Genomic DNA, 57,487 nt, shown 5'->3' on the forward strand with positions numbered 1-57,487 from the left:
TCGGGCGCGATCATGCCAAGACGCGCGGGTTGGATTACAACATGAGCGCGGGGTCCGCCGCGTTCAAACGCAACCGCGGGGCCAGTGCGGCAATCGAATACACCGCCGTCTATGTTGCGCATCGCCCATGGCACATGCGGGCTGCGACGGTGATACTGGAATTAGCGACCCGCGTTTTCGCGATCCCAATCGTCAAAAGGTTCGAAACATGAACACGTCAAAAGATGCATGGCACGCGGTTGCCCTGTCGCGCGAAGTGCGCACAAAGCCCGTTCGTATTTTGCACGAAGGCGAACCAGTGGTGTTGTTTCGGGGCAAATCCGGGATTGCCGCGTTGGTGGATCGGTGCCCTCATCGCCGTGTCGAATTGTCCAAAGGGCGTGTTGTGCAGGGTGATATCGAATGCCCCTATCATGGCTGGCGTTTTGGCGGTGACGGCCAGTGCAGCGCCATTCCCGGCCATCTGGGGGACGTGCCCCGCTACCGCGTAAAAAGATACCAAGCTTTGGAACAGGACGGCGCGATTTTCATTTCAAACGGCACGCCCGACGCGCCACCTTATGTGCATTGCATGATCGGGCAAAAAATCGCCCTGCGTCACGTGCACAGTTCAAGCGCGTCCACGTTGATTGATGCGGCTGAGAACATTCTGGATGTGGCCCACACACATTTCACCCACAAAGGTCTGTTGCGCGGGTTTTCGGCCAAACGCTACAACGTTGATGTGACCATCACTGGTGGGAAGGATTGGGTTGAGGCTTGTTACACGGGCGAAGACCGTCAGGACGGCCTGATTTCGCGCCTTCTGGACGGGGAACGCACAAAGACCATCGGGCGGTTCCGCTCCCCCGGCATTGTTGAGCTTGAATATTGGGGACCCAAGGAAATGACCATCGCGACGGCCTTTCACCTCAATACCGCAGACGTTGAAACGGTGAACGGGGTTGGCTGGATCATGGCGCCTGATCACGGCGTGATCACATGGGCAAAATCACTGTTGTTCAAGCCGATGATGCATTTTGCATTGGCGCAGGACCAACGGGTGCTGAAATCCGCGCAGAATAACGCGCGCTTTGCCCCGGACAGCAAAATCATCAATGGGCCATTGGATTTTTTGCGTACCGATATGGAACTGATCTTGGCAGGCGAACGCCCGACGGCTGCGGACGCGCCGCGCCATCACACGATTGAACTTTAATCTGCGTCCGGCCCGTTCCATTCGATGTCACGAGTTGAGGCTTGTTGCAGGGAAATCCGTTGTTTAATCGCGATTTTGATAATCTCGCGCAGGGCTCGAAACTGGGCTTTGACGGGGGCGTGGTCATCGGGCCAATCAAGGATTTCGCCCGCATGGCGCAGGCTGTTTTTGAACGCGCTCAACTGCCCTGTCTTGATCGCCTGCGGTAATCCGTAGACCCACAGCGCAAGGCGCGACGCAAGCTGGCTGGTAACGTCCGGCGTCAGCGTTGTACCCGCCCAAAGCCCATGGGGAAACGCCGTCGTGTCCGTGAAAAAATGCAGACCGCTGGTCGCGCGTGGATTACATTCGAGAGGAAGAACAGATCCGTCAGTTTGGCGGATCATATCGAACGAAATCTGTCCGTTCCAACCGGATGCCTCGATAAAATGAGACACCCAGTCCTGCACAGCTCTGTCGCGTAAAGGTGCAAAACATACACCTGCCCCCTTGCCAGCCCTAAACACCGATTGATAGGCCGAATAGGTCACGAGCTTTCCGTTACGCGCTACAGCATAGACGCTGATTTCATTACCTTCGATGAATTGCTGCGCGACCCAAGGATTGTGGGCGGTCGGGTTTAATTTGCCCAAGTTTTTGGCATTTGGTTTAATCAAGACCGCACTGGCGAAGCGCGACCATACGGGTTTGTAGACGGTCGCAGTTGGATCGGTTTTGAACAAATCTTCGGCGCACGTGATCAATGTGGTTACAGGAACATTCAAACCGTAGCTTCGGGCCAGTTCTATGAATCGGAATTTATCGTGCACCGCCGCCAATTTGGAAATGTCTGGCGCCAATAGCGGTGCTGTCAGCGCGCCACGTTCCGCCAGAATAGCGAGGAAAAACACCTCTTCGCTGGTTGGGATGATCAGATCAATTTTATGCGCCGCGACGGCCTTGGCCAATGCAGCGCCATACCCTGCAAGATCATAGCGCGGCGGGGGCAGTTTGATGTAACCGCTGTGGCGATTACTCGCTTTGCTAAGGGGCGCGTCATAAGTATCCGCGAGGAAAATCTGACACGTATCGCTTGCCAAAAGGCGGCACAGATGCAGCGCGACGGGCGCGCGTGCGCCAGTGATAAGGATGCGGTTCGGCGGTGTCATATGTGATCTTACAAATGCAAATGCCGGAACCCAAGGGCCCCGGCATCCGCAATTTCAAACGTTCTAAACGCTTATTGGATCAGCTCAGCTGCCCAAGCGCCGTCAACGATTGTGGACTTGGAGAAGTTACCAGCCACGTCACCGTTTTCGTCGAAGTCCTGATTGCCTGCTGCACCTTCGTAGTTGATGTCGCCACCAGCTGCGAGGATTGCCTTAGCTTCGGCCCACTGACCCGGCAGGATCACTTCGCCCGGGCCGGATGCGATTGCGCGCAAGGATGCGGCGATTGCTTCGCGATCATCGGAACCTGCGTGCTCGATTGCCAATGCCATCATGAACGTCGCGTCGTAGCCGTTTGCAACAAACGGGTCAGAGGCCGGAACGCCGGCTTCGTCTGCCAAAGCAGCCCATGCTGCGAAGGACGGCGTAGATGCGTCAGAAGCAGATGTTGTGAACGTGGATGTCATCAGGTTTTCTGCGCCGATCTGCTCGATCAGCTCATCAGACAGCATGCCGTCGGCACCGATGAAGTTCGTGAACGCGGATGTTTCCAAAGCGTTGCGCATCAATGTGATGCCGCCGGAACCATAATAAGAAAACAGCGCGAGGTTGTCAGACGTGCCGCCCATTGTTGCGACCTCAGAACGGTAGGACGCTTTGTTTGGCTCGTGTGCTTCGTTTGCAGTGACCGTGCCGCCCATGCCTTCGAATGCTTCTACGAACACGGCTGCGATGGCTGCGTTATAGTCGTCGTTTGCATAGGACACGGCGATGTCTGAATAGCCGTTCGCCATTGCCAGCTCAGCCAGTGCAACACCTTGGTAGGCGTCAGACGCAGCAGCGCGGAACACGAGGTCTGTGCCGTCTTCCATCGTGGAAATCGCAGGTGAGGATGCGGACACGGACAGTGTCAGAACGCCAGCTGGGATCGCGACAGATTCAGCCTGCGCAATTGTCGCACCAGAACAAACTGGGCCAACAATCGCGGACACGCCGTTGACGTTGATCAGCTTGGTTACAGCGTCGACAGCTGCTGTTGGATCACATGCGGAATCTGCGCGGATCACGTTGAATGCTTCGCCATCAGCGAACATGCCGCCTTGTGCGTTGACGTGTGTAGCAGCCAGATCGACAGCCGCAGCGATAGGTGCGTTGAGGTCCGGAATTGGGCCTGTCATCGCCATTGGGTTGCCGATGTTCACATCGGCCATTGCGGACGTCGCGAGAAGTGTCGCGGCTGTCGCCATAAGAACGTTTTTCATTTGGTTTCTCCCGTTGTTCCCGCAACTTTTGTGTCAGCCTTTGGTGATGCGGGTCTCACCTCAGGTAAAATCCCTCCGGGATATCGTTGGAGGATCACTTGCATAAGAATGCCGATCAGCATCATGCGCAAGAACCCTGCCCGTGTCTGCAAAATACTTGCATCCATGGTTGTGAAGATGGCGCCGATCAAATTGATCGCCCCGCCAATAATAAGTTCGGACGCCGACCAGATTGTCCAGATCAGGAACGCACCAAGGATCGCGCCTTTGTTGTTGCCCGATCCGCCTGCGATCAGCATGACCCAGACAAGGAACGTCACTTTGGCGCTATCAAACGTCTGTGTTGGTTCAATCAGGCGCAGGTGCTGGGCAAACAGCGCCCCTGCCAGACCCATGATCGCGGCACCGATAACGAATGCCTCGATGCGGCGGCGGGTGACGTTTTTACCCGATGCGCGGGCGGCGGATTCGTTTTCACGAATGGCCGTCATCATGCGCCCCCAAGGGGACATGCGTGCGCGTTCCAGCATCCGGTAGATCACATAGACCACCAACAGGATCGTGCCTGCAAACAGCGGCTGCCAGTACCAGTTGGGCAAGCTGTCAAAGAAAGCGTCCCAGTTTTCGGGGGTGCCAAACCAGCTCATCGGCCAGGATGAATAGAACCGTTCTTCGCTGAAATGTTCCCAAGTGCGCGGGATTTTGTTGATGCCGCGCGGGCCGTTGGTGATGTCAGATTCGTTCTTGAGGATCAGCTTGATGATCTCGGCGATACCGATGGTCGCGATGGCCAGATAGTCGGACCTGAGCCTGATACAAATCAAACCGATCAGACCCGCAATAAACGCGGATGCCACCATGGCCACTGCCATACCAAGCGGCAACGGCAGGCCAAAGCCGCCCAAGTGGAACGTGGATTCAGCGGTTGTCAGCAGCGCATAGGAATAGGCGCCAACAGCGGCAAAGCCAACGATACCGACGTTGAACAGGCCCGCGAACCCCCACTGCACGTTCAGGCCAAGCGCGAAGATCGCGTAGATGCCGCCAACCGTCAAAAGGGATAGGATATAAAGGCCGTAGCCGAGATACGCTTCCATTAGAATGACCTCCCCTTGAACAAGCCCTGCGGGCGCACGATCAGCATGATGACCATGATCGCAAAGGCGACGCCGGTTTTATAGCCGGGGCTCAGTAGCGGTGCGTCGCCGATCCATGGATAGGCGGACAGTTCTTCGGCCAGACCAATCACAAGACCACCGAACACCGCGCCATAAGGTTTGCCGATCCCGCCAAGAATGGCCGCCGCAAACATCGGCAACAGCATCCGAAAGCCCATGGTGGTTTCCAGCATCTGGATATCCATCGCAAGAAACACGCCCGCGGCCATGGCGCAGATACCGCCAACGATCCATGTCGCACGGATGACCCTATCAACGTCGATACCGGTCACATGGGCCAAATCAGGGCTGTCAGACACGGCGCGCATGGCCTTACCAATGCGCGTACGGTTCAGCAGGTAGGACAAAGCAATCACGATGATGACCGTGCCCGCAAAGATAAAAATGTGCTTGTTGGGCATGATGATCATCGCGCCCAAATCACCAGTGATCTGCTGGAGCGTCGCGTTGGGGCGCGCAATGCCGGGCACGAACGTCAACTGGTTTGGGCCCCAGATCACCTGAACCGCAGAACGGATGATCAGCATCATACCAAAGGACGCCATCACAACCTTGATGGTATCTTCTTTGCGGAATGGTTTGTAGAACCAGCGGTCGGTGCCAAGGAACAGCAGGATCACGATGAAGGTTGCAGGCACCATGGCGACCAGCGGATGCAGCGCCAACCCGGCCGCCCCCGCAATCGCCATCATCGTCCACGTTAGATAGGCGCCGGACATCATGATTTCGCCGTGCGCGAAGTTGGCAAACCGCAATATGCCGAACGTCAGGGTGATGCCAATGGCCCCGAGCGCATAGATACAGCCCAGTACGAGGCCGGGAATGAAATAGAAATTGACGAATTCAAAACCGAATGCATCCCACATATCAGTGCCCCCCGCCCAAAAACATCCGCGCGATTTCAGGATCAGCCGCAAGACCAGCCCCCGTCCCCGTGTGGCGGTTCGCACCGTCTACCAGAACATAGCCACGATCAGACACGCCAAGCGCCTGTTTGGCATTTTGTTCAACGATTAGAATGGGTACACCGGTGTTCTTAATCTTTTGTATGGTCGCAAAAATCTCACCGCGATACTTTGGTGATAGCCCCGCTGTGGGTTCGTCCAGCAGCAAAATCTTGGCATCCACCATCAACGCTTTGGCCATCGCGACCATCTGGCGCTGACCACCCGACAAAGACCCTGCCGCCTGCGCGCGCTTTTCGGCGAGGTCTGGAAACAACTCGAACATTTCCTCAAGGCGCTGTTCAACGCCGTCCGGCCGTGTCCACGCGCCCATTTCAAGGTTTTCACGCACCGACAGGTTTACGAACACGTTGTTCGTTTGCGGCACATAGGAAATGCCCTTTTCGATAACTTTTTGTGCTGGCGTGTCGGTGATGTCTTCACCGTTCAACACCACATTGCCTTCGCGGATATTGAGAAGACCCAGCACCGATTTCATCGCCGTCGATTTTCCTGCACCGTTTGGCCCGATGATCGCGACAATTTCGTTCTGGTTCACGTACATCGACAGGTCATGCAGGATTTCGGTTTGCCCGTACCCAGCCTTGAGGTTGTTCAGTTCCAACACAGGGCTCATGCGACTTCTCCGCCAAAATACGCGTCAATCACACGTTCGTCGTTGCGCACTTCATCCATGGTGCCTTCCATCAGAACGGCCCCCTCGGCTAGCACGACAACCTTGCCGCACAGCCGCGCGATCATATCCATGTCGTGTTCGATGATGCAGAAAGTGTAGCCGCGCTCTTCGTTTAATTGTTCAATCATTTCAGCGACTTTGCGCATCAATGTGGGGTTTACCCCCGCGCCCGGTTCATCCAGCAAAACGACTTTACTGTCGTTCATCATTGTGCGCCCGATCTCAAGCAGCTTTTTCTGACCGCCAGACAGATTGCCCGCCAGTTCATGGCCAACGTGGGTCAACCCGAGGAATTCAAGCGTTTCGCGTGCCAGTTCAATCACCTCGGCCTCGCGCTGACGCACGGAACGGCCTGCAAACCAGCTTGACCAGATGCTTTCACCGGTCTGCGTCGGGGCCGCCACGGCGAGGTTTTCAAGCGCCGTCATGCGGGCATATTCGTGGGACAATTGGAACGTGCGCATCAGACCTTTGTGATACAAAACGTCCGTGCGCTGCCCTGTGATGTCTTCGCCCAGCAAAGTAATTTTACCCGAGCTTGGCGGCAATTCACCGGCAATCATGTTGAATGTGGTGGTTTTTCCTGCGCCGTTCGGCCCGATCAGACCGACGATTGCGCCTTTTTCAACATGAAAATCGACGCCGCGCACAGCATGTAATCCGCCAAAATTCTTCGCCAACCCAGCAACGCTGAGAACGATATCGTTCATCCCTATCCACTCCCCAGTGAACTTATTGCGCCCTGATGCAAGGTTCGAGCGCGCTTTGGCCTTGCTAGCTTGGCCCATGGGGCTTGTCTACGATGAATTGCGGTCGATTGTCCTGCCTTTCGCAGCGTTAAAACGCAAACGGCGCCCCAAGACGGGACGCCGCGCTATCAATGGTCTGTGGATTTAGTGCAGGTCGAACCGATCGAGTTCCATCACTTTGACCCAAGCGGCCACAAAGTCGTTCAGGAATTTTTCGGACGCATCCGCACTTGCGTAGACTTCGGACACTGCGCGCAGGATCGAATTTGACCCAAAGACCAGATCGACAGTTGTCGCTGTCCATTTCACGTCACCACCCGTACGGGCGCGGCCTTCCATGACGTCGCCGTTTTGGGTCCAGACTGTGCCCATATCCAGAAGATTGGCGAAGAACGCGTTATCCAGCGCACCCGGTGTATCTGTGAATACACCGTGCGATGTGCCGCCCGTATTGGCCCCGATTACCCGCAAACCGCCGACCAGTACTGTCATTTCCGGCGCTGTCAGCGTCAACAGTTGTGCGCGATCAACAAGGTGTTCGGCGCCAGATCGCAGCGCGCCCGTCTTGATGAAGTTGCGGAAACCGTCTGCCTTCGGTTCAAGCCATGCGTAGCTTTCCACATCCGTGGAGGCCTGATCCGCATCTGTGCGGCCTGCGTTGAACGGCACTGTGATGTCGTGGCCAGCCGCTTTGGCCGCCATTTCAACACCAACAGACCCGGCCAGTACAATTGTATCAGCAAGCGACACAGGCTTGGCGAAACCAGCACGGACGTCCTCCAGCTTGGCGAGAACTTTGGCCAGCTGTGCGGGATCGTTAACCTCCCAGTCTTTGGCCGGGTTCAAACGAACGCGTGCGCCATTGGCCCCACCCCGCTTGTCAGATCCACGGAACGATGCCGCAGATGCCCATGCCGTCGCGACCATTTCCGAAGATGTCAGGCCGGACGCTGCGATTGCGTCTTTCAAGGCATCCACGTCTGTGCCGCTGATCAAGTCGTGATCAACCGCGGGAACCGGATCCTGCCAGCTTTCTGCCTGTGCAGGAACCAACTTGCCCAAACCGAGCTCATATGGGCCCATGTCGCGGTGGCACAGCTTGTACCAGGCTTTTGCGAAGGCCTCGGCGAACTTTTCTGGGTTAGCATGGAAATCGCGGCTGACTTTTTCGTAGGCCGGATCCATGCGCATTGCCATGTCGGCCGTTGTCATCATCAAGGGCACTGTGCCGTTGCCGTCAACTTGCGGTGCCTGATCCGCGCCGTCTGTCTTGGGGGTCCACTGGTTTGCACCTGCGGGGGATTTTGTAAGTTCCCACTCGTATCCGAACAACACGTCGAAATAGGACATGTCCCACGTTGTTGGCGTCGGGGTCCAAGGGCCTTCGATGCCGGATGTGATCGTGTCGACGCCCTTGCCTGCGCCAAAGCTGTTCGTCCAACCCAAGCCCATTTCGACCAAGGAAGCACCTTCTGGTTCGGGTCCTACATGCGCTTCGGGATCAGCGGCACCGTGGGCCTTGCCGAATGTGTGACCACCTGCAACCAGCGCCACCGTTTCTTCGTCGTTCATTGCCATTTTGGCGAATGTTTCACGCACGTCGTGCGCCGACAACAGCGGGTCAGGATTGCCCATCGGACCTTCGGGATTGACGTAAATCAGGCCCATCTGAACGGCCCCCAAATCACCGATCAATTCGCGCGGGTCATTGTAACGTTGGCTGTCATCACCAAGCCATTCTGTTTCCGGTCCCCAATAGATATCTTCCTCGGGCTCCCAGATGTCGGCGCGGCCGCCTGCGAAACCGTGGGTCTTGAAACCCATGGTTTCCAACGCAACATTCCCCGTGAGGATCATCAAATCGGCCCAAGACAGCGCCTTGCCGTACTTGGCTTTGATTGGCCACAGCAGGCGGCGCGCCTTGTCGAGGTTGCCGTTGTCAGGCCACGAATTCAGCGGCGCAAACCGCTGGCTGCCGGACCCTGCACCGCCACGACCATCACCGACGCGGTATGTTCCCGCGCTGTGCCACGCCATGCGGATAAAGAACGGGCCGTAATGTCCGTAATCCGCTGGCCACCAGTCCTGGCTGTCTGTCATCAGCGCCGTCAGGTCCGCGACCACTGCATCAAGATCAAGGGATTTGAACGCCTCGGCGTAATCAAAATCAGGGTCCATCGGATCGGATTTGGCGCTGGATTGGCTCAGCGGTTTGAGGTTCAGGGATTCTGGCCACCAATGCTGGTTCGCGGTTGTCCCTGTTGCTTGGCTTGTGCCGTGCATTACAGGGCATTTGCCCGTTGATTGGGTCATGTCTTTTGCTTCAGCGCCGTCCATTGGGTCGTCCTCCAGATGTGTTGATTTGGAATCATTCTAGCAAATCGATCCAATTAGCTTAAGTTGTATTTTCTGATTGCTTTGATAAGAACAGCTTATGTCAAACTTGACCCTGAAACAGTTCCGCTATTTTGAAGCGCTCGCGCATCATGGCCATTTTGGTCGTGCCGCAGACGCGAGCGGAATTTCGCAACCCGCGTTGTCCATGCAAATCAAAGAGATGGAACAGGACTTAGGTGTTAAGCTGTTTGAACGCGCGGCCCGTCAGGTCCGTCTGACCCGGTTTGGCGAAGATTTCGCGCCCCGTGTTCGCGATATTCTACGGTCTGTGGACGAAGTCGAAGACCTTGCCCGATTGGCAAAAAACAGCCTAAGCGGGCGGTTGCGGATCGGCGTTATTCCGACAATTGCGCCTTATCTTTTGCCGTCCTTCATCGGGCAATTGACGCTGGCGCACCCGACGCTTGATATCCACATTCGCGAAACCCTGACGCCGCGCTTGATCGAAGAGTTGTCGGATGGTCGCATTGATGCGGCTATTGTCGCCCTGCCCGTATCCGAACCCTCGTTCGAAGAAGTGGCCATTTTTGACGAAGATTTCGTGCTGATCCGGCCGGATACAGACGCAATGCAGGCTGTACCTGACGCGGCGGATTTGGCCAAAATGAAGCTATTGCTTCTCGAAGAAGGCCATTGTTTTCGTGATCAGGCGCTGGCGTTCTGTTCGATGCGTTCGGCGCTCCCCCGGGAGGGATTGGACGGATCAACGCTGTCGACATTGGTGCAACTTGTTGGCGCGGGGATCGGCGTGACGTTGATCCCTGACATGGCCGTTTCCGTTGAAACACGGTCTGCGGCTGTTTCGGTGGCGCGGTTTACCGGCGTTCAACCCAAGCGGACAATCGGCATGATCTGGCGCAAAACATCCCCGCTTGCCGACCAGTTTCATCAGATTGCGGATATCGTCGCAACCGCGTCTAAAGTCGGTCGCGCATAGAATACCACAGCATCGCGAGAACCAGCAGCGGCGTGCGAAGGCGCGGCCCACCCGGAAAGCGCGGCGTTGGCACGGTGCTGAAGATGTCGAACTTTTCTGCTTGTCCCGCGACGGCCTGCGCGGCCAGTTTCCCACCCAGCGTCGCCATCGCGACACCGTGGCCAGAATATCCCGAAATGCTTAGCACGTGGTCAGATACGCGCGCGAAATGAGGCATCCGGTTCATTGTGATCCCCAAGGTCCCGCCCCACGCATACTCAATTTTGACGTCTTTGAGCTGGGGGAAAATATCAAGCATCGGTTTTCGAACCGTTGCTGCGATGTCGCGGGGAAATTTGTAGCCGTAGCTTTCGCCACCGCCGAACAACATGCGGTTGTCGTCTGACAATCGGAAGTAATTGATCACGAACTTGCTGTCCGCGACGGCATGATTGTCGCGGATCAGGTCGCGCGGTTTTTCAAGCGGTTCTGTTGCGGCTATAAAATTGTTGATGGGCATGACGCGCTGCGCCACCCCGTCACTCAGCGCGCCAAGATATCCATTGCAGCACAAGATCACGTACCTTGCAGAAATATCGGAATTTGTCGTGGTGACCTGCCCGTCCGATGTGACCTGAGTCGCCCTGCTTTGTTCAAATATCCGCACGCCAGCATCACGACACGCACGCGCCAATCCCAACGCAAACCGCAGCGGATGAATATGCCCGCCGCCCATATCCAGCGTGCCGCCGTAATAGGCGCGCGACCCAACAAGGGATCGCATTTCGTCTTTTCCGACAGTGCGGATAAGGTCGTAATCATATTCGGTTTGTAATTTTTCGGCGTATTTGTGGCTGTGCGGGACGCCTTTTGCGCGGTGATCAGCCTCGAGTATGCCGTCCGACCAGCCGCAATCAAGATCGTGCGCCGCAATCAGATCGCGCACCAACGCCACGGATTCTAATGATAAATCCCACAAGGTGCGCGCGTGATCCTTGCCCACCATGTCTTCTAGATCATCCTGACCGATCCGTTGGCCAGTGCCGACTTGCCCGCCATTGCGCCCCGATGCGCCAAACCCGACGCGCTGCGCATCAATCAGGACAACGTCATACCCGGTTTGTGCAAGATGCAAAGCGGCTGACAAACCTGAATAACCGCCCCCCACAATGCAAACATCACAGTCAATCGCACCTTTGGCAGGCGGAAATTCTGCCAAAGGTTCGGCCGTGGCTGCGTAGTAAGATGCTGGGTACTGCCCTGCCTGATCATTGGCGTTTAGAAGGTCCATCAACCGGCCTTATACAGCCCTTCGGCCTTGATCAGATCATACGTCTCATCAAGCGATGTCGTCGCCCGTTCGATCAATGTGTCAATGTCGGTCTTGGTAATGACCAGCGGTGGCGCGATGATCATGCGGTCCCCGACATGGCGCATCACAAGACCATTGGCAAAACACCGGGTGCGGCAGTGCAGCCCGACGGTGCCTGCATCTGCTGCGAATTTCGCGCGGCTTTCTTTGTGCGGAGTCAGCGCAATAGACCCCATCATGCCGACGATCTTGGCTTCGCCCACCAGCGGATGATCAGCCATCGCATGCCATTTATCGGCCAGATAGGGCGCGATTGTGTCGTGAACATTCTCGACGATTTTTTCTTCTTGCAGGACGCGTAGGTTTTCCAGCGCAACCGCACAGGCCACGGGATGGCCCGAATAGGTATAGCCATGGTTGAAATCGCCCGCGCCGTTTACCGTATGCGCAATTTCATCACAGACTAGCGACCCGCCAATTGGCGCGTAACCGGATGACAGGCCTTTGGCGATCGTCATGATGTGCGGGCGAATGCCGTAGTACTCGGACCCGAACCAATGGCCAGTGCGCCCAAACCCGCAAATCACTTCGTCAGCAATCAACAGAATGCCGTGTTCGTCGCAAATGCGTTGAATTTCGGGCCAGTAGGTTTCCGGGGGAACGATCACACCACCTGCCCCTTGCACGGGTTCGGCGATGAAGGCTGCGACGCGGTCCGCGCCAAGTTCATGAATTGCCGTTTCCAGCTGCTTGGCGCGTTCCAGACCAAAGGCCTCGGGCGTCATGTCGCCCCCCTCAGACCACCAATCGGGCTGGTCGATGTGGTGAATGCCAGGGATCACGGGCACGCCCTGATTTTGCATGCCCGACATCCCGCCAAGCGACCCTCCGCCAAGGGTTGAGCCGTGATACGCGTTCTTGCGACTGATGATGATGTTCTTTTCAGGCTGGCCTTTGATGGCCCAGTAATGGCGCACAAGGCGGATATTGGTATCGTTCGCCTCAGACCCCGAGCCTGCGTAAAACACATGGTTCAGATCACGCGGCGCGAGTTCGGCCAGCTTTGCAGACAGCGCAATCGCAGGCACGTGGGTCGTTTGAAAGAACGTGTTGTAATAGGGCAGTTCGCGCATCTGGCGCGCGGCGGCGTCCGCCAGCTCATCACGTCCGTAGCCGATATTCACGCACCACAGCCCCGACATTGCATCAAGGATTTTATGCCCTTCACTGTCCGTCAGGGTCACGCCATCTGCTGCCGTGATCACCCGCGCGCCCGTTTGTGCCAGTTCAGACCCCGCCGTAAACGGATGCATGTGATGGGCCGCGTCCAGTGCTTGTAGATCGGCGGTCGGCATATGGTTCGAGATCACGTTCATGTGGTGTCCTATGGTGTACGGGGCGGCACGATGCGCCTGCTTTGGGGCACAGTATGCCGCCAAACCGCCGTGTCAATTGGCGCAGATCGCCTGAACGCGCCTTTGACCCATGCCATATTGCCAAATCTTTATGCTCTATTCATAGTCGATGCCACGGACGGAAAATTCCGCCACTCACACGACAGGGAAAAACATGACAAAAACCAATTTGCTTTCCGCCGTCGCAGCCCTCGCCCTCGTGGCAGGCTCCGCGATGGGCGAAGAAGTTCGGGTCTACAACTGGTCCGATTACATTGACGAAGAATTGCTGACCAAGTTCGAGGAAGAAACCGGGATCGATCTGATTTACGACGTTTTTGATTCCAACGAAGTGCTTGAAACGAAAATGCTGTCAGGTGGGTCGGGCTATGATGTCGTCGTACCATCCGGTACGTTCTTGCAGCGCCAGATCACAGCGGGTGCCTTCCAACAGCTGGATCAATCCATGCTGTCCAACAATGGCAATTTGTGGGGCGTGATCGAAGAACGCACAGCGCAATACGACCCCGACAACGCCTATTCCATTAACTACATGTGGGGCACCACGGGCCTTGGCGTGAACACGGGCCGGGTGGCTGAAATTCTTGGTGATGATGCGCCGATCGACTCGCTTGAGCTGGTGTTCAACCCCGATAACATGGAGAAACTGGCCGAATGCGGCGTGCATTTCCTTGATGCGCCGTCCGAAATGATCCCGGCCGCGTTGCAATACATTGGCGAAGATCCAGACAGCCAAGACCCGGACGTGATCGCGCTAACCGCCCCCGTTTTTGATGCAATCCGCCCCCACGTCCAGAAATTCCACAGCTCCGAATACATCAACGCCTTGGCGAATGGTGACATCTGCGTTGCGTTCGGCTGGTCCGGTGACATCCTGCAAGCCCGCGATCGCGCATGGGAAGCCGACAACGGCGTTGAAATCGCATACAACGCCCCGACCGAAGGCGCGCTGATGTGGTTTGACCAAATGGCGATTCCCGTGGACGCCCCGAACGTGGAAGGCGCGCATAAGTTCCTGAACTTCATCATGGACGCCCAGAACATGGCTGATGCATCCAACTATGTGTATTACGCCAACGGTAATGAGGCGTCTCAGGAATTTCTGGTCGAAGACGTCATCGATGACACCGCGATCTACCCTGACGCGGACACATTGGCGAACCTTTACACGACAACGCCCTACGATGCGCGTGTTCAGCGGGTTGTGACGCGTCTTTGGACTCGCGTTAAGTCCGGCCAATAAGCTATTGATCCCCCGCGTTTTTATGGCGCGGGGGTTTTCCCTTTTTAAGGACATGACATGGCGCAGCCCAAGCCCGACACGATCTTTGCCCCGTGGGATGATCCGACAGCAAAACCCCTGATCCAGTTCAAGAATGTCACAAAACGGTTCGGCGATTTTACCGCCATCGACAACCTGACGCTTGATATCTACGCGCAAGAATTCTTTGCGCTGCTGGGGCCGTCTGGGTGCGGTAAGACAACATTGATGCGCATGCTCGGCGGGTTTGAAACCCCAACGGAAGGCCATATTTTCCTAGATGGCGTCGATATTGGCCCCGTCCCCCCGAATGAACGACCTGTGAACATGATGTTCCAATCCTACGCGCTGTTTCCGCATTTGACGGTATGGGACAACATTGCATTCGGGCTGAAACGGTCCGACATGCCAAAAGACGAAATCGGCGACCGTGTTGAAAAGATGCTTAAGCTCACACAGTTGGGCAAGTTCGCGAAACGCAAACCCCACCAGATTTCGGGCGGGCAACGACAACGGGTTGCGCTGGCGCGCAGCTTGGCCAAGGCGCCCAAATTGCTGCTGCTTGATGAACCGCTTGGCGCGCTGGACAAAAAGCTGCGCCATGAAACCCAGTTCGAACTTATGGATATTCAGGAAACCACCGGCACGACGTTTGTGATCGTCACCCACGACCAAGAGGAAGCGATGACAGTCGCGTCGCGTGTGGCTGTGATGGTCGATGGCACATTGTCCCAAGTTGCGACACCCGACCAGATATACGAGGCCCCGAATTCCACCTACGTCGCGGATTTCATCGGCGATGTGAATCTGATCGAAGGCGTGATCGAAGTGCCCGAAAAAGGCGCCGCAAAGGATGCCGTTTCAATCCGGTGGTCATCCACGGAAACGCCAATCAACGCGACGTCCGACCTTGGCCTTGCGGCGGCTGCAACGGTGCATTTTGCGATCCGGCCCGAGAAGGTTTCAATCTCAACCGAAAAGCCGGAGGCGGACAATGTCATGTCCGGCAAGATCCTCGATATTGCGTACCTCGGTAACATTTCTACCTACCACGTTGAGGTCGCGCCGGGGTTGATCATCAAAGCCCAGGCAACCAACGTGCGCCGCATGTCGCGCCGCAATCTGACGTGGGAGGACCACGTCTACCTCAGCTGGACGGACACCGCAGGTGTGGTGCTGACATCATGAACTGGCGCGCCCGCCTTTTGATCTTTGTACCCTACGCATGGTTGCTGGTTTTCTTCCTCGTGCCGTTTGGCATCGTGTTGAAAATCTCTCTCTCTGACATTGCCCTCGCCATCCCGCCCTACGTCCCGACGATGAAGGACGGGTTCTGGACGATGATCACGGGATTGGACCTTGAAAACTACGCCTTCATCGGCGCGGGCGCGGTATTCGCAACCTTCGCACTGATTGTCCTTGCGGTAGGAATGTTCCAAATTTTATATCCAAGGGTCCGTCGCGCGCTTATTCCGGATGCCAGATATGGCATATTTGATAGCGCGGCGGTGGCCCTCACCGCTTTGGCCGTCGCTGTGGTGAACATCGCGGTGCTGGTCGCGGTCCTCAGTTTCTTGTTTCCGATCCTGTCTGACTTTGTCAACATCCCTGATTTCCTCTACTTTGCGGCCTACCTCAGCTCTCTCAAAATCGCCCTGATTTCGACCTTCTTGACCCTGCTGATCGGCTATCCGATTGCCTATGGCATGGCGCGGTCTGCAGAACATTGGCGGCCCACATTATTGATGCTGGTGATCCTGCCATTCTGGACGTCATTTCTGATCCGCGTCTATGCGTGGATGGGTATCCTGAGCACCGAAGGCTACCTCAACCAGCTTCTTCTCAACATCGGGATCATCAGTGATCCGTTGGTTATTCTGAACACCAATGTCGCGGTCTACATTGGCATCGTTTACACCTACTTGCCGTTTATGGTTCTGCCGATTTACGCGGCGCTGGATAAGATGGACGACAGCCTTGTAGAAGCCGCCGAGGACCTTGGCTGTACCACGCTGTCCGCCTTCTGGCTGGTCACCGCACCACTGTCCAAACCGGGCGTCATTGCAGGGTGTTTTCTGGTATTCATCCCGACGCTGGGTGAATTTGTGATCCCGTCGCTTCTGGGTGGTTCGAACACACTGATGATCGGCAAAGTGCTGTGGGAAGAGTTCTTTAACAACCGGGATTGGCCTGTGGCCTCTGCTGTTGCTGTTATCTTGCTGTTGATCCTGATCATCCCGATCGTGTTGTTCCAGCGAAACCAGCAAGGGGACGAGTCATGAGGAAATTTTCATGGTTTAACGCGACCTCCCTCACCTTCGGGTTCGCGTTTTTGTATCTGCCGATGCTGATCCTGATCATCTACAGCTTCAACGAGTCCCGCCTTGTCACCGTCTGGGCAGGGTTTTCAACGAAATGGTACGGGGAACTGTTCCAGAACGAAGCCTTCCTTGACGCTGCTTGGGTCACCATCAAAGTCGCGTTCTGGTCGTCCACCTTGGCGACGATCCTTGGTACGATGGCGGCCTATATCATGGTGCGCACCGGCCAGTTTCGCGGGCGCGGATTGTTCAGCGGTATGATCTACGCACCACTTGTGATGCCCGAAGTCATCACCGGCCTGTCGTTGCTGTTGTTCTTTATCGCCATCGGTCTGGATCGCGGGGTTATCACTATCGTTCTGGCGCATACGACGTTCGCGATGTGTTACGTCAGTGTGGTCGTGACGTCCCGGTTGGTAAGCTTTGATCAATCCTTGGAAGAAGCCGCGCTTGATCTGGGGTGCACCCCGTTTGACGCATTTCGCAGTGTGACGTTGCCCATCATCATGCCCGCTGTCATTTCTGGCTGGCTGCTGGCGTTTACATTGTCGTTGGATGATTTGGTCATCGCGTCATTCACGTCTGGCCCGTCATCGACGACCCTACCGATCAAGATATTCAGCGCCGTGCGCCTTGGCGTGACCCCTGAAATCAACGCGCTGTCCACCATCATGATCGGGTTGGTGACCATCGGGGTCATTTCAGCATCGCTCGTGTCGCGCAGCATGTCGATCAAGGCGCGTGCGGATGAACGCCGCGCCGAACAAGGTTAACCCAGCGCGTAGCCTGCACCGCGCACCGTGCGCACAGGGTCATCGCCGTGCGCCTTGAGAATTTTGCGCAGCCGTCCGATATGAACGTCGACGGTGCGTGTATCGACATAGATATCGCGGCCCCACACGCGGTCCAGTAATTGTTCGCGCGACCACACGCGGCCGGGTTTTTCCATGAACGTGGACAGCAGGCGAAATTCTGTCGGGCCAAGCTTAAGTTCTTGACCAGCGCGGGTGACGCGGTGGGTTTCAGAATCCAATATGATGTCATCGTAGCTTAGGGATAGGCCCACAGTGCTTGGCCGCACACGGCGCAATTGCGTGCGCACGCGGGCCATCAGTTCGGCCACCGCATACGGTTTGACGACGTAGTCATCCGCGCCGGTTTCCAGCCCGCGAACCTTGTCGACTTCTTCTGAGCGCGCAGACAACATGATGATCGGAATGGCGCGGGTGTCCGCGCGCATTTTTAACTGTCGACACACTTCGATCCCTGAAACGCTTGGTAGCATCCAGTCCAGAACAATGACGTCAGGCGCGTCTTCTTGCACCAGCAACAACCCCTGCTCACCGTCCTCTGCCTGACTAACGCGGTATCCTTCCGCATCGAGGTTATAGGCCAGCACCTCGCGTTGTGCGGGTTCGTCTTCGACCAATAGAACATGAGGCTGGCTCATTGGATTACTCCGTCAACATGGACGATGTTTTGTCCCCCTTCGGGCGGTCTTCATCCGGCATTTCGCCTGTGACCATATAGATGACCTGTTCGGCCATATTTGTCACCAGATCGCCCATGCGTTCGACATTCTTGGCGATGAAATGCATGTGCATGCACGCTGTAATGTTGCGCGGGTCTTCCATCATGAACGTCAGGAATTCGCGGAACAGGGCGTTGTACATCTGATCTACTTCCAGATCGCGCTGGCGTACATTTTCAGCCAGATCAACATCGCTGCGCACGTAGGCATCAAGCACATCGCGCAACATCGCCTGAACCTCTTTGCCCATGCGACGCAGGGCGGCATCGGTTCCGTTGATCGGTTTCATTTCGGCCAGAACGGACGTGCGTTTGGCCATGTTTTTCGCGTAGTCCCCGACACGTTCAAGGCTGGATGCGAGTTTCAGGACAGACAACAGAGTGCGCAAATCTTTGGACACGGGCGCGCGCAACGCAATCGTGCGCGCCGCTTCCTCGTTGATCTCTTCCTCGAGGGCATCGATGATCTTGTCTGCCTTGCGCACGACTTCTGCGGCCTCAATGTCGCGCGCCTCAAGCGCTTTGGCGCCTTCAAGGATGGCGTGTTCGACCAAACCGCCCATTTTCATGATAAGCGCTTGAATTTTCTCAAGATCGCGATCGTAAGCTGATGAAATATGTTCGTTCATGGTTTGCTCCTTACCCGATCCGGCCAGAGATATAGCTCTCGGTGCGGGGGTCTTCGGGGTTGGTGAAAATCTTGTCGGTTTCGCCGTATTCCACAAGGTTGCCGAGGTGGAAGAACGCGGTCTTCTGGCTGACGCGCGCGGCCTGCTGCATCGAGTGGGTGACGATCACGACGCTGTAGGATTGGCGCAACTCGTCGATCAGTTCTTCGACCTGTGCTGTCGCAATCGGGTCAAGCGCGCTGCATGGTTCATCCATCAACAGAACCTCGGGTGCCGTGGCAATGGCGCGGGCGATGCACAGGCGTTGTTGTTGACCACCCGACAGCCCCGTGCCGGGTGCATCAAGACGATCCTTGGCCTCATTCCAAAGCGCTGCCTTGCGCAGGGATTTTTCAACGATTTCGTCCAGATCGGATTTGTTGCGCGCAAGCCCGTGAATTTTGGGGCCATAGGCGACATTATCGTAGATCGATTTGGGGAACGGGTTGGGTTTTTGGAACACCATCCCCACCTTTGCGCGCAACTGCACAGGGTCGACAGCGGGGTCATAGATGTCTTCGCCGTCAATCCGAATGTCACCCTCAACGCGGCAAATATCGATCGTGTCGTTCATGCGGTTCAACGTGCGCAGGAACGTGGACTTGCCGCAGCCCGACGGGCCGATAAAGGCTGTCACGGTCTTGTCTTCGATCTGTACATCCACGTCTTTGATGGCGTGGTTGTCGCCGTAATAGACCTGAACGCCTTTGGCAGAGATTTTGTAGTCAGTCATTGTATTGTCCTTCATGTCACTACCAGCGACGTTCAAATTTCTTACGCAGGAAGATGGCCAGCGCGTTCATCATCAGCAGGAAGATCAACAAAGTGATAATCGCGCCAGACGCACGTTCAACGAAGGCAGGGTCACTGCGTTGGGTCCAGTTGAAGACCTGTACAGGTAACGCTGTGGCCGCTTCGCCAAACAGTCCGGCGGTGTCTGAATAGGCAGCGGGGTATTCTTTGACGAAGGCGACCATGCCGATCAGCAGCAAAGGTGCAGTTTCACCTAAGGCCTGCGCTAGCCCGATAATCGTGCCCGTCAGGATGCCCGGTGCGGCCAATGGCAACACATGATGAAACACGGACTGCATTTTGGAGGCACCCACACCAAGTGCGGCGTCACGGATGCTGGGCGGGATGGATTTCAGCGATGCGCGGGTTGAAATGATGATCGTGGGAAGCGTCATCAGTGTCAGCACAAGCCCCCCGACCAGCGGTGACGATTGGTTGAATTCTGCAAAGTTGATGAAAATCGCGAGGCCCAGGATACCGTACACAATCGACGGTACGGCGGCGAGGTTGGCGATATTCACCTCGATGATGTCGGTGATCCAGTTCTTCTTTGCAAATTCCTCAAGGTAGATCGACGCGGCAACCCCGATGGGCAGTGCCAGACACAACACAACGGCCATCATATACAGCGATCCAAGGATCGCGACGCCAAGGCCCGCGGCCTCTGGGCGTTGATCGGATGCGTCGGGATTGGTGAAGAAATCAAAGTTGAACTGTTTGACCAAGGCACCATCGGCGGCCAATCTGTCTGCCAATTCCAGCTGCAGGGGTGTCACGTTCTTGTCGAGAACGGCCGTTTCTGCCGTAACCCGCCCTTTGTAATACCCGTCGATCCGCCCATTCGCCAGAAGATCCAGTTGGAACGTCGTACCTGCCGCCTGCGGGTTGGCGAGGATGAACTTTCGGAAGGTCGACCCAGCCTCACCTGAAATCATGCCAAAGGCGTCGGCCTCTGGCGTGTCTTGCAACAAGTCACGTTCGCTTAGGTAGGCGAGCAATCCCGTTTGGATAATCTTGTTATACGCGCCGGTTTTCAGCAGTGCGGATTCAGCCGCTTCGATTTCTTCAGCGCTGATTGTGACGGGAAAGCTGATGTAGGTTTGACGAAAGGACGATGCGCCGTTCGCGATGATTGAGACCAGCAACATCGTCAGGGCCGCAACCGCGATACCGATGGCACCAAGGCCATAGGCGCGGAACCGTTTTTCGGCGGCATTGCGTTTTTTGGTGCGGGCATCCAGCGTCAACAAGGAGCCGTGCTTAGAGGTACTCATTCGTATTGCTCCCGGTATCTGCGCACGATGAACAGGGCCATGACGTTCAGGCCAAGCGTGATGACGAACAGGGTCAAACCAAGGGCAAAGGCGACCAGTGTCTCGGGTGATCCAAAGTCCGTATCGCCTGTCAGTTGGCTGACGATTTTAACGGTGACGGTTGTCATGGCCTCGAACGGGTTAAGCGACAATCGCGCCGCGGCCCCTGCCCCCAAAACCACGATCATGGTTTCCCCGATCGCACGCGATGCCGCGAGCAGAACCGCCCCCACGATGCCGGGCAGCGCGGCGGGTACAACAACCTTTCGGATGGTTTCTGATTTGGTGGCACCAAGGCCCAGTGATCCGTCGCGCATCGCCTGCGGTACAGCGTTAATGATGTCATCAGACAGCGACGACACGAACGGGATCAACATGATGCCCATCACCAATCCGGCGGTCATCACGCTGGATGCAGATTGGCCCAGTCCCATGGGTTCGGCGAAATAGTCGCGTAGCAACGGGCCCACCGTGACGAGCGCAAACAGACCATACACAATCGTCGGGATACCGGCCAGGATTTCGATCAGCGGCTTGGCCACAGACCGCAACCGTGGCCCTGCGTATTCTGACAGATAAACAGCTGCGAACAATCCTACCGGGACGGCAAAGACCAGCGCGATAAAGCTGATGTAAAGTGTGCCCCAGATCAGCGGGATGATGCCAAGATCACTGTCGCCGCGAAAGTTGGGCGACCACGTGGTGGAAAAGAAGAAGTCGCGAAAATCGTATTGCCCAAAGAAGTTGAGCGTTTCAGACACCATCGACAACACGATACCGACCGTCGTTAAGACGGCGATGGTTGAGGCAAAAATAAGCAGCCCCATGATCCATCCCTCTGATGCGGTACGGGCCCGAAAGCTGGTGGAAATTCGTAAAAGCGACAGCACAAAACCTGTCACCGCCAGACCGATAAGAATGATGTAAACCATCGTCGGATTTTCGGGCACCAAGGCCACGTCACTGCGCGCCGCGATGCGCGCACCAATTGCCCACACCATCATGACAGCCAGCGGTGGCAGCAAGGTCGAAAGCGCGGTGTTCAATCCATGTTGATGGGGCAGCGACGTCAGCGTGCGGATGTCACCCCCAGCAACCGAAAGCGCGCGTTTGCGGGCTACGACATAGCCCAAGACCGACAAAACGGCTGTCGCAATAAAAGGAACCGAGAGAGGCAGCACACGATGTCCGATCTTTTTGATGGAACAACGGGGGCGATATGAACCGCCCCCGTTTAGAATGAAAGATTAGTTGCCCAAAGTCGTCAGGTTGGCAACCGCCGCCTGCGTGTCAGACAATTCCGGGTCAGACACAAGACCGTAAGCCGAAAGCGGTCCGTCAGGCCCTGCCAATTCATCGGCAACAAAGAAGCCTGCGAATTCTTGCAAGCCCGGGATCACACCGACATGGGCCGCCTTGAGGTAGAAGTACAGCGGACGCGATACCGGATAATCCCCCGCTGCGATGCTTTCAGTTGTCGGGACAACTTCGTTCATCGTCGCAACCTGAAGTTTGTCGGTGTTGTTTTCATAAAATGCGAGGCCGAAGACGCCGATGCCGTTTGAATCCGCTTCGATGCGGGCCAGCGTTTCGGTGTAATCACCGTCGATGTCCACGGACAAACCATCCGTGCGCACGGCCATGCAAGCGCGCTCTGCGTCGTCTTCAGACATGCCCATTTCGATCATGGCATCATATGCGCCGGTGTCTTCGCAGCCCTGCAACAGAACCTTTTCTTCGAACACTTCGCGGGTTCCGTGCTTTGTGCCCGGAATAAACGCCATGATGGGCTGGTCTGCAAAATCGCCGTTCACGGACGCCCAATCCATGTTCGTGTTCGCAACCATGGCGCCGTCCATGGGCATTTCAGCCGCCAAGGCCATGTACCAATCGGATGGTGTGAACGCGAAGTCATTGCCATCGATGTCAGATGCGAAAACAATGCCATCGTATCCAATGCGGACTTCGACGATGTCCGTCACACCGTTTTCGGCGCAGGTCGCAAGTTCGGAGTCTTTGATTGCGCGGGATGCGTTTGCGATGTCGATGGTATTTTCACCAACCCCTTCGCAGAACCGTTTCAGGCCGGCAGATGATCCACCAGATTCCACGACCGGTGTCGGGAAATCGGAATTCTCGCCGAACACTTCGGCAACAATGGACGCATAAGGCAGCACCGTGGACGAACCCGCAATTTGTACGTTGTCACGGGCAGCAGCGGCGGTGGCGGAAATGGCAGTGATCGCCAATGTAGATGCGGTCATTTTTAGAAAAGACATGTGAAGCTCCAGCTTTTTTGTCATTTAACCCCGCGCGAGCCGCAGGATCATTACGGACGACCTAGGCCGCGTACAAAACGCTTTTGTGACGTTTATGTAAAAGTAATGTGACAGCCGGCAGGCCGCGCGCATTATTCTGCGGCGGAACCAGTGCTTGCGGGTAAAATCACTGTAAATTCAGTGCCTTCCCCCAACACACTTTGCACCCGCAATTGGCCGCGATGGCGATTGATTATGTGCTTCACGATGGCAAGACCAAGCCCCGTTCCACCCACTTCGCGGCTGCGGTGGCTGTCCACGCGGTAAAATCGTTCAGTGAGTCGCGCGATGTGATGGGCGGCAATGCCTTCGCCGTGATCAAGGACGCTCAGCCGAATGCCTGATTGCAACAAACTGGGTTCATGGACCGGCCCACTAAGACGGATTTTAACCGTGCCGTTCTCAGCGCCATATTTGATCGCATTTTCTACAAGGTTACTAACCACCCGCCAAAGCTGTTCACGATCGCCCGGGATCTTCACAGCTTTGTCGGGCATATCAGCCCTAAGCGCGACACCTTTGGCATCTGCTGTCGGGCGCAGGGCATCAAGGACACTGCCCACAAGGTCTTGCAGCGGCACTTTGGCCGTGGGTCTGATACGTTCCTGGCCTTCAACGCGGCTCAACTGGAGCAGGTCTTCGACCAACAGGTGCATACGCCCGGCCTCTTGCTCCATGATACCAAGAAAACGGTCGTGCGCCTTGGGGTCGCCCTTGGCTGGCCCACGCAAAGTTTCGATAAACCCCATCATAGACGTGAGCGGCGTGCGCAATTCATGACTGACGTTGGCGACGAAATCGCGCCGCATCTCACCGGCGTCTTCAAGCGGGGTCATGTCCTGGAAACTGAGAACAACCGTGCGGCCATCGGCGAGCGTCACACCTGACACCGTGACGTCCCACATCATATCGCGCACGCCGTCTGTGCGCTGATACCTCGCGCTGCGGCCCTGCGCGTCTTTCAGCGTCGCTTCGACAGCATCCAGAAGCGCTGGCTGACGCAATGCTGTGACGTAGTGCAGCCCTTCCGGGTCCGTCCCGATCATTTGTTTGGCCGGATTGTTCGCGCCAGAAATCTTGTCGTGTGCATCAATCAAAATGACCGGATTTGGCAACGCCATGATCAATGCACGTGGATCAGACATTTCGACTAGGCCTTCTGGCTTTCGGCGATGGCATTGCTCAACTCGCGGATCAACAAATCCGGTTCCTCAAGGCCTACTGATACGCGAAAGAACCCCTCTGAAATTCCCAAAGCCGCGCGGCCCTGTTCTGTCAGCGCGCGGTGGGACGAAGATGCGGGATGGGACAGCGTCGTGCCGACATCCCCCAAGGTTGGTGCGAATGGCAGATCAGGGGCGGCGCGCGTCAGCGCATTGGCGGCTGCCCGACCGCCTGCGACCTCGAAACTCATCATGTTGCCGGGGCGATTGCCCAACACTTGGGCGGCGCGGTTGTGGTCTGGATGATCGGGGCGGCTGGGATGCAGAACCTTCGTAACACCGTCCAATCCCGCCAAAGCCTGCGACAGGGCCGTTGCCGTTGCCTCAGCGCGGTCATAGCGCAAATCAAACGATTGAAGCCCCCGTTCAGCAAGCCAGCAATCAAACGGGCTGGGCGTCAGACCCCATGTCACATTGGCCACATTGATTTTTTCCATCAATGCGGGATCTTTTGCGACAGTGTAACCAAGCGTGGCGTCCGAATGTCCGGCCAGCAGCTTTGTTACACTATGAATGACAATATCCGCGCCGTGTTCAAACGGCAGATAGCTGCGCGGCGTGGTGAACGTGTTATCGACCATCAACAGAATGCCGCGATCTGCACACAGCTTGGCGATCCCGTCCATATCCGCGATCCGGATTGTTGGGTTCGATACGACCTCAACCACGATCATGCGCGTGTTCGGCTGGATTGCCTTGGCGATGGCGCATGCATCTGTCGGGTCGGCCAAAGTGGTTTCAATGCCGAATTTCGGCAAATCTTCGGTCATCAGGCGCAACGTGCGCCCGTACAGCTGATCCGCGCCGATGACATGATCGCCCGCCTTCAGAACGCCCAAAAACACAGCGCCGACGGCAGACATGCCTGATCCGGTGATAATGCCGCCAGAAACGCCTTCAAGCCCGTCAATCTTTTCGGCCAAAACGGACGCATTTGGGTGGCCTTCGCGGGCATAGGTGAAACCGCTGCCATCCTCGTATTGGGCATCCAACCCGTCAGGATCGGGCGATGAATAGACAACAGACGGCTGGATCGGTGTTACCACGGGGCGCGAAACAGACGATGGCCATGCAGGGCGCCGCGCGAGGTCTTTTGGGGGCTGTGTCATCTTAAATCTCTTTCAGGCCGGTCGCGTAGCGCGCGGCATTTTCTTGATAATGGAGAGCGGATGCGGTCAGGCCTTGGATCGCCTTATCGTCCAACTCGCGGATGATCTTGCCAATGCCCATCACCAGCGATCCGTCAGGAATGATTTTGCCTTCGGTGATCAGCGCACCAGCCCCGATCAGGCAGTTCTTACCAATCACAGCGCCGTTCAACACAGTGGCGCCCATGCCAATCAAGGAATTGTCGCCAATTGTGCAGCCGTGCAGCATCGCCTTGTGCCCAATTGTGCAATTGGTCCCGACGTCTAGCGGATACCCCATATCCGTGTGCAAAACGCAGTTTTCCTGCACGTTGGACCCTTGGCCGATTGTAATGCGTTCGTTGTCCCCTCGGATGGTTGTCCCGAACCAGACCGACGCGCTGGCCATCACAGTGACCTTACCGATCAGATGGCAGCCCGGCGCAATCCACGCGCCCGTATCGATATCCGGCGACGCACCGTCTAGATCGTACAGCATCAGGTCTGATCCTCGTATTCGGTTTGCAGTTCGCGGACAAAGTCGTTCAAGCTGATCTGGCGTTCGCGCCGTGCGCGTTCTGCGGTCAAGATCGCCTTAAGGCTTTGCGCGCAGACATCTGGGTCATCGTTGACAAGAACATAATCGTATTCGGCCCAGTGGCTGACTTCGTCCAATGATTTGGCCATGCGGTTTGCAATCACCTCATCGCTGTCCTGGCCACGCGACCGCAGCCGACCCTCCAGCACGGCCATTGAGGGCGGTAGCAAGAAGATCGACACAACATCGTTGCCTAAAGACGAGTTGCGGATCTGTTGCCCGCCTTGCCAATCAATATCAAACAAGGTGTCTTCGCCTGCGCCCATGGCGGCCTTAACGGGTGCTTTGGGCGAACCATAGTGGTTGTCGAACACTTCGGCGTGCTCAAGCATCTCGCCCTCGGCGACCATGTCTTTGAATTCTTCTGTACTGACAAAATGGTAATCAACGCCGTCTTCTTCACCGACGCGAGGCGCACGCGTTGTGGCAGATACAGAAAATCGGATCGAAGGATCCCATTTGCGCAGAATTTTTGAGTGGAACGATTTGCCCGCGCCGGACGGCGATGACAAGATTATCAAAAGGCCACGTCTGTTCATCGAATTACTCCACGTTCTGAACTTGTTCGCGCATCTGATCGATTACGGCTTTCAAGGCCAGACCAATCTGGGTCAGGTCCACGTCTTGCGCTTTGGAACACAGGGTATTCGCCTCGCGGTTAAATTCTTGTGTCAAAAAGTCGAGCTTGCGCCCCACCGGCCCGCCTGCGGTCAACAAGTCCCGCGCCGCAGTGACATGCGCACCAAGTCTGTCAATTTCTTCGGTGATGTCGGATTTCACCGCAAGCAATGCCAGTTCTTGCGCGACGCGGTCAGGGTCAGCACCTGTCGCTGTGTCCATCACGCGGGCCAAAGCGGCGGCCATTTGCGTTTTGACGGCCTCGGTCCGTGCGGTGGCTGCGCCGACTGCCTGTGCTGTCAAAGTTTCGATCTGGTTGATCTGATCCGTTAGCACGGCAAGCAAAGACACGCCCTCGGCCGCGCGCATTTCAATCATGGCAGCCAATGCGCTGTCAAAATCGGCCATCAGCTGTTCTGACAAATCAGCGGCCTGACCCTGCCCCATCACCAACACACCACGCTGCGCCAAAACATCCGCCGCGGTGGGTTGGCCCAACGTCACACCTTTATCGAAGGCGCGTTCTTGCACACGATCGAGAGCCTCAAGGATCACATCCATACGGGCCGGATCAATTTGCAAGGTGCCATCGGCCTGATCGCGATTAAGACGCAAACCGATGGTGATTGTTCCGCGCGTTGCGACCTTGCCGGTGCTGGCGCGCACCGCAGCCTCAAGCGCGGCTACGGAATCAGGCAGGCGCACTTTAACATCAAGGCCGCGCCCGTTGACCGACCGCACCTCCCATGTCCAAGACGCGGTATCGGCGTTTCCTTGCTGAGTGGCAAAGGCAGTCATGGATCGGATCAAAGCAGGCCTCCATTGATCGGTGTGTCGGCTATCCCCTTGCACCTAAAGCCAAAGCCCCACGAGGGGCAAGGGTGGCGCCTGACCCGACCATGCAGAATTAACTAAAAAACCGTTAAGCCGTTAACCTATTAGGACTTTGTTCAGAGTATTTGTGGCGCGATTATGGCAAAAGGTTGTTGCGGGCCAATCCAGCGGCCCAACACATAAACAACCGATTAAGGATACATCGCATGAGCTTTACATTTGATCCCTACAAGTTGCGCGCCGGTGATGTAACCGAAGCACAGGACGTTCTGATGACAAACCCGACTGCGCTGAATGAAATGGAGCGGTATTGGGCATCCCTGCCCCGAACACGTGGTGTTCCGCTGCGCAAAGACGTTGATCCGGCCCAGATGGGCGGGCTTCTTGAAGACAGTTTCATCCTTGAACGGGTTGCCCCCGGTGTTGCGCGCATTCGCGTCGCGGGCCGCAATATCGCTAAACTGATCGGGATTGAACCGCGTGGTTTGCCGCTGACGGCGGCATTCCTGCCCGAGGCCCGCGCAGAAGTCGGTCAATATCTGGAAAAGGCGTTTACGTCGCCCGGTCTTGTCGAACTTGCGCTCTCCTCGCCTCGTGCGGTTGGCCAGCCAAAGCTGCATGGCAAAATCCTGATGTTGCCACTGCGCGATGATCATGGTCGGGTGAGCCGTATCATGGGGGTTCTTGTGATGTCAGGACGCCGCGGAATGGGCGGACGCCGCTTTGCGCTGTCCAAAGAAATCCCTGCGCGGTTTGAACCGACGGTTGGCCTTCAGGTCGTGCCAAACATTCCTACGGCCACGACACGGCCAAGCCTGCGCAGCGTTGCCACTGGCCCAGACAGCAAAAAGGCGGGGGACATGCCTGCCCTCCGCCTCGTTGTTTCTAATTCGTAAAGTGTATCAGGCGGTTTTCGCCGCCTGAACCTTTGCGCGACGCGCTGACAATTCTTCAGCGACCAAGAATGCAAGCTCCAAGGACTGGGATGCATTCAGACGCGGATCGCACGCTGTGTGATACCGCGACCCGAGGTCTTCGTCCGTCACCGCACGCACACCACCGGTACATTCGGTTACATCCGCGCCCGTCATTTCAAAGTGGACACCACCGGGCACGGTCCCTTCGGCGTTGTGCACGCCAAAGAATTCACGCACCTCGCGCAGCACACTTTCGAACGGACGGGTTTTATAACCCGAGGATGATTTGATCGTGTTGCCGTGCATCGGATCACAGGTCCAAACGACGTTCGCACCCTCTTCCTCAACCGCTTTGATCAGACGCGGCAGGTGTTCACCGACCGTGCCCGCACCAAAGCGCGCGATCAACGTCAAACGGCCCGCTTCGTTTTCAGGGTTCAGCTTGTGCATCAGCGCCTTGAGGTGACCTGTCGTCATCGTCGGGCCGCACTTCAACCCGATCGGGTTTTGCACACCGGAACAGAATTCAACATGCGCGCCGTCTGGCTGACGTGTGCGATCGCCAATCCAGATCATATGACCGGACCCAGCAAGCCATTTGCCGGACGTAGAATCGATCCGCGTCAGGGCCTCTTCGTATTCAAGCAACAGCGCTTCGTGGGATGTGTAGAAATCCACCGTCTGAAGTTCGTGGTTGTTATCCGACGTCATCCCAGCCGCTTGCATGAAATCAAGCGTGTCGGAAATCCGTTCGGCCATCTCGCGATATTTCGCGGCTTCGGGCGCGCCGGTGAATCCCAGCGTCCAGCCGTGCACCTGATGTACATCTGCATAACCACCTGTCGAAAAGGCGCGCAGCAGGTTCAGCGTGCCAGCGGCCTGTGTGTATGCCTGTAACATCTTTTCGGGGTTCGGAATGCGTGATTCCGGCGTGAATTCCAGATCGTTGATGATGTCACCGCGGTAGCTCGGCAGTTCTACACCATCGACAACTTCTGTCGGCGCAGAGCGCGGCTTGGCGAATTGCCCCGCCATGCGGCCAACCTTAACGACAGGCACTTTGGCGCCGTATGTCAGCACCATTGCCATCTGCAACATCACTTTGAACGTGTCGCGGATCGGGTCAGCCTGAAACGCAGCAAAGCTTTCGGCGCAATCGCCGCCCTGCAACAAGAACGCATCGCCGCGCGACACATCTGCCAGTTCAGCGCGCAAACGCCGTGCTTCGCCTGCAAAAACCAGTGGTGGATAGGACCCCAGCTTTTCCTCAACTGCGGCCAGTGCCGCTGCGTCGGTATAGTCAGGCATCTGAACCCGCGGCTTGTTGCGCCAGTCAGATTTGTTCCAGTCCGTCATGTTCTTGCTCCAGGTAAAACAGCCCGCACACCAGATCGGTTAGCGGTACCAGCCCTGCTTATAGACAACCTGTGGATAAGGTCCAACGCCAAAACTGCTTCTTTATGTCGCTTTTGTGTTTCAAATCACTTGATATGGCACTGGAAAGGTGGTCAGGATTTCCAGTGGTATAAGAATATGGACCCCCAATGCAGCGTCACAATATCATCGACGTAGAAGCAACGCGCGATACACCTTCACGGTTCGTGTTTGTCTTGCTCGACCAATTTACGCTTTTGTCGTTTGCGGCGGCGGTTGACTGCCTGCGCATCGCCAATTTGATGGCGGGTCAGGAATTGTACAAATGGTCGCTGGTTGGCGAAGGTGGTGATACTGTCACTTGTTCAACCGGGACCACGTTTAACCTCGATGGTGATTTGGAAGAACTGCACCGCGACGACACGGTGATTTTGTGTGGCGGGCGTGATGTTCAATCCGCAACGACCAAGAAAATACTCAACTGGTTGCGCCGTGAATCCCGCCGTGGCTTGACGATGGGCGGGCTGTGTACGGCTGCGTTTTCGCTTGCCAAGGCCGGGCTTCTGGATGGCAAACGCGCGACGATCCATTGGGAAAACCACGACAGCTTTGCAGAGGAGTTTCTTGAGGTAGAGCTGACAAAATCGGTCTTTGTCAAAGACGGCAATCGCTGGACCACAGCCGGTGGTACGTCCTCCATCGATTTGTTCTTGCAGATTATCGCCGATCAATACGGCGAAGAACTGGCCAATGCCGTTGCAGACCAGCAGATTTATTCAGCTATTCGCACCGATCAAGACACGCAGCGTTTGTCGATCCCGACCCGCATCGGTGTGCGGCATCCGAAATTGTCCCGCGTTATCCAGGCGATGGAACAGAATATTGAAGAACCCATTAGTCCGTCGATTTTGGCCAAAGATGTCGGAATGTCTACCCGCCAGCTGGAACGCCTGTTTCGTCGTTATCTGAACCGCTCGCCCAAGCGCTATTATATGGAACTGCGCCTGCAAAAGGCGCGCAACCTGTTGATGCAAACGGATATGAGCGTCATCAACGTGGCGCTGGCCTGTGGTTTCGCATCACCGAGCCATTTTTCAAAATGTTACCGCGCCCATTACGACACCACGCCCTACCGCGAACGGGGGGCACATGCCGCGCGGCTTTCAGTCTAGGTCAATTCGTTAACTTGTTTTTTGTAAAGAGGTCGCCATGTTAAGCCGTTCCACTATGTTGCCCGTTGCATTGGCCGTCGTCATTGGTTTTCTAACGCTGATGGCGATTTCATCCGGCAGATCGGACGCGCCGGGTGTGGTTGGCGACTCTGATTATCCGCACTACATCTGTACATTCAACGAATATTGCGAAGGCGATACTTGTACATCTGATCCATCCTCGTTTGTTCTCTATACCGAACATGTCGACCTTAAGCCGCGGCTGGAACTGGCGCGGGTCAATCCGGATGTCTCTGTTACAAAAACGGCGACCGAACATGTATACGAAACACGCGGCGGTGTCGTGAGCGGCACTTTGACTTTCTTTTCTGATCGCACGTTATATTGGGAAGCCGCATCCGGCCCCGCAAGCACGCCGATCGAACATTATGCGACCGGGCGATGTGAACGGCTTAGATCACCATGAAGATCGTAGCGGGCCTGATATGTCTGACCGCAACACCTGCCTTGGCAAACTTTGACTGTGTCCTGCGCGACCTTGGCTGCGTTTCACAGTGCAAGGAGATTTCCGTAAAATTTGCAATCGACACCGCGCAATTCGTCGCCCCGCAAAACCCGAACGACCCGCCAAGACGGCAAATCACCACCGTGACGCAAGATCGTGATGTTTTCAGCGCAGAGGCGATCTTGATGCCCGGCGGTGTGCGCGGTTTTCATGAAGACGCAGGCGAAATCGGCAGCCGCCTGATGATTGTGCAACCCGACGGCACTGCCCGCCTCACGCTTCAACCTGCCAACCTCACATTGGCAGGGCAATGTGAGGTTCTACCCTAACGCGCGCAGTCTTTTTATCAGGCTTGATGTGTCCCACCGTGCGCCGCCCATGTTTTGAACGTCTTTGTAAAATTGATCGACAATCGCGGTAACAGGCAACGATGCGCCTGTTTCATCAGCAGTATCAAGGCAAATGCCAAGGTCCTTGCGCATCCAATCCACCGCAAAGCCGTGATCGAATTCGCCATCAATCATGGTCTCATAACGGTTCTGCATCTGCCATGATCCCGCCGCACCTTGTGAAATAACCTCAACCACGGCGCGGCCATCTAGGCCGGCTTTCTCGGCGAAATGCAACGCCTCTGACAGGCCTTGAACCAAACCCGCGATGGCGATCTGGTTGCACATCTTGGTCATCTGGCCTGCGCCACTGTCCCCGATACGGCGGCAAACGCGCGCATAGGCATCAATGACCGGTTCGGCCTTTGCATAGACATCCGCGTCGCCACCGCACATGACAGACAACACACCATTCTCTGCGCCCGCTTGGCCGCCAGAAATTGGCGCATCAACGAATGCAACGCCCGTTTGCGCCGCCATGGCGTAAAGTTCGCGGGTGACCTTGGCCGAAACCGTCGTGTGATCTACGAACACAGCGCCCGATTCCATGGTTGCAAACGCGCCGTCAGCGCCAACGCACACACCGCGCAAATCATCGTCATTGCCCACGCAAGCCATTACGAAATCTGCGCCATCCGCCGCCTTCGCAGGTGTCGTAGCCATGGCCCCGCCGTGTTCACCAACCCAGGCTTCGGCCTTGGCCACCGTGCGGTTATAAACAGTCACATCGTGACCCGCCTTTACCAGATGCCCGGCCATTGGATATCCCATGACCCCTAATCCTAAAAATGCGACCTTTGCCATGGTGTGTCCTCTTGCTTGCATCATCAATTGTGTTGCGAGATAGGTAACGGGTCCGCGCGCCGCGTCAACTGGCATCGGGCACGCTCGTTTAAGGAACCTTTATGGCACTCGTCTTTCGCTGGCTCATCCGACTTGCCTCTGCGCTGATCGTTCTGGCTGTTGCGGTGTTTGCGCTGGCCTATTATTTCGCATCCCGTTCCTTGCCCGACTACGAAGGCACGCTTGAGGTTGCTGGCATTTCCGCGCCTGTGGAAATCGTGCGCGACAATGCGAATGTGCCCCATATCTTTGGCGACACAGACGAAGACGTGTTCTTTGCCCTTGGCCTTGCCCACGCCCAAGACAGGTTGTGGCAAATGACAATGCTGCGCCGCACAGCACAGGGCCGTTTGTCGGAACTGTTCGGCGCGCGCACGCTGCCCATCGACAGTCTGATCCGCCGCCTTGATTTATACCCGTTGTCGCAATCATCGGTGAACGCGCTTGATGAGACCACCCGAGCAGCGCTTGAGGCGTATTCCGCGGGCGTCAATGCATGGATCAATCAGGTCAACGCAGGCGCACGAGGCCGTGGCGCGCCTGAGATGTGGATGTTCAACCATGCGATTGCACCGTGGCAACCTGCGGATTCCGTATCGATCATTAAAGTCATGGCGCTCCAGCTTAGCAGTCACCTCGAAGAAGAAGTGTTGCGTGCCCGCACATCGCTGATCCTCAGCAACGAAGACCGTCTGAACGACATCTTGCCAATGGTTCCGGGGTCCGGCCTTGCGGCGCTGCCCAACTACGCATCGCTTGTGCCGGATGTACCGACATATGCGCCCAATTCACGCATGGCGTTTGACCCGATTTCGCCTGTTGTGCCGCGTGCCCTTGCGGGGGCGTCGAATGCATGGGCGGCGGGTGTGCCACGCTCAGCCACAGGATCAACTTTGTTGGCCAATGATCCGCATCTTGGCCTGACGGCGCCGTCGATCTGGTATCTTGCGCGTCTGGAACTGGAAAGTGGCGGCGTGATCGGCGGCACCATTCCCGGTGTGCCCGTGATTATGCTGGGCCGGTCTTCTGATCTGGGTTGGGGGATCACGTCATCCTACCTTGATGATCAGGATGTTTATATCGAAGAGGTGAACCCGTCAGACGCCAGCCAATACCGCGTTCCGAATGGCTGGGCGAACTTTGAAACCCGCGAAAGCATCGTGCGCATCAAAGACGCGCCGTCGGTGACATTGCAATTGCAATGGACAGTGAACGGACCCGTCCTGCCGCCCGATCAATACGATCTGAACACAATCCGCCCGCCCGGGCATGTAACGGCTGTCGCGTGGACGGCCTTGTCAGATGCAGACACAACCATGCAAGCCGCGATGGAACTTATGCGCGCCACAAGCGTCGAGGCCGGAATTGCGGCCGCGGAGGGGTATGTCGCCCCAAGCCAGATGCTGACCCTCGCGGATCGCAATTCTATTGGGCTAAAACTGATCGGCCATGTTCCCAACCGCGACCCCGCCCATGTGACCCAAGGCCGTTTGCCCCATTACGGGTATCTGCCGCAGAACCGCTGGGATGGACGGCGCGCCTATGACACCAACCCGGAGTGGATTGACCCCATCGGCGGGATCGTTGGAAACACCAACAACAAGGTCATTGAGGCCCCGTTCCCCGCCCACATCAGCCATATGTGGGGGGACAGCCAGCGCGTGAACCGCTGGCGTTTGTTGATGCAAGCCCGCGAAGTCCACACGCGCGACAGTTTCATCGAAGCCCAGTCAGATACTGTCAGCTACACCGCGCGATCCATCTTGCCGCTGATTGGTGCTGATCTGTGGTTCACAGGCGAAGCGGCCCCGGAAGGCACACCTGCGAAATTGCGTCAGGACGCCTTGGCGCTGCTCGCTGAATGGAACGGTGAGATGAACGAACATCTGCCCGAACCGCTTCTTTATTCCGCATGGATGCGGGCGTTACAAGACCGCCTGATCCGCGATGAACTGGGCCCCTTGGCGCGGGAATTCACCCATGTTGAACCGCTGTTCATCGAACGGGTTTACCGCAACACGGATGGTGCGTCTGAATGGTGCGACGTCTTGCAATCCGCGCCGCAAGAAACGTGCAGCGACATTGCCAGACTGGCGCTTGATGATGCGCTTATTTGGGTCGGTGAACGTCACGGTACGGCCCTCGAAAGTCTGCGCTGGGGCGACGCCCATGAGGCCACGCATGACCATCCGGTCTTGGGTGAGGCACCGGTGTTGCGTTGGTTCGTCAACATCCGCCAATCCACGTCTGGTGGCGACAACACGTTGATGCGGGGCCGCACCAGTGGCGTTGGCGATGATCCGTTCCTGAATGTCCACGCGGCCGCGTACCGGGGCGTCTATGATTTCGCCGATCCGGACAGTTCGGTGTTCATCACGTCCACGGGCCAATCGGGTCATTTCCTATCGCGCTACTACGATGATCTTGGCGATTTGTGGCGGCGCGGTGAATATATCCCCATGTCGCTTGATCCGGCGTTGGCGCGTGGTGGGGCCGTTGGTGTGACCATGTTACAGCCAGTGGGAACCGCCAATTAATCGAGCGGGTGGTATCCACCGCTTTTGCCGTCATCCACGGGCTTTGTGTCTTTGGGCAAATCCATCGCATCAGGAAACTGTTTTTCAAACTGGGCCTGCTGCATTGGCGTCCAGGTGACGTTGATGGTCCAGCCTGTGTCGGTCTGATCGTCTGATACGATAACGCCTTCGCGTTGCAGCCAGCTTTGGGCAGCACCCATCGCCCAATCGAGCGTCAGCGTCAGATCGCGGGTCTTGCCCTTTAGGTGTTCGGTAACCCGTTCAAGAAGCGTATCCAGCCCCTGCCCTGTGACAGCCGAAATCGCAAAGACATCGTCGCCGTCTTTGTTGAGGGCCGACACGTAATTCGCATCATCCTCGTCCAGCAGATCGACCTTGTTCAGAACTTCGATCATCGGCACATCGGGGTTCACGTCAAGCTGGCGCAACGTATCCATTACCGCGCGTTTTTGGGCGGCAGATTGGGCATGACTGATATCGCGCACGTGCAGAATCACGTCTGCTTCCAGCACTTCTTCGAGGGTTGCACGGAACGACGCGACAAGTTGCGTTGGCAAGTCAGAAATAAACCCAACCGTGTCAGACATGATGACTTCGTCGCCCGTGGGCAATTCAACCCTGCGCATGGTCGGATCAAGCGTGGCGAACAACATGTCTTTGGCGAACACATCCGCGCCCGTTAGTCGGTTGAACAGCGTCGATTTACCAGCATTGGTGTAACCAACCAAAGCCACAATCGGAAACGGCACCTTGGCGCGTGCCTTGCGGTGCAATTCCCGTGTCTTAACAACCTTTTCCAACGACTTCTTAAGGCGGTTTAGCTGGAGATCAATCGCGCGGCGGTCCGCCTCAATCTGGGTTTCACCGGGGCCACCGACAAAACCAAGACCACCACGCTGGCGTTCAAGGTGGGTCCATGCGCGGACAAGCCGCGTGCGCTGATACGACAGCGCGGCCATTTCAACCTGCAACACGCCTTCGCGTGTGCGCGCGCGGTCGCTGAAGATTTCTAAGATCAGGCCGGTGCGGTCCAGCAGTTTGACGCCCCATTCTTTTTCAAGGTTACGCTGCTGCACCGGGCTCACGTGGCCATCGATCAGAACAAGGCCAGCATCGGCCTCTTCTAACCATTCACCGATTTCAGCGATCTTGCCTTTGCCGAACAACATCCCGGGATGGACTTTGGGAAGGCCAACAACCTGCGCGCCAGCGACATCAAGTTCAGGTAGCGCGCGCGCAAGCGATACCCCTTCTTCAAGGGCGGCCTGTGCATTTCGGCGCAGATGGTCTGATTTGATTTCCGGATGCAGGACATAGGCCCGCGTGGCGGACCGTTCCTCGCCCATCCTATTTACGCTTCTTCGCCGTCATAAAGACTGATCGGCTGGCTCGGCATGATTGTGCTGATCGCCGATTTGTAGACCAACTGGCTCTGGCCATCGCGGCGCAACAACACGCAGAAGCTGTCAAACCACGTGATGACCCCCTGAAGCTTCACACCGTTGATCAAGAAAATAGTTACCGGAACCTTGGATTTGCGGACGTTATTTAGAAACGCATCCTGTAAGTTCTGCTTATCTGAGGCCATGTTCCCCATCCCTTATTGTTTTTGTGACTGCCCTAGGCGGCCAATGTATCCATCCACGTCGTACTATGTCGTGGGGCGTTTCGAATTTCCACCCCCAAAACACCACACCAATTGTGGCGTGTCATCGCCGCCAGAATTCGGGGTTCAATAGTGCGATAATGGCAAGCGCCTCAAGGCGGCCAAGAACCATCGCCAAGGCCAGAACGACCTTCGCAAAGTCCGGGATACCCGCATAGGAAATCGGTGTTTCAGCCGCGATCGACGCCAGCGGTCCGGTTGTTGACAGGGCCGACACCGCCAGCACCATCGCCGTTTCGAACTGCACACCTGACAGCGCCAACAAAACCATCACGGCCGCGATGGAAATGGTGAACAACATAAAGAAAATCCACGCGATCTGCGCGCCTTGCCTGCGGATCTGGCGCGCTTCTTTGCCCGCCCCCCCGACGGAAGACGGATGAACAAGGCGTTCAATTTCGCGCTGGCCGTGTTTCCACAACGCATAGACCCGTAGCAATTTAATGCCACCTGCGGTCGTCGCAACGCCGCCCCCGATCAGCGACAGGCCCACCAGCATTAACCCAGGCGTGCCAAGCCCTGACCAATCGCGTGTTGCCGTCCAATCTGCGGATTCAAAGCCTGTCGTCGTCAAAAAGCTGGTGATTGTGAACAAAGCGCCCCACAGCGCATGTGCCGCGGAAATAAAATCGTTCTGGGCATCGTTTTCAAAGACCACAAGGCCGTGGCGCACGAACAAGACCATCACCAGCACGACGATCAAGATGATGGCCAATTTGAATTCGCTGTCTTTGTGTAACGGTTTCATTTCCAGCCCGGACAACCCGCGCGAAAACGACACGCGCGACATCGCAAATGCAAAGAAGAAGAGGATTATGAATTCTCCGACCAGTCCCGAGGGTGAAAACAGGATGCCACCGACCGGGGATATGCCGGACGTCGCCATCACCGACATTGCATGGCACAGGGCCACAAACGGAATTTCACCCGCCGCCGTTAACCCTAACCAAAGCAACGCCGTAAGCGCCGTGTAAAGCGGGATCAATTTCGCACCGTAACGGGCCAAGCGTTCGGACGGATCAGACACGCGCCCGATCTGGGCATAGTTTCTGTCACGCGCCGTTCCGCCCTGTGTCGCGCGGACCTCAAACCCCCCGATGTTAAGCGGCGCGAGGATCGAAATCGCAGCAACCCACACCAGCAAACCGCCAAGCCATCCCATCAACGCACGCCACAAATGCACCGAACTGGGTAAGTTGCGTGGGCTGTCATAAAGGGTGGCACCGGTTGTCGTGATCGAGGAAACGCTTTCAAACCACGCCTCAAGAAAAGACATGCGCGACACGGATTCATACATCGGCACCGCAAGCATGATTGGCAGGATCAAAAAGGCCGCAAGAAGGGACACAAGGTAGCCGCGCGCCAGCGTGCTTTTGTAGCTAGCGGTGGCCAATCCTATGAACAGCGTGAGCACGAAAAACAGCAGCGCGGAATAGAAAAACGACCGTGAGACCGCGTGATTGTCCACGGCGAGAGCATGGGCCGCAGGCACGATCATGGCCAGTGATCCGATGCCCATCAAAAGCACGAAAAACGGGCGTTGAAGAAGGGTGTTCATCATCGCCCCAAACGCCCCCTAGAAGAAGTCGATAGACACTTGCAGCAGCGTCTCGACCTCTGCGACCTGACTGGCCATCGCGAAAATTGCAACAATATCGCCCTCCTCGATGCGCAAATCTGCACGAGGTTTTGACATTTTGCCACTTTTGAGAACACCGCCCACTAAAACACCTTCGGGGAAATCAACGTCCTTAAGCTGCTTTCCCGCGATGGGACTGGTGGTCAAAACCTGTGCCTCGATCATCTCTGCCTCGGCGTCACCGATTGAATAGACAGATCGCACACGCCCGTGCCGGATGTGGCGCAAGATGGAGGAAACGGTCGTGGCGCGAGGGTTGATGTAGGCGTCGATATCAAGCGGCCCCATCAGCGGCACAAGCGTTGGATCATTGGTCAGACAGATTGCCATTTTACAGCCCAGCCCTTTGGCGCGGACGGCCGCCAGCAGGTTGGTTTTATCATCATCTGTTACGGCCAAAACCGCGTCGGCATTTCCGATATTCGCCTCTTCCAGAAGGGATGAATCCAGACCATCCCCGTTCAGAACAATTGTACGTTCCAGCGCGTCAGCGGCGGTTTCCGCAATGTCGCGGTTTCGTTCGATCACCCGCACACGGATACGATCGGTGCGGGTTTCCAGCGCGCGGGCCACGGCCAATCCGACGTTGCCGCCACCGATGATCACGACCCGTTCCAGTTTGCCCTGTGTCTTGCCAAAGATTTCCAAAGTGCGGGCCATATCGGTGTTTTCCGTCATGACGTAACATTCATCGTTCGGAAAAATCTGGTCCCCCGCTGAGGGCACGAACAACGTCCCGCCGCGCCGTATCCCGACAACAATCGCCTTTAGTGTTGAAAACAGATCGCTGAGCTGACGAAGGGGTGTGTTGATAACCGGGCAGTCTTCGTCAATCGCGATGCCCAAAAGCTGCGCATGGCCTTCAAGAAAGCTTTCGGTGTCAAACGCCGCCGGTGCCGCAAGCCGTTGAAGCGCGGCCTCTGCTACTTCGCGTTCGGGCGAAATCACGACATCAATCGGCAGGTGATCGCGGCGGTACAGATCGGAATAGATGGCATTCAGATAACTTTGCCCGCGCAAACGCGCGATCTTGCGTTGTACTGCAAACACCGAATGGGCCACCTGACAGGTCACCATATTGACCTCGTCGGAATGGGTGGCCGCGATGACCATATCGGCATCTTCGGCCCCTGCCCGTTCCAGAATGTCCGGGTAGCTGGCGAAACCGGAAATGCCTTGCACGTCCAACGTATCGGTCGCGCGGCGCACCAGTTCAGGGTTGTTGTCAACAACGGTGACGTCGTTGCGCTCTGACGCGAGGTGACGGGCGATTTGCCAGCCGACTTGACCTGCTCCGCAAATGATAACCTTCATGGACGCGCCTCAATTCAATCGGTGTCTGATTTCGGTTCAATGGTGGTGACAGATGGGGCCAGCACGGTCAATCGCTCACGCTTCGGCATCTTCTTCGATGTAGGCCACCCGCGCACCCGCTTTGTTGGATGTCACAACACCAAGCGTCTTGAGCTTGCGGTGCAATGCGGAACGTTCCATGCCCACAAAGCTTGCGGTGCGGCTGATATTGCCGCCAAAACGGTTGATCTGGGTCAGAAGGTATTCACGTTCAAACAGCTCACGGGCTTCGCGCAGCGGCAGCGTCGCAAGGCTACCGGACAACAACACGCGGCCATCATCAGACGGGCCGTCCGCCTGATTTGGAAGCTCTTTGGCCTCAATCGGTCCGGTGGCATCCCCAAGGATCAACACCCGTTCCATCACGTTTCGAAGCTGGCGCGCATTGCCCGGCCACGGCATCGTTTGCAGCAATGCACCAGCCTCATCACTTAAAGGTCGCGCTGTAAGCCCCTGAGATACATGTAATTCTTCGATAAAGTGGGCAGCCAACAACGGAATGTCCTCGCGACGTTCTTCAAGGCTGGGGACATGGATCGGCACAACATTCAGGCGGTGATACAATTCTTGTCGGAAGGTCTCTGCCTCAATCGCGGCGACCAGATCACGGTTCGTGCTGGAAATAACCCGGACATCAACCTGCACTTTGTCCACACCGCCAACGCGCTGGAATTTCTGATCAACCAGCACGCGCAGCAGTTTGGATTGTGTCGCAAGGGGCATGTCTGCGACCCCGTCAAAATAGATCACACCGCCGCTGGCTTCTTCCAGCAAACCACGTTCAATCCCGCGGCCTTCGGTTTCACGACCAAACAGCACTTCTTCCATACGCTCGGGTTCGACGCCCGCACAGTTCACGGATACAAACGGCATGTCGGCGCGATCAGAATTGACGTGGATGTAGCGCGCGGCGGTTTCTTTTCCTGTGCCGCTCTCGCCCGTCAGCATCACACGACCATTTGATTTCGTGACCTTCTCTAGCTGGGAAATCAAGGTGCGGAACGCAGCACTTTCACCAAGCATCTCCGTTGGTGCCGCATCTGTGCGTTTAAGTTCGATGTTCTCGCGGCGCAGGCGGCTGGTTTCCATGGCGCGGCGGATCACAACCATCAACTGGTCGATATTAAACGGTTTTTCGATAAAGTCGTATGCGCCTTGTTTGATCGCAGCGACCGCGATTTCGATATTGCCGTGGCCGGAAATGATCACAACCGGTACTTCCGGGTGATCCTTCTTGACCTGCTTGAGGATATCGATCCCGTCCATGCGGCTGTCTTTCAGCCAGATATCGAGGATCATCAGCGCCGGCGTTTCCTTGTCGATTTGCGCCATGCATTCATCAGATGTGCCCGCCAATCGCGTCGTGAACCCCTCATCCTTGAGAATGTCCGAGATCAACTCACGGATGTCGCGTTCGTCGTCGGTGATCAGAATATCGCCCATATTACTTTACCTCATGCCGTTTCTTTTATGCGCGGCGCGTCGGCCGCTTGGATGGGAAGAGTGACCACAGCCATAGCGCCAATACGCCCGCTGTCATCAAAGGCGGGCGCGTCCGTCAGCGTCAGCGTCCCCCCATGTTCATCAATAATTTTCTTCACGATTGGCAGGCCAAGGCCGGTGCCTTTTTCGCGGGTGGTCACGTAGGGTTCGAACAGTTTTGCGCGGTCTTCCGGCAGCCCGATCCCGTTGTCTGCAATGGTGATTTGTGCGTCCCCGTCGCGCAGGTCCATTTCGATATGGACTTTCGGTTGAATGTTCAGGCCTGGTTCTTTTTCCTGCAGGCTTTCAATGGCTTCGCCTGCGTTCTTAATCAGGTTCGTCAGGGCCTGCGTCATCATTGTATCGTCAAGATCTGCAAGAATGGTGGTATCCGGCATCGTCAAATCAAACGCGACGTCGGGCTGGCCCGCCTTTTGCAATGTGACCGCATCCCGCAGAATGGCCGTTAGATCATTGGTGCGTCGATCCGGTTCCGGCATGCGTGCGAATTTGGAAAATTCATCAACAATGCGCCGTAAGTCATTGGTTTGGCGCACAATTACGTCCGTCAGTTGTTCAAGGTCTGATGGAACATCGACCTCACGCGAAAACTTGCGTTTGATCCGTTCCGCCGAAAGCTGGATGGGCGTCAGCGGGTTTTTGATTTCATGCGCGATACGACGCGCGACGTCGCCCCAGGCTGCCATACGCTGCGCAGACACCAGATCGGTCACGTCTTCGAAGGCAACGACATACCCCTCAAGGGTTTCATCGTCGCGCAGGCGGTGTGACATGCGCACAAGCAGGCTCTCTTGTTGTCCACCACGTACAAGGTTCACTTGTCCCTGCACCACAGATTTGCCGCCCTGTGTGATGTCTTCAAACAGTGTCGCGAATTCGGGTACGGCCACGGACAACGCCGTGTCTTTGCCACCGTCCACCTCAAGCAGACGGTTGGCAGAGCGGTTCACAAATGTCACCCGCCCTTCATCATCCAGCCCCACGACGCCGGAGGGAACAGACGACAACACGGAATCAAACAAACGACGCCGCCGTTCAATCTGGCGAGTATTATCGAGAAGTTCTTCGCGTTGGTCGCGCAACTGCGCGGTCATTTGGTTGAAGTAGCGGCCGAGTTGGGCGATTTCATCTTCGCCTTCTTCTTCACGGACGCGCACGTTCAAATCGCCAGCACCGACCCGCTGGGAAGCACCGACAAGCCGCCCCACCGGGCGCGACAGACGTTCCGCAAACCACAAACCCACCCAGACAGATGCCAGGATCAGGATGATCGCAAAGCCAAGGTAAAACAGGCCGAAATCAAACAGGATGCGACCTCGGTCATTTTCAAGTTGGCCATAAAGTTCAACGGTGGCCTGCGTTTCGTCCAGCAGCGCAAGGATACTGCCATCCACTGCGCGCGTGACATACAGATATTTGTCGCTGAACGCCTCAAGCGGGATAAGCGCGCGAAATTCGTTGTTGGTCCAGTCTTCGATAATCACGATGCCGGACATACGTGCTTGCGTCAGTTGTTCGGTGCTGGGCTGTTCGAAATAAAACTCGTAGGACCGCTCCCCTCGCGCCCAAATTTCGCCCGCGCCGTCCAGCACGAACACTTCGGTTAGGCTGCGTTCGATTTGGGGCTGTATCGCGGCCAGTGCCTGACGCACCTCGCCGCGTTCCATGAAAAATGTCTGCAATCGTTCCGTGTTGAGGAACCCCGCAAGGGCGCGTCCGTCGCGCGATACTTCTTGGCGGTGTTCCTCTTCATAGGCCTGTGCGGCGGACAAGGAATTGCCCAGAACATCGCGGACACGGTCCGAAAACCAGCCCTCAAGACCGATGTTGATCGTGATGACCGCAAAGATAGCGACTGCAACTGTCGGAATAAGCGCCAAGAGGCCGAAAACCCCGGTTAGTCGCAGGTGCAATCGCGATCCAGCCGATTTTGCACGCCGCGCGGCAATCATGCTGACAACCCGCGACGACACGAGAACGGCAATCATCAAAATATAAGTGATATCGGCCAGCAGGATGAGGCGTAGCACCGCCGTGCGATCTGTCTGATCAAGCGGGCGTAGGGCTGTGATCGTCAAAATAACGAGGACCGGAGCAAGCAGAACAAGGATCACGGTCGACGCGTTTTGCACGCGGCGGCTGCGTCGCCAGCGCGAAAACGCCAGCATATTCGTACCCAAAAGGGATCGCTGCACGCGAAATGCCCCACTTACCAAGGGCTTATATGTTGTCGTTAAACCACATAGTGCCCACCGCCTGTTGATGTGATCCTGCCCCAATCGACGACTGCGCTCAGAGGGTCACGGTTATGTTGCCCTTTTACATCATTTTGCGGCGGCGTGTCACGTGGATATCAAGATCTGTGATCTTTTTTCTCAAGGTATTGCGGTTGATGCCAAGAAGCTCGGCACATTTAGCTTGATTACCGGATGTCGCATCAAGGGCAATTTCGATCAAAGGGGCCTCAACCTCGCGCAGGATACGCTGATACAGACCCGGCGGCGGCAACATCCCACCATGCAAATCAAAGTAGCGTTTCAGGTGCTGGGCGACCGATCCGGACAGTTTGTCAGAATTGCCGGTCTGCAAAGGTTCAACAGCGGGTTGCGATCCCAAGACCTGTTCGACTTCGGGGCGATGGATTTCTTCGTTGGTTGATGTGACGACCAGGCGGCGCACGACGTTTTCCAACTGGCGCACGTTGCCGGGCCACGTATAGGCGCGCACGATGTCCACGGCACTGCTGCCCAAACGGCGCGGCGCGGCCCCGTCCCGTTCTGCGCGGGCCAAAAAGTGTTCAGCCAACAGCGGAATATCATCAACGCGATCACGCAGCGGCGGCACCGTAATGGTCACCCCCGCGAGGCGATAATAGAGATCTTCGCGCACGGATCCGTCTTCAAGCGCGTCCAACAAATCAGACCGCGACGTCGCCATAACCCGCGGTGCCGTTTCGCCCAAAGCGTCGAGCATCCGAACGATCCGGCCTTGGGTTTCCATCGGAAGATCACCCACTTCATCAAACACCAGCGATCCGCCTTTCGCGCGGGCCAGCAATGTCGACGGCCCTTCCATTCCATCAAGATCGGAGGCGGCGGCAACAACGAAAGGCAAGGACCGTCGATCTGAAAAGTCATGGATAGCACGCGCAATCAGGCTTTTGCCTGTGCCGCTTTCACCCGTCACCAAGACCGACATGGGCGTGTTCATCACCCGTGCAACCAGACGGTACAGCGCCTGCATCGCAGGGGTTCGCCCAACGAGCGGTAGGTCATCGGTTTCCGTTGCCCCGTCGCGGGGGGCTGGTGCGCGACGTTTTACATCCAACGCCCGCGCGGCGCGCTTCATGAGATCAGGCAAGTCGAACGGTTTGGGCAGATAATCATAGGCGTCAGCCTCGGCCGCTTGGATCGCCGTCATGATGGTGTTTTGTGCGGAAATTACGATCACCGGCAAACCGGGCCGCGCCTCTGCGATTTTCGGCAGCTGCTCAAGCCCGTTTCCGTCCGGCATAACCACGTCGGAAATCACCAGATCGCCCTTCCCCTCTTCGACCCAGCGCATCAGCGTGACCAAAGATGATGTCGCGTGCACCTTACAGCCGGCGCGGGTCAGCGCCTGCGTCAGCACCGTGCGAATTGTGCGATCGTCATCAGCGACAAGAACAGTTCCATCCATTTAGTTTTCTCCGTTTTTGTCTTTTGGGACCGTGGGCAGGGACACGCGAAATACGGTGCGTCCGGGGATGGATTCCACAGAAATCCAGCCATCCACGTCCGCAATCAGTTTACTAACGAGCGCAAGGCCCAACCCGGTGCCGTTTTCCCGCCCTGAGATAAACGGCTCAAACACATCTGCTGCGATTTCCGGCGGAAGGCCGGGGCCGTCGTCGATAATTTCGATTTGCAGGGGTAAACGCGCCGCGGATCCATCCGCGCGTTGCATGCGCAAGGACGGCTCATAGAAAGTGTGCAGTCGGATCGACCCGCCTGCCCCACCTGCCTCGGACGCATTTTTCAGCAAGTTCAGAAACACCTGCAACAACTGGTCTGCGTCCGCGAACGTGGGCGGCAATGACGGATCATAATCTTCGATAAACATCATATGAGCGCCAAACCCGACGGACGCCGATTGGCGCGCGCGATCCAGAACGTCGTGAATGTTCACAGGTTTGCGGTTGGGCGGTTGCAGATTGCCGAACTGTTCGACCTGATCCAAAAGCGCGACGATGCGGCGGCTTTCGTCCACGATCATATCGGTCAGCTCTCGATCCCCGTTCGACAGCGTCATCGACAGCAATTGCGCAGCCCCCGTGATTCCCGCCAGCGGGTTTTTGATTTCATGGGCCAGCATTTCAGCCATGCCGATCGCGGATTTGGCAGCGCGAATGGATTGCGACGATTTGGTCAGCCGCGACGCCATTTCGCGCGGCTCAAAAATCATCAGCATTTTGTCATCATCATCATCGCGCAGCGGTGCGAACTGGATGTTGCATTGCATTGGCGGCCGTTCCCCGCTGCCCACATCAACGTCGTTCACAAACAAGGATGTGCGATTGGCGGCGGCGCGTTTGTAGGCGTCCTCCATCGGGGCATCGATCATGACCTTTTCCCAAACCGTCGCATTCTTGAGCGCTTTGGCCGATAGGTTCAAAAAGGCCTCAGCGGCGGAATTGCTTTCGGAAATTGTGTCATCCGCGTTCAGCAACAACGCTGGGACAGGCAAGGAATTCCAAAGTGCATTCATGCAGCGCACCGCTGTGCCAAGGCATCCGGCAGCAGTTTGAACACCTGTTCGGGGTCGCGTTGCGTCAGCACTGCGCGGCGCAGCGTAGGTTCGGGGGCGGCCTGATCCATGTACCAACCAAGATGTTTGCGCGCGGTTTTACTGCCGAGTTCAGCGCCGTAAAACGACAGCATCGCATCGTAATGTGTGGACACCATATCGATGAACGCGCGTCCTGCTGGCGCTGGCGCGGCCGTCTTTCCCGTCAAACCCGCAGCGACGTCGCGCAAAATCCATGGTCGTCCTTGCGCCCCGCGCCCGATCATCACACCGTTCGCGCCGGATGCGCGCAGTGCCGTTTGCGCGCTCTGCGTGTCAATAATATCCCCATTTGCGATCACGGGAATACGCACTGCGTCTTTCACCGCAGCAATGGCTGCCCAATCTGCGTGTCCTTTGTAAAACTGGCAGCGTGTCCGCCCGTGGATCACAATACGTTTGATGCCTGCGGCCTCAGCGCGCTGTGCCAGCTCGGGCGCATTCAACAGCGCGTCGTCCCATCCAAGGCGAGTCTTGAGCGTTACGGGAATATCAACCGCGCCAACCACAGCCTCGATCAACGTAAGGGCATGATCCAGATCGCGCATCAATGCGGACCCGGAATAGCCCTGTGTCACCTTTTTTGCCGGACACCCCATATTGATGTCGATCATCGCGGCGCCGTTTGCTTCGACCACGCGGGCGGCCTCGGCCATCCAATGCGCCTCGCGTCCCGCCAGTTGCACCGCAGTCTGACCCTGATCAAACCCAAGCTCTGCTTTCTCGCGCACGCCGGGCTTGGCCTGCACCATTTCCTGACTGGCGACCATTTCTGACACCACCCAGCCCGCACCAAAGGACGCCACCAGTTGGCGAAACGGTAGATCCGTGATCCCAGCGAGCGGCGCAAGCGCGACAGGGCTGTTGGGATCAGGCAATGGAATCTCGTGGCTCATAGGCAGAAACTAGTGGCTCTGTCGGGCCGCCACAATGAAAGCGCGGTGAATTAACGGGCAGAAAACATGACATGCTTAATTTTTGGGCGCTCGGTCGCTTTGCCTTTCCCCATGGGGCGGCACTGGATACAATATGGCCAAACAGGCCTCTGAAACTGGAACCAAACCACAATGACAACTGCAGCCATCATTGTCGCCGCTGGCCGTGGCACCCGCGCAGGTGGCGATGCGCCCAAACAATGGCAACTGATTGCGGGTCAAACTGTTGTGGAACACACCCTTGATCTGTTTGAGGCGCATGACCGCATCGATGAAATTATCCTTGTTGTGGCGCAGGCGGATATCCAGCGAGCCCACGATCTTGGCCTTCAGGATCGCGCTGCGGTGGTGATTGGTGGGGCCGAACGATCAGCCTCAGTGATGAACGGCTTGGCGCAGACCACGGCTGAACGTGTTTTGATCCATGACGCGGCGCGGTGTTGTTGCCCCGCAAACGTACTTGATCGCGTTATGGACGCGCTTGAGGATCATCCCGCTGCAGCCCCCGCCCTTGCCGTGACTGATGCGCTTTGGACTGGTAAAGATGGTGCGGTGACGGGCGTGCAGGACCGCACAGGCCTCTACCGCGCACAAACACCGCAAGGGTTTCACACGGCCCCCTTGCGTGACGCGCATGTCATCCACGGCGCAGGTGCGGCGGATGATGTGGCCGTTGCACGCGCTGCCGGATTGTCCGTGGCAATCGTTCAGGGCGATACACGGAACCTGAAAATCACCACGCCTGACGATTTTGCACGGGCCGCAGCCCTTTTGGAGACATCAATGGATATTAGAACCGGCAACGGGTTTGACGTGCACCGCTTTGGCGAGGGCGATCATGTGATCCTGTGCGGCGTCAAAATCCCGCACAATCGCGGCCTTCAGGGGCATTCGGATGCGGACGTGGGGATGCACACGGTGACAGATGCGATCTACGGTGCATTGTGTCGTGGTGATATCGGCCAGCATTTTCCGCCCAGTGATCCGCAATGGAAGGGCGCGGACAGCGTTATTTTCCTTGAACATGCATGCGGGCTGGCCCGCGACATGGGGTTTGACATCACCCATATGGATTGTACCCTCATCTGCGAATTCCCCAAAATTGGACCCGTGGCGCAGGCGATGCGGGACAGAATGGCGAACATCATGGGCCTTGACGTGGATCGCATCAGCGTCAAGGCAACGACCTCTGAACGGCTTGGTTTTACGGGGCGCGGCGAAGGGATTGCAGCGATGGCAACTGTAACTTTGGTGAAGTCATGAAGGATCAGTGGGCCAAAATCACCGCAACGGTCTTTTATGTGGGCTACATGAAACCCGCGCCGGGCACGTGGGGGTCATTGGCCGCCCTGCCCCTTGCTTGGCTGATCTATATGATCGGCGGCATGTGGTTGTTCCTGCTTGCGATCCCCGCGGCTTATATAAAGGGCTATTACGCGACCAAATGGATGACTGAAGGCGGCGACGATCATGATCCGTCCGAGATCGTCATAGACGAGGTCGTCGGCCAATGGATTGCACTGGCGCCCGTCATTATCGGCGCGGCACACGCTGGCGTCAGTATAGTCGCGCTTTGGCCCGGCTGGATCGCCGCGTTTGTGCTGTTTCGTCTGTTTGACATCACCAAACCCGGTCCTGTTGGTTGGGCTGATCGCAAAGACAACGCGACCGGCGTCATGCTTGACGATGTGATCGCGGGTGTGATGGCTGCCATTTGCGTCATCGGCCTTGCGGCGGTCTGGCACGGGATCTGATCGTGGGAAACGCCGCAGATATCGTGAAAGCCGCCATTGCTAAGGGGGTGATCGTCTCAACCGCCGAAAGCTGCACAGGCGGGCTCGTGGGGGCGGCGTTCACGGACGTTGCGGGAAGTTCGGCCATGTTCGAATATGGGTTCATCACTTATTCCAATGCGGCCAAGGTCAACCTGCTGGCCGTGTCGCAAGCCACATTGGACGCTCACGGCGCGGTAAGCGAAGAAACTGCACGTGAAATGGCACTCGGTGCGCGCGCAGCCTCGGGTGCCGATATCGCCGTGTCGATTACCGGCATCGCGGGGCCCGGCGGATCAGACCATAAACCCGAAGGACGGGTGTGTTTTGGACTGGCCGATGCATTTGGTGCGCGCGCCGAGACATCGGAATTTGGGGCCCTTGGGCGCGACACGGTACGTCGGCACAGCGTTGACCACGCGCTGTCACTGGTGATGAGCGCAATCGTTTCATATTCGCACAAAACTTAGTCGCAATGCCGCTGGATAGCCTAAAAATCGGGCATTTTAGAAAACGCCTAAGCATTACGCGCAATTTTGCATAACCGCCCCTTTTAGCAGCACATCAATTCCTGTCTGACCGCCGCAACAAAATGTCAGAAGGAATTTCCCCATGAATGGAGCGGACACCGCTTGGATTATCGTCGCAACAGCGCTTGTGCTGTTTATGACATTGCCCGGATTGGCGCTGTTTTACGGCGGTCTTGTGCGCGCACGCAACGTGCTGTCGGTTTTCATGCAGTGTTTCGGCATAGCTTGCCTGATGTCGATCTTGTGGCTCGCATTTGGCTATTCCATCGCGTTTGGCGACGGGAATGCCTATTGGGGCGGCCTTGATAAGATGTTCCTCAATGGCGTCACCGAGGACACAATGTCGGGCAACATCCCCGAGGTTCTGTTCTTTGCGTTCCAGATGACCTTTGCGATCATCACACCGGCCCTGATCGTGGGTGCCTATGTTGAACGCATCGGGTTTGCCTTTGTTATGACGTTCTCGGGTCTTTGGATGCTGATTTGTTACGCCCCTGTGGCGCACTGGGTCTGGGGCGGGGGGCTATTGGCGGGGGCTGAATGGTCTTTGTTTGCGGACGGCGTGAATGACTTTGCGGGTGGTATTGTCGTGCACCAGACGGCAGGTATTGCTGCGCTGATTGTTGCCTTCTTCCTTGGCCCGCGCCGCGATAAGGGCAAGCCACCCCATAACCCTGGAATGGTTATGATCGGCGCTGCGATGCTTTGGGTTGGTTGGTTCGGCTTTAACGGCGGGTCAGAACTGGCGGCCAATGGATCGGCTGCCATGGCGATCACAGTGACGCATCTGTCTGCGGCAACAGCGTCGCTCACGTGGATTTTGTGGGAACGCATCCGCTACGGCAAATCATCCCTTGTTGGTCTGGTGACAGGTACAATCGCAGGTCTTGCGTCTATCACACCAGCGTCCGGGTCTGTGGGCCCGATTGAGGCGCTGATCATCGGCGGTGTTGCAGGTATCATGTGCCAAGAGCTTTGCGGGTTCATCAAAAACAAGCTCAACATCGATGACACGCTGGATGTTTTCGCTGTGCACGGCGTCGGCGGTATGTTCGGCATCGTGATGCTGGCCGTCTTTGGCCATGCAAGCTGGACAGCACAATTGGGCGGTCTGGTCGTTGTTGGGATTTGGACCATCGTCATCACAACCGCAATCGTACTGGTTGTGAAGGCAATCTTCCCGATCCGCGTTGGCGAAGAAGACGAATACACCGGCCTTGATCTGACGTCCCACGGCGAACGCGCCTACGATATGTCCAGCTGATCTAGCGCTGCATCAAATCCAGAAGGGCGTCCATGTTGGGCGCCCTTTTTGTGTGCGTGGCATCCCATAAAAGCTGTTCATCCTGCCCAATCAACGCGCGGCCTTTGCGGCGCAGCTTTTGGCTCCGGTCCTCAAATGGCAACGACGCAGTTAGATCGTGGTGCAGCGTTGTCGTGCCAGCGGGTGATGAAATGTCCACAATAGCTTCAGTTTCGGACAATGTGTCATTGCCAACAACGCGTACCTTTTGCGCCAAGGCCACAAGATCAGCATCGTGCGCGTTGGCATCCGAATAAACGCCAAGCGCTGCGGTATCCCGCCCGTGCAACACAAGTGCCGCAGTGTGCGCATAACTGAACTTCATTTCCAGCCCCGTCTGCGGCACCGCGATATTGCACACGTTAAGCCATCGGGGATGGGTTTGGATCGTTACGGCGTCAGGCATCGGCCCGTCGTATTGGCCCACGGCCTCAAGCATTGCGTGCAACCCGTGGCAGCAGGCATGAAATTTATGGCTTACTTGCGTCATGTACCAGTGCTGGCCCATGCCGTCGAATGCCGTTAAATCCCCTGCCCCGTGATGTGTTGCGCCAAACCCTTGCGGCCCATCCAAACCTGCGCCGCGCGTGTCAAACCCAGCCAAGGCCAGTTGTGCCGCTTCAACGCCCGTGCGCGCCGCCAGACCTGCATGATAGGGTTTACCCATCGTCCCGAACTGCGACTTTAACCCAGCGGCCTGCGTTGACGCGATGCCAAAGGCCGCCTGCATTTGGCCCGCGTCCAATCCCAACAGCCGTCCCGCCGCCGCCGTAGCCCCGAAAGCACCAGCCGTGGCTGTTTGATGAAAACCAACTTCGTAATGACCACGGCCAAGCCACAGCCCCACGCGCACAGACACTTCGGAACCAATCTGCGCGGCCTCAATCATTGTTTGTCCGTTGGCGGGCAGCGCCACCGCTGCCGGAAACACGGCCACAGACGGATGCCCGATGTGCGCAAAATGCGTGTCGTCGTAATCCAAGGCATGGCTTGTCGCGCCATTGATCCACGCCGCCATGGCCGCGCTGGGTGCGTTGCCCCCAAATACCGGTTCTGACCCAGCACCGACCTGCGCGCGCATGATTTGTGAAACGGGCTCGTCTATTCCAGCGATCCCGCAGGCCATCCAATCATAAAGCGACAGTCGCATAATCGCCAAAGCATCTGCATCGCGCGGCGCGGGGCCGCACGCGAACTCAGCCAGATGCGCAGCGATGGTCATCCGTAAAGCTCTGCGGCGCGGCGTTCAAAGGCGCGCACAATCTGCTGCATCGCTTGGTTGAAAAACATACCAGCCGCGCCTTGAAGCAGCTTGTTGCGAAATTCGAAATCAACTTCGAAATGCACATCGCACCCATCTTCGGTATCCGCAAACGTCCACGTTGATTCCAGATATTTGAACGGCCCGTCGATATAGGCCGTGTCGATCTTGCGCGCCTCGGGCCACAGCAAAACTCGTGATCCGAATTTTTCACGAAACACCTTAAAGCTGACCACGAGATCGGCCAGCATTTCTGTATGATCCCCGTGATCCTTCGTTGATCTGATCCGCGCCGCCGCCGTCCACGGCAAAAACTTGGGGTAATTGGCAACGTCTGCAACCAGATCGTACATTTGATCGGCGCCATAGGGCAGACGTTTGGTTTCGGAATGGGCGGGCATGGTGGTCTTTCGGTCGTGACATTGCCCACCCATGTCGTATGGTTTGGACGAAATTTCAAGCAATTGGCACAAGGCCGAGACCAGATGACGCAAGCACCTTATGAAATCGACGTAATGATCTCGGCCAAATCGATCGCGGCGCGCATCGAAGACCTCGCTAAAATAATCGAATCCGAATTCAAAGATACAGACAAACTCGTGGTGGTTGGCCTGTTGCGCGGCAGTTTTGTTTTCATTGCCGATCTGGTGCGCGAATTGGATCTACCGGTTGAAGTCGATTTCTTGGAGGCCTCCAGTTACGGCGACGGTATGGAATCCTCGCGCGAGGTGCGCATCCTCAAAGACATCCGCGGACAGATTGAAGGGCGTGATGTGCTGGTCGTCGAAGACATCGTCGATACGGGCCACACCTTGCACCAGGTCATGGAAGTGCTGGGCACGCGACACCCCGCCAAGATTAAATCCATTGCCCTTCTCGACAAACCGGCGCGGCGCGAAGTCGATATGAAGGCCGATTACACAGGCTTTGAAATTCCTGATGAATTTGTTGTCGGCTACGGGATCGATTATGCCCAACGCAACCGCAACTTGCCGTTCATTGGCAAAGTAAGGTTCACCTGACAGCACACGCGTTTGTGCGCCGATGCACGTAATTTAATCACATTCTTTCAACGGAGCCGTGTTAGCGTTTACGTATAACTTGTCTGACACCTGTAGGAGAACGCATATGAAATCCCTTATTTTACTGGCTGGTGTGGCCACAGTCGCCGTTGGAACCATGGCATTTGCGCAAGATGACGTCGATCCGGCCGTCACGGCACGACAAGCCCATATGCAGCTTTATGCGCACAACATCGGCATTCTTGGCGGCATGGCGCAGGCGAAAATCGACTATGATGCGGAACTGGCGCAGATCGCCGCCAACAATCTGGCAGCAGTCGCCGCCTTGGACGAAACGACCTATTGGATCGAAGGCACAGCCGAGGGCACCAAAGCGCTGCCCGCGATTTGGGAAAATATGGATGACTTCATGGCGAAACAGGACGGTATGACAAATGCGGCGGCTGCCATGGCCGACGTTGCGGGCACTGATCTGGCCAGCCTTCAGGGTGCAATGGGTGATTTGGGCGGGGCCTGTTCCGCCTGTCACCGTGAATACCGACAGCGCAACTAACCCATGGGCTACGGTCGCTGGATCAGCGGTTTCGGGGTGGTCGGGCTGGGGGTGGCGTTCTTTGTCACTGCGCCCGCCCCCCTGCCCGACGACGCCCTGATCGGCGCAGACGGCACCGCCTTGATCGGTGATCCAATCGCAGGGGAAATGGTGTTTCACGCGGCGGGCTGCGCGTCGTGCCACAGTGCAGAGGGCACCGATGCGCTTGCCGGTGGGAAAAGCTTTGTCAGCGATTTTGGTACTTTTTACGCGCCCAACATCTCAACCGATGTCGATCATGGGATCGGGGCGTGGTCAGATCACGATCTTGCCTCCGCGATGATCGCAGGCGTATCGCCAAACGGCGCGCATTATTATCCCGCTTTCCCTTACACCACTTACTCCAAAATGACCCCACAAGACGCGGTTGATCTTATTGCCCATCTGCGCAGCCTGCCCGCCGATGCGACGCCATCGCGCGATCATGACGTGGGTTTTCCGTTCAACATCCGCCGTCTGCTTGGCGGGTGGAAATTCTTGTTCGCCAGCGATGATTGGGTCGTGGCAGATGTCGCAACGCCCGAACTGGAACGCGGCCGCTATCTGGTTGAGGCGTTGGGCCATTGCGCCGAATGTCACACGCCGCGCAATGCATTGGGGGCCTTGAACACGGGCGACTGGATGCGCGGTGCGGCAAATCCTTCGGGCGATGGGACCATTCCTTCTGTCCATTCCGACGACTTGGGTTGGAGCGCGCAGGACATTGCCATCTACCTCGACAGCGGGTTCACGCCCGACTTTGATACTGTCGGTGGTGAAATGGTCGATGTCGTTGATAACACATCACAATTAAGCGACGAAGATCGCGCCGCCATCGCTGCTTATCTGGTCGCGCTGCCCTAGCCCGCCATTATGACCCGAGCTTTTCTATCCGTGCAGCGCGCAGTCGGGCAAAATCATCGCCCGCGTGATAGCTGGACCGCGTCAACGGCGACGCAGATACCATCAAGAAGCCTTTGTTGAACGCCGTCTTTTCATAGGTGGCGAATTCATCAGGCGTCACAAACCGGTCCACCGCGTGGTGCTTTGGTGTGGGCTGCAAATATTGGCCAATGGTCAGAAAATCGATGTCCGCCGCACGCATGTCTTCCATCACTTGCGTGACGGATTGTTTGTCTTCGCCAAGACCAACCATGATGCCCGATTTGGTGAACATCGTCGGGTCGAGTTCTTTGACACGCTGCAACAAACGCAGGGAATGGAAATACCGCGCGCCCGGGCGAACCTCGGGGTACAATCCGGGCACCGTTTCAAGGTTGTGATTGAACACATCAGGGCGCGCCGCAACTACAATTTCCAGCACTGATGGGTCGCAGCGGATGAAATCCGGCGTCAAAATTTCGATCGTGGTGCGTGGTGATTGTTTGCGAATGGCGCGGATCGTTTGGGCGAAATGCTCGGCCCCGCCATCTTCAATGTCGTCACGATCCACGGATGTGATCACCACGTGGTTCAGGCCCAGTTTTTTCACCGCATCGGCCACGCGGCCCGGTTCAAACACGTCCAGATCCTCGGGCGGCTTGCCCGTGGCGATGTTGCAGAACGTACAGGCCCGCGTGCAGACCTCGCCCATGATCATCATGGTCGCGTGCCCTTGGGACCAGCATTCTCCTACATTGGGGCAGCCGGCCTCTTCGCACACGGTCGTTAGTTTGTGGTCGCGCATGATGTTGCGCGTTGCCTTATACCCTTCGCTGGTCGGTGCCTTCACGCGAATCCAGTCAGGTTTCTTTGGCTGCACATTATCCGAGCGTTTTTGCTTTTCAGGGTGACGCTGGGCCGGAATTTTAAGATCGCGCGGTGACATGGGCTTCTCCTCTTGCATCCTATTTAGGGGGCAAGTGTGGATTTGTCCAAGGGTGTCAGTGTCGCGGGTTTCGGAATTGCGCGGGGTGCATGGCTTATTGGGTTAACCGATTTTCGGGCCCAATTCGCCCGTTGCTTCATAATGCAGAACAAGGCGTTGCAACGCGATGCGCAACACCACTTTGCCAGACCGCGCCGCCCAGCCCATGTGCTTTTCGGTGGTTTCCAGCCCTTCAAGCAAACAACAACACCGAAGCGCAATTTCAGACAGCCCCGGCCCCAAGAACGCAAGCGCCTGCGCGACCTGCACAGCCGCCCCGTTTCCTGTTGTATCCACGGGCTGGTGGTTTTGAATAGCGCTGAGGACCGCCTCCCAATCTTTCGGAGGCTCCCCTGCAGCTGGTCGGCCGACTTGCGCCAATTCGTAATCTTCGCGCAACCTTTCTGCGGCGCGCACCATGGAGCGGTTCAAAAACGGCTGCCCGTCGCGGTCCTTGCGGCGGGATAAACCGACCACGGGGCTGTCTTGGGATGGCATGCGTGCCATGACGTGTTTGTCGTCCCACACACCGACGCCTTTAGGCGCGCCTTCAAAACCTGCTGGTGCCTCGGCCATGGCGCGGGCGTGGTTTTCGCCCTGCGCCGTGAGTTCGCGCAGTGCGACCCGCCCCGCAGGCGTAATGCGATAGCGCAGCACCCGTCCGACAGTTTGCCCCGCCGCGATCCACCCCCGTAAGGCCAGCGTCATCGCCGTTTCAGATGGCAATTTGGTCCCGTGATCATGATCGCCTTTGGGGGTGTCTTGCAAGATCACGCCCTGTTCCATCCCCAGCGCAATCGCGAGCAAGGCATCAGGCATCGCCAAACGACGCAGCGCTTGCATCAGTTCAAGTTCGGTTGCCGGATGCGCGGCACTGCCCTCTTCGGCCAGTGCTTTGATGGCGCGGTCCACCAATGGGTCATCGCGGCGTTGTTCAACCTTGCGGACCTGCCGCATGATCGTTGATGCATGACACGCCTGAGACCGCGCAAGGACGCGGATTGGCTGCCCCATTTCTGTGTGAAAAACATAATTCCTGACGTCTAACGGCACCCACGACGGCACCGCACGCCCAGCGTGTTTCCTGTCGGTCATTTCGCTTCCCATTCCCTAATCCAGCCCCCAGCAGGGCCAAACATGAACACAACCCTTACGTGCAAATGTTTCTGTTTGGTTAATTTTATCCACAGGCCTCCAAAATTGTTTCCAAAGTATAAACAATGATTAACGGACCGAACGGTGAAAGTTATCCACACGCAACACCCCTATAAGTTGTGGCAAAATTGTGGCGAACTGATTTGGAGGGACACCACATGGAAGACGTACTGACACAGATTTCACGGCTCAAGCGGCCGACGCTTTTGGTCCGCACTGCGCGCCACGGGATTGAAGACTATAATAGGCTCATCCACCTGCGCCGCTTACTAAAAACGGACAATTTGCCCAGCCCGGGAAAGGCGATTTTAAAGCTGATGGAGCTTGAAACGATTGTAGATGAACAGCGCACATCCAAGCGTGCCGAATACTCGGTCGCGCGCCACGTGGAATTGATTGTCGCGCTCATGTGCGAGGCCCGAATCCTTAAGGCCTCCAAGGCATCAAGGGACCGATCCATGGCAAACGCGCGTTAACACCTGTGGCAAAAAAGCATGAACAGGCGTTAACGTTTGCGCATCACATGAAGC

At 56.7% G+C, this 57,487-nt stretch carries 56 protein-coding genes (2 of these 56 only partly in view); 20 read left to right on the top strand and 36 right to left on the bottom strand.

Annotated elements, in window-relative coordinates:
• Window positions 1-212, top strand: the 3' end of a protein-coding gene (locus L0664_RS06320) for a GNAT family N-acetyltransferase (RefSeq protein WP_235224771.1). The gene continues 895 nt to the left of window position 1, outside the view; the window shows 212 of its 1,107 coding nt (coding positions 896-1,107); its start codon lies beyond the left edge, outside the window; the stop codon is at window positions 210-212.
• The gene (locus L0664_RS06325) at window positions 209-1,198 is read left to right on the top strand and encodes a Rieske 2Fe-2S domain-containing protein (RefSeq protein ID WP_235224772.1); all 990 of its coding nucleotides are present in this window, start codon (window positions 209-211) and stop codon (window positions 1,196-1,198) included. Before L0664_RS06320 ends, L0664_RS06325 begins: the two co-directional genes overlap by 4 nt.
• Here L0664_RS06325 and L0664_RS06330 read toward each other — a convergent pair.
• The 7 genes from L0664_RS06330 to katG form a co-directional block, all read right to left on the bottom strand.
• Entirely contained in the window at window positions 1,195-2,346 is a 1,152-nt protein-coding gene (locus tag L0664_RS06330) for an ATP-grasp domain-containing protein (RefSeq protein ID WP_235224773.1), read from the bottom strand. The genes L0664_RS06325 and L0664_RS06330 overlap by 4 nt on opposite strands.
• 71 nt (window positions 2,347-2,417) lie before the next feature.
• On the bottom strand, window positions 2,418-3,608 hold the full coding sequence (locus tag L0664_RS06335; RefSeq protein WP_235224774.1) for an ABC transporter substrate-binding protein: 1,191 nt from the start codon (window positions 3,606-3,608) through the stop codon (window positions 2,418-2,420).
• Window positions 3,605-4,705 carry a branched-chain amino acid ABC transporter permease gene (locus L0664_RS06340; protein WP_235224775.1) on the bottom strand — a complete coding sequence of 367 codons (1,101 nt, stop codon included), beginning with the start codon at window positions 4,703-4,705 and terminating at the stop codon, window positions 3,605-3,607. Before L0664_RS06340 ends, L0664_RS06335 begins: the two co-directional genes overlap by 4 nt.
• On the bottom strand, window positions 4,705-5,652 hold the full coding sequence (locus tag L0664_RS06345; RefSeq protein WP_235224776.1) for a branched-chain amino acid ABC transporter permease: 948 nt from the start codon (window positions 5,650-5,652) through the stop codon (window positions 4,705-4,707). The genes L0664_RS06340 and L0664_RS06345 overlap by 1 nt, the downstream gene beginning before the upstream one ends.
• Before the next feature lies 1 nt (window position 5,653).
• Window positions 5,654-6,367 carry an ABC transporter ATP-binding protein gene (locus tag L0664_RS06350; RefSeq protein ID WP_235224777.1) on the bottom strand — a complete coding sequence of 238 codons (714 nt, stop codon included), beginning with the start codon at window positions 6,365-6,367 and terminating at the stop codon, window positions 5,654-5,656.
• A complete protein-coding gene (locus L0664_RS06355) occupies window positions 6,364-7,137 on the bottom strand; it encodes an ABC transporter ATP-binding protein (protein WP_235224778.1) in 774 nt (257 codons plus the stop codon). Before L0664_RS06355 ends, L0664_RS06350 begins: the two co-directional genes overlap by 4 nt.
• Before the next feature lie 183 nt (window positions 7,138-7,320).
• Complete coding sequence (katG, locus tag L0664_RS06360) at window positions 7,321-9,513, bottom strand: catalase/peroxidase HPI (RefSeq protein WP_235224779.1); 2,193 nt, start codon at window positions 9,511-9,513, stop codon at window positions 7,321-7,323.
• Window positions 9,514-9,610: 97 nt separating this feature from the next.
• Between katG and L0664_RS06365 the strand changes: the two genes are divergently transcribed.
• A complete protein-coding gene (locus L0664_RS06365; protein ID WP_235224780.1) occupies window positions 9,611-10,510 on the top strand; it encodes a hydrogen peroxide-inducible genes activator in 900 nt (299 codons plus the stop codon).
• On the opposite strand, the gene L0664_RS06370 is transcribed toward L0664_RS06365, so the two are convergent.
• Both L0664_RS06370 and L0664_RS06375 read right to left on the bottom strand, forming a co-directional pair.
• Entirely contained in the window at window positions 10,491-11,780 is a 1,290-nt protein-coding gene (locus L0664_RS06370; RefSeq protein WP_235224781.1) for an NAD(P)/FAD-dependent oxidoreductase, read from the bottom strand. The two genes, L0664_RS06365 and L0664_RS06370, sit on opposite strands and share 20 nt — an antisense overlap.
• Window positions 11,780-13,177: an aspartate aminotransferase family protein gene (locus L0664_RS06375; protein WP_235224782.1), complete on the bottom strand. Its 1,398-nt coding sequence runs from the start codon at window positions 13,175-13,177 to the stop codon at window positions 11,780-11,782. The genes L0664_RS06370 and L0664_RS06375 overlap by 1 nt, the downstream gene beginning before the upstream one ends.
• Before the next feature lie 193 nt (window positions 13,178-13,370).
• On the opposite strand from L0664_RS06375, the gene L0664_RS06380 reads away from it, so the two are divergent.
• The 4 genes from L0664_RS06380 to L0664_RS06395 are packed head-to-tail and all read left to right on the top strand — an operon-like array spanning window position 13,371 to window position 17,571.
• The gene (locus tag L0664_RS06380; RefSeq protein WP_235224783.1) at window positions 13,371-14,459 is read left to right on the top strand and encodes a polyamine ABC transporter substrate-binding protein; all 1,089 of its coding nucleotides are present in this window, start codon (window positions 13,371-13,373) and stop codon (window positions 14,457-14,459) included.
• A gap of 57 nt (window positions 14,460-14,516) precedes the next feature.
• The gene (locus L0664_RS06385; protein WP_235224784.1) at window positions 14,517-15,665 is read left to right on the top strand and encodes an ABC transporter ATP-binding protein; all 1,149 of its coding nucleotides are present in this window, start codon (window positions 14,517-14,519) and stop codon (window positions 15,663-15,665) included.
• Complete coding sequence (locus L0664_RS06390; protein WP_235224785.1) at window positions 15,662-16,759, top strand: ABC transporter permease subunit; 1,098 nt, start codon at window positions 15,662-15,664, stop codon at window positions 16,757-16,759. Before L0664_RS06385 ends, L0664_RS06390 begins: the two co-directional genes overlap by 4 nt.
• A complete protein-coding gene (locus L0664_RS06395) occupies window positions 16,756-17,571 on the top strand; it encodes an ABC transporter permease (protein ID WP_235224786.1) in 816 nt (271 codons plus the stop codon). The genes L0664_RS06390 and L0664_RS06395 overlap by 4 nt, the downstream gene beginning before the upstream one ends.
• Here the strand turns inward: L0664_RS06395 and phoB are convergent.
• The 11 genes from phoB to L0664_RS06450 form a co-directional block, all read right to left on the bottom strand.
• Window positions 17,568-18,248, bottom strand: coding sequence for a phosphate regulon transcriptional regulator PhoB (gene phoB, locus L0664_RS06400; protein ID WP_235224787.1), 681 nt, complete (start codon window positions 18,246-18,248; stop codon window positions 17,568-17,570). The genes L0664_RS06395 and phoB overlap by 4 nt on opposite strands.
• A gap of 4 nt (window positions 18,249-18,252) precedes the next feature.
• Entirely contained in the window at window positions 18,253-18,957 is a 705-nt protein-coding gene (phoU, locus tag L0664_RS06405) for a phosphate signaling complex protein PhoU (protein WP_235224788.1), read from the bottom strand.
• Window positions 18,958-18,967: 10 nt separating this feature from the next.
• Window positions 18,968-19,729: a phosphate ABC transporter ATP-binding protein PstB gene (gene pstB / locus L0664_RS06410; protein WP_235224789.1), complete on the bottom strand. Its 762-nt coding sequence runs from the start codon at window positions 19,727-19,729 to the stop codon at window positions 18,968-18,970.
• Between the two features lie 19 nt (window positions 19,730-19,748).
• Window positions 19,749-21,062, bottom strand: a complete 1,314-nt coding sequence (gene pstA / locus L0664_RS06415) for a phosphate ABC transporter permease PstA (protein ID WP_235224790.1) — start codon at window positions 21,060-21,062, stop codon at window positions 19,749-19,751.
• Window positions 21,059-22,279: a phosphate ABC transporter permease subunit PstC gene (pstC, locus tag L0664_RS06420; protein ID WP_268821602.1), complete on the bottom strand. Its 1,221-nt coding sequence runs from the start codon at window positions 22,277-22,279 to the stop codon at window positions 21,059-21,061. Before pstC ends, pstA begins: the two co-directional genes overlap by 4 nt.
• Window positions 22,280-22,348: 69 nt before the next feature.
• On the bottom strand, window positions 22,349-23,380 hold the full coding sequence (locus L0664_RS06425) for a PstS family phosphate ABC transporter substrate-binding protein (RefSeq protein ID WP_235224792.1): 1,032 nt from the start codon (window positions 23,378-23,380) through the stop codon (window positions 22,349-22,351).
• 131 nt (window positions 23,381-23,511) lie between these two features.
• Entirely contained in the window at window positions 23,512-24,564 is a 1,053-nt protein-coding gene (locus L0664_RS06430; RefSeq protein ID WP_235224793.1) for a sensor histidine kinase, read from the bottom strand.
• A 5-nt stretch (window positions 24,565-24,569) separates the two neighbouring features.
• Window positions 24,570-25,751, bottom strand: a complete 1,182-nt coding sequence (locus L0664_RS06435) for a trans-sulfuration enzyme family protein (RefSeq protein WP_235224794.1) — start codon at window positions 25,749-25,751, stop codon at window positions 24,570-24,572.
• Between the two features lies 1 nt (window position 25,752).
• Window positions 25,753-26,271 carry a gamma carbonic anhydrase family protein gene (locus L0664_RS06440; RefSeq protein ID WP_418888021.1) on the bottom strand — a complete coding sequence of 173 codons (519 nt, stop codon included), beginning with the start codon at window positions 26,269-26,271 and terminating at the stop codon, window positions 25,753-25,755.
• Window positions 26,268-26,906: a guanylate kinase gene (gmk, locus tag L0664_RS06445; RefSeq protein WP_235224796.1), complete on the bottom strand. Its 639-nt coding sequence runs from the start codon at window positions 26,904-26,906 to the stop codon at window positions 26,268-26,270. Before gmk ends, L0664_RS06440 begins: the two co-directional genes overlap by 4 nt.
• Window positions 26,907-26,910: 4 nt before the next feature.
• Complete coding sequence (locus L0664_RS06450; protein ID WP_235224797.1) at window positions 26,911-27,795, bottom strand: YicC/YloC family endoribonuclease; 885 nt, start codon at window positions 27,793-27,795, stop codon at window positions 26,911-26,913.
• Between the two features lie 230 nt (window positions 27,796-28,025).
• On the opposite strand from L0664_RS06450, the gene L0664_RS06455 reads away from it, so the two are divergent.
• Complete coding sequence (locus L0664_RS06455; protein ID WP_235224798.1) at window positions 28,026-28,715, top strand: PAS domain-containing protein; 690 nt, start codon at window positions 28,026-28,028, stop codon at window positions 28,713-28,715.
• A 6-nt stretch (window positions 28,716-28,721) separates the two neighbouring features.
• On the opposite strand, the gene L0664_RS06460 is transcribed toward L0664_RS06455, so the two are convergent.
• Complete coding sequence (locus tag L0664_RS06460; protein WP_235224799.1) at window positions 28,722-30,092, bottom strand: class II 3-deoxy-7-phosphoheptulonate synthase; 1,371 nt, start codon at window positions 30,090-30,092, stop codon at window positions 28,722-28,724.
• A 188-nt stretch (window positions 30,093-30,280) separates the two neighbouring features.
• Between L0664_RS06460 and L0664_RS06465 the strand changes: the two genes are divergently transcribed.
• The 3 genes from L0664_RS06465 to L0664_RS06475 are packed head-to-tail and all read left to right on the top strand — an operon-like array spanning window position 30,281 to window position 32,116.
• Window positions 30,281-31,282 carry a GlxA family transcriptional regulator gene (locus tag L0664_RS06465; protein WP_235224800.1) on the top strand — a complete coding sequence of 334 codons (1,002 nt, stop codon included), beginning with the start codon at window positions 30,281-30,283 and terminating at the stop codon, window positions 31,280-31,282.
• 37 nt (window positions 31,283-31,319) lie between these two features.
• Window positions 31,320-31,748: a hypothetical protein gene (locus tag L0664_RS06470; protein WP_235224801.1), complete on the top strand. Its 429-nt coding sequence runs from the start codon at window positions 31,320-31,322 to the stop codon at window positions 31,746-31,748.
• Complete coding sequence (locus L0664_RS06475) at window positions 31,745-32,116, top strand: hypothetical protein (RefSeq protein ID WP_235224802.1); 372 nt, start codon at window positions 31,745-31,747, stop codon at window positions 32,114-32,116. The genes L0664_RS06470 and L0664_RS06475 overlap by 4 nt, the downstream gene beginning before the upstream one ends.
• On the opposite strand, the gene L0664_RS06480 is transcribed toward L0664_RS06475, so the two are convergent.
• Window positions 32,108-32,980 carry an NAD(P)-dependent oxidoreductase gene (locus L0664_RS06480; protein WP_235224803.1) on the bottom strand — a complete coding sequence of 291 codons (873 nt, stop codon included), beginning with the start codon at window positions 32,978-32,980 and terminating at the stop codon, window positions 32,108-32,110. The two genes, L0664_RS06475 and L0664_RS06480, sit on opposite strands and share 9 nt — an antisense overlap.
• A gap of 101 nt (window positions 32,981-33,081) precedes the next feature.
• On the opposite strand from L0664_RS06480, the gene L0664_RS06485 reads away from it, so the two are divergent.
• Window positions 33,082-35,556 (top strand): penicillin acylase family protein, encoded by a 2,475-nt coding sequence (locus tag L0664_RS06485; RefSeq protein ID WP_235224804.1) that lies wholly within the window; start codon window positions 33,082-33,084, stop codon window positions 35,554-35,556.
• On the opposite strand, the gene hflX is transcribed toward L0664_RS06485, so the two are convergent.
• The 9 genes from hflX to dusB form a co-directional block, all read right to left on the bottom strand.
• A complete protein-coding gene (gene hflX / locus L0664_RS06490; protein ID WP_235224805.1) occupies window positions 35,553-36,902 on the bottom strand; it encodes a GTPase HflX in 1,350 nt (449 codons plus the stop codon). The two genes, L0664_RS06485 and hflX, sit on opposite strands and share 4 nt — an antisense overlap.
• 5 nt (window positions 36,903-36,907) lie before the next feature.
• Window positions 36,908-37,144 carry an RNA chaperone Hfq gene (gene hfq / locus L0664_RS06495; RefSeq protein WP_235224806.1) on the bottom strand — a complete coding sequence of 79 codons (237 nt, stop codon included), beginning with the start codon at window positions 37,142-37,144 and terminating at the stop codon, window positions 36,908-36,910.
• Between the two features lie 121 nt (window positions 37,145-37,265).
• Complete coding sequence (locus L0664_RS06500; protein WP_235224907.1) at window positions 37,266-38,780, bottom strand: TrkH family potassium uptake protein; 1,515 nt, start codon at window positions 38,778-38,780, stop codon at window positions 37,266-37,268.
• An 18-nt stretch (window positions 38,781-38,798) separates the two neighbouring features.
• Window positions 38,799-40,175 (bottom strand): Trk system potassium transporter TrkA, encoded by a 1,377-nt coding sequence (trkA, locus tag L0664_RS06505; RefSeq protein WP_235224807.1) that lies wholly within the window; start codon window positions 40,173-40,175, stop codon window positions 38,799-38,801.
• A gap of 75 nt (window positions 40,176-40,250) precedes the next feature.
• Complete coding sequence (gene ntrX / locus L0664_RS06510) at window positions 40,251-41,657, bottom strand: nitrogen assimilation response regulator NtrX (protein ID WP_235224808.1); 1,407 nt, start codon at window positions 41,655-41,657, stop codon at window positions 40,251-40,253.
• Between the two features lie 11 nt (window positions 41,658-41,668).
• Complete coding sequence (locus tag L0664_RS06515) at window positions 41,669-43,885, bottom strand: sensor histidine kinase NtrY-like (RefSeq protein WP_235224908.1); 2,217 nt, start codon at window positions 43,883-43,885, stop codon at window positions 41,669-41,671.
• A gap of 151 nt (window positions 43,886-44,036) precedes the next feature.
• On the bottom strand, window positions 44,037-45,395 hold the full coding sequence (locus tag L0664_RS06520; protein ID WP_235224809.1) for a response regulator: 1,359 nt from the start codon (window positions 45,393-45,395) through the stop codon (window positions 44,037-44,039).
• A complete protein-coding gene (locus L0664_RS06525; RefSeq protein ID WP_235224810.1) occupies window positions 45,396-46,463 on the bottom strand; it encodes a two-component system sensor histidine kinase NtrB in 1,068 nt (355 codons plus the stop codon).
• Window positions 46,460-47,437, bottom strand: coding sequence for a tRNA dihydrouridine synthase DusB (gene dusB, locus L0664_RS06530; RefSeq protein ID WP_235224811.1), 978 nt, complete (start codon window positions 47,435-47,437; stop codon window positions 46,460-46,462). Before dusB ends, L0664_RS06525 begins: the two co-directional genes overlap by 4 nt.
• A 171-nt stretch (window positions 47,438-47,608) precedes the next feature.
• Here dusB and L0664_RS06535 point away from each other — a divergent pair, with 171 nt between their 5' ends.
• The 4 genes from L0664_RS06535 (at window position 47,609) to L0664_RS06550 (ending at window position 51,042) form a co-directional block, all read left to right on the top strand.
• The gene (locus L0664_RS06535; RefSeq protein ID WP_235224812.1) at window positions 47,609-48,739 is read left to right on the top strand and encodes a bifunctional 2-C-methyl-D-erythritol 4-phosphate cytidylyltransferase/2-C-methyl-D-erythritol 2,4-cyclodiphosphate synthase; all 1,131 of its coding nucleotides are present in this window, start codon (window positions 47,609-47,611) and stop codon (window positions 48,737-48,739) included.
• On the top strand, window positions 48,736-49,230 hold the full coding sequence (locus L0664_RS06540) for a phosphatidylglycerophosphatase A family protein (RefSeq protein WP_235224813.1): 495 nt from the start codon (window positions 48,736-48,738) through the stop codon (window positions 49,228-49,230). The genes L0664_RS06535 and L0664_RS06540 overlap by 4 nt, the downstream gene beginning before the upstream one ends.
• Before the next feature lie 2 nt (window positions 49,231-49,232).
• Window positions 49,233-49,718: a CinA family protein gene (locus tag L0664_RS06545; RefSeq protein ID WP_235224814.1), complete on the top strand. Its 486-nt coding sequence runs from the start codon at window positions 49,233-49,235 to the stop codon at window positions 49,716-49,718.
• Window positions 49,719-49,860: 142 nt separating this feature from the next.
• The gene (locus L0664_RS06550; RefSeq protein WP_235224815.1) at window positions 49,861-51,042 is read left to right on the top strand and encodes an ammonium transporter; all 1,182 of its coding nucleotides are present in this window, start codon (window positions 49,861-49,863) and stop codon (window positions 51,040-51,042) included.
• Window position 51,043: 1 nt separating this feature from the next.
• On the opposite strand, the gene L0664_RS06555 is transcribed toward L0664_RS06550, so the two are convergent.
• Entirely contained in the window at window positions 51,044-52,303 is a 1,260-nt protein-coding gene (locus tag L0664_RS06555) for an MmgE/PrpD family protein (RefSeq protein ID WP_235224816.1), read from the bottom strand.
• Window positions 52,300-52,743, bottom strand: coding sequence for a type II toxin-antitoxin system RatA family toxin (locus tag L0664_RS06560; protein WP_235224909.1), 444 nt, complete (start codon window positions 52,741-52,743; stop codon window positions 52,300-52,302). Before L0664_RS06560 ends, L0664_RS06555 begins: the two co-directional genes overlap by 4 nt.
• Window positions 52,744-52,827: 84 nt before the next feature.
• On the opposite strand from L0664_RS06560, the gene hpt reads away from it, so the two are divergent.
• The 3 genes from hpt to L0664_RS06575 all read left to right on the top strand — a co-directional run bounded on the left by hpt (window position 52,828) and on the right by L0664_RS06575 (window position 54,799).
• Complete coding sequence (hpt, locus tag L0664_RS06565; protein ID WP_235224817.1) at window positions 52,828-53,364, top strand: hypoxanthine phosphoribosyltransferase; 537 nt, start codon at window positions 52,828-52,830, stop codon at window positions 53,362-53,364.
• A gap of 106 nt (window positions 53,365-53,470) precedes the next feature.
• Window positions 53,471-53,917, top strand: a complete 447-nt coding sequence (locus L0664_RS06570; protein WP_235224818.1) for a c-type cytochrome — start codon at window positions 53,471-53,473, stop codon at window positions 53,915-53,917.
• Window positions 53,918-53,920: 3 nt separating this feature from the next.
• Window positions 53,921-54,799 (top strand): c-type cytochrome, encoded by an 879-nt coding sequence (locus L0664_RS06575; protein WP_235224819.1) that lies wholly within the window; start codon window positions 53,921-53,923, stop codon window positions 54,797-54,799.
• Window positions 54,800-54,806: 7 nt separating this feature from the next.
• On the opposite strand, the gene lipA is transcribed toward L0664_RS06575, so the two are convergent.
• Both lipA and L0664_RS06585 read right to left on the bottom strand, forming a co-directional pair.
• A complete protein-coding gene (gene lipA / locus L0664_RS06580) occupies window positions 54,807-55,763 on the bottom strand; it encodes a lipoyl synthase (protein WP_235224820.1) in 957 nt (318 codons plus the stop codon).
• 102 nt (window positions 55,764-55,865) lie between these two features.
• On the bottom strand, window positions 55,866-56,759 hold the full coding sequence (locus L0664_RS06585; RefSeq protein WP_336247096.1) for a DUF6456 domain-containing protein: 894 nt from the start codon (window positions 56,757-56,759) through the stop codon (window positions 55,866-55,868).
• A 356-nt stretch (window positions 56,760-57,115) separates the two neighbouring features.
• Between L0664_RS06585 and L0664_RS06590 the strand changes: the two genes are divergently transcribed.
• Window positions 57,116-57,433 (top strand): DUF6477 family protein, encoded by a 318-nt coding sequence (locus L0664_RS06590; protein WP_235224822.1) that lies wholly within the window; start codon window positions 57,116-57,118, stop codon window positions 57,431-57,433.
• A gap of 43 nt (window positions 57,434-57,476) precedes the next feature.
• On the opposite strand, the gene L0664_RS06595 is transcribed toward L0664_RS06590, so the two are convergent.
• Window positions 57,477-57,487 carry the 3' end of a trimethylamine methyltransferase family protein gene (locus L0664_RS06595; protein WP_235224823.1) on the bottom strand. It continues 1,546 nt past the right edge of the window, so the window shows 11 of its 1,557 coding nt (coding positions 1,547-1,557); the start codon falls outside the window, past its right edge; it ends in the stop codon at window positions 57,477-57,479.

The sequence above is a fragment of the Octadecabacter dasysiphoniae genome, assembly GCF_021532615.1.
Lineage (GTDB): Bacteria > Pseudomonadota > Alphaproteobacteria > Rhodobacterales > Rhodobacteraceae > Octadecabacter > Octadecabacter dasysiphoniae.

Bases quoted from the DNA above. Each gene is read 5' to 3' on its own strand.
- L0664_RS06325 (WP_235224772.1), top strand. From the start codon at position 209: ATGAACACGTCAAAAGATGCATGGCACGCGGTTGCCCTGTCGCGCGAA.
- L0664_RS06330 (WP_235224773.1), bottom strand. From the start codon at position 2,346: ATGACACCGCCGAACCGCATCCTTATCACTGGCGCACGCGCGCCCGTC.
- L0664_RS06335 (WP_235224774.1), bottom strand. From the start codon at position 3,608: ATGAAAAACGTTCTTATGGCGACAGCCGCGACACTTCTCGCGACGTCC.
- L0664_RS06340 (WP_235224775.1), bottom strand. From the start codon at position 4,705: ATGGAAGCGTATCTCGGCTACGGCCTTTATATCCTATCCCTTTTGACG.
- L0664_RS06345 (WP_235224776.1), bottom strand. From the start codon at position 5,652: ATGTGGGATGCATTCGGTTTTGAATTCGTCAATTTCTATTTCATTCCC.
- L0664_RS06350 (WP_235224777.1), bottom strand. From the start codon at position 6,367: ATGAGCCCTGTGTTGGAACTGAACAACCTCAAGGCTGGGTACGGGCAA.
- L0664_RS06355 (WP_235224778.1), bottom strand. From the start codon at position 7,137: ATGAACGATATCGTTCTCAGCGTTGCTGGGTTGGCGAAGAATTTTGGC.
- katG (WP_235224779.1), bottom strand. From the start codon at position 9,513: ATGGACGGCGCTGAAGCAAAAGACATGACCCAATCAACGGGCAAATGC.
- L0664_RS06365 (WP_235224780.1), top strand. From the start codon at position 9,611: ATGTCAAACTTGACCCTGAAACAGTTCCGCTATTTTGAAGCGCTCGCG.
- L0664_RS06370 (WP_235224781.1), bottom strand. From the start codon at position 11,780: ATGGACCTTCTAAACGCCAATGATCAGGCAGGGCAGTACCCAGCATCT.
- L0664_RS06375 (WP_235224782.1), bottom strand. From the start codon at position 13,177: ATGAACGTGATCTCGAACCATATGCCGACCGCCGATCTACAAGCACTG.
- L0664_RS06380 (WP_235224783.1), top strand. From the start codon at position 13,371: ATGACAAAAACCAATTTGCTTTCCGCCGTCGCAGCCCTCGCCCTCGTG.
- L0664_RS06385 (WP_235224784.1), top strand. From the start codon at position 14,517: ATGGCGCAGCCCAAGCCCGACACGATCTTTGCCCCGTGGGATGATCCG.
- L0664_RS06390 (WP_235224785.1), top strand. From the start codon at position 15,662: ATGAACTGGCGCGCCCGCCTTTTGATCTTTGTACCCTACGCATGGTTG.
- L0664_RS06395 (WP_235224786.1), top strand. From the start codon at position 16,756: ATGAGGAAATTTTCATGGTTTAACGCGACCTCCCTCACCTTCGGGTTC.
- phoB (WP_235224787.1), bottom strand. From the start codon at position 18,248: ATGAGCCAGCCTCATGTTCTATTGGTCGAAGACGAACCCGCACAACGC.
- phoU (WP_235224788.1), bottom strand. From the start codon at position 18,957: ATGAACGAACATATTTCATCAGCTTACGATCGCGATCTTGAGAAAATT.
- pstB (WP_235224789.1), bottom strand. From the start codon at position 19,729: ATGACTGACTACAAAATCTCTGCCAAAGGCGTTCAGGTCTATTACGGC.
- pstA (WP_235224790.1), bottom strand. From the start codon at position 21,062: ATGAGTACCTCTAAGCACGGCTCCTTGTTGACGCTGGATGCCCGCACC.
- L0664_RS06425 (WP_235224792.1), bottom strand. From the start codon at position 23,380: ATGTCTTTTCTAAAAATGACCGCATCTACATTGGCGATCACTGCCATT.
- L0664_RS06430 (WP_235224793.1), bottom strand. From the start codon at position 24,564: ATGTCTGATCCACGTGCATTGATCATGGCGTTGCCAAATCCGGTCATT.
- L0664_RS06435 (WP_235224794.1), bottom strand. From the start codon at position 25,751: ATGACACAGCCCCCAAAAGACCTCGCGCGGCGCCCTGCATGGCCATCG.
- gmk (WP_235224796.1), bottom strand. From the start codon at position 26,906: ATGAACAGACGTGGCCTTTTGATAATCTTGTCATCGCCGTCCGGCGCG.
- L0664_RS06455 (WP_235224798.1), top strand. From the start codon at position 28,026: ATGAGCTTTACATTTGATCCCTACAAGTTGCGCGCCGGTGATGTAACC.
- L0664_RS06460 (WP_235224799.1), bottom strand. From the start codon at position 30,092: ATGACGGACTGGAACAAATCTGACTGGCGCAACAAGCCGCGGGTTCAG.
- L0664_RS06465 (WP_235224800.1), top strand. From the start codon at position 30,281: ATGCAGCGTCACAATATCATCGACGTAGAAGCAACGCGCGATACACCT.
- L0664_RS06470 (WP_235224801.1), top strand. From the start codon at position 31,320: ATGTTAAGCCGTTCCACTATGTTGCCCGTTGCATTGGCCGTCGTCATT.
- L0664_RS06475 (WP_235224802.1), top strand. From the start codon at position 31,745: ATGAAGATCGTAGCGGGCCTGATATGTCTGACCGCAACACCTGCCTTG.
- L0664_RS06480 (WP_235224803.1), bottom strand. From the start codon at position 32,980: ATGGCAAAGGTCGCATTTTTAGGATTAGGGGTCATGGGATATCCAATG.
- L0664_RS06485 (WP_235224804.1), top strand. From the start codon at position 33,082: ATGGCACTCGTCTTTCGCTGGCTCATCCGACTTGCCTCTGCGCTGATC.
- hflX (WP_235224805.1), bottom strand. From the start codon at position 36,902: ATGGGCGAGGAACGGTCCGCCACGCGGGCCTATGTCCTGCATCCGGAA.
- hfq (WP_235224806.1), bottom strand. From the start codon at position 37,144: ATGGCCTCAGATAAGCAGAACTTACAGGATGCGTTTCTAAATAACGTC.
- L0664_RS06500 (WP_235224907.1), bottom strand. From the start codon at position 38,780: ATGAACACCCTTCTTCAACGCCCGTTTTTCGTGCTTTTGATGGGCATC.
- trkA (WP_235224807.1), bottom strand. From the start codon at position 40,175: ATGAAGGTTATCATTTGCGGAGCAGGTCAAGTCGGCTGGCAAATCGCC.
- ntrX (WP_235224808.1), bottom strand. From the start codon at position 41,657: ATGGGCGATATTCTGATCACCGACGACGAACGCGACATCCGTGAGTTG.
- L0664_RS06515 (WP_235224908.1), bottom strand. From the start codon at position 43,885: ATGCTGGCGTTTTCGCGCTGGCGACGCAGCCGCCGCGTGCAAAACGCG.
- L0664_RS06520 (WP_235224809.1), bottom strand. From the start codon at position 45,395: ATGGATGGAACTGTTCTTGTCGCTGATGACGATCGCACAATTCGCACG.
- L0664_RS06525 (WP_235224810.1), bottom strand. From the start codon at position 46,463: ATGAATGCACTTTGGAATTCCTTGCCTGTCCCAGCGTTGTTGCTGAAC.
- dusB (WP_235224811.1), bottom strand. From the start codon at position 47,437: ATGAGCCACGAGATTCCATTGCCTGATCCCAACAGCCCTGTCGCGCTT.
- L0664_RS06535 (WP_235224812.1), top strand. From the start codon at position 47,609: ATGACAACTGCAGCCATCATTGTCGCCGCTGGCCGTGGCACCCGCGCA.
- L0664_RS06540 (WP_235224813.1), top strand. From the start codon at position 48,736: ATGAAGGATCAGTGGGCCAAAATCACCGCAACGGTCTTTTATGTGGGC.
- L0664_RS06550 (WP_235224815.1), top strand. From the start codon at position 49,861: ATGAATGGAGCGGACACCGCTTGGATTATCGTCGCAACAGCGCTTGTG.
- L0664_RS06555 (WP_235224816.1), bottom strand. From the start codon at position 52,303: ATGACCATCGCTGCGCATCTGGCTGAGTTCGCGTGCGGCCCCGCGCCG.
- L0664_RS06560 (WP_235224909.1), bottom strand. From the start codon at position 52,743: ATGCCCGCCCATTCCGAAACCAAACGTCTGCCCTATGGCGCCGATCAA.
- hpt (WP_235224817.1), top strand. From the start codon at position 52,828: ATGACGCAAGCACCTTATGAAATCGACGTAATGATCTCGGCCAAATCG.
- L0664_RS06570 (WP_235224818.1), top strand. From the start codon at position 53,471: ATGAAATCCCTTATTTTACTGGCTGGTGTGGCCACAGTCGCCGTTGGA.
- L0664_RS06575 (WP_235224819.1), top strand. From the start codon at position 53,921: ATGGGCTACGGTCGCTGGATCAGCGGTTTCGGGGTGGTCGGGCTGGGG.
- lipA (WP_235224820.1), bottom strand. From the start codon at position 55,763: ATGTCACCGCGCGATCTTAAAATTCCGGCCCAGCGTCACCCTGAAAAG.
- L0664_RS06585 (WP_336247096.1), bottom strand. From the start codon at position 56,759: ATGCGGCAGGTCCGCAAGGTTGAACAACGCCGCGATGACCCATTGGTG.
- L0664_RS06590 (WP_235224822.1), top strand. From the start codon at position 57,116: ATGGAAGACGTACTGACACAGATTTCACGGCTCAAGCGGCCGACGCTT.